General features: G+C 71.8%; 34 protein-coding genes and 2 pseudogenes. 16 read left to right on the forward strand and 20 right to left on the reverse strand.

The genetic code is table 11. The features are described 5' to 3' along the window. Window positions 1-115: 115 nt before the first annotated feature. From ACZ4VL_RS31720 to ACZ4VL_RS31770, 11 genes are all read right to left on the reverse strand, one after another. On the reverse strand, window positions 116-1,603 hold the full coding sequence (locus ACZ4VL_RS31720) for an amino acid permease (protein ID WP_468206910.1): 1,488 nt from the start codon (window positions 1,601-1,603) through the stop codon (window positions 116-118). Window positions 1,604-1,797: 194 nt separating this feature from the next. Further along, on the reverse strand, window positions 1,798-3,714 hold the full coding sequence (dxs, locus tag ACZ4VL_RS31725) for a 1-deoxy-D-xylulose-5-phosphate synthase (protein ID WP_468206832.1): 1,917 nt from the start codon (window positions 3,712-3,714) through the stop codon (window positions 1,798-1,800). Between the two features lie 252 nt (window positions 3,715-3,966). Beyond that, window positions 3,967-5,259: a sugar ABC transporter permease gene (locus tag ACZ4VL_RS31730; RefSeq protein ID WP_468206835.1), complete on the reverse strand. Its 1,293-nt coding sequence runs from the start codon at window positions 5,257-5,259 to the stop codon at window positions 3,967-3,969. Continuing rightward, window positions 5,256-6,044, reverse strand: a complete 789-nt coding sequence (locus ACZ4VL_RS31735) for an ATP-binding cassette domain-containing protein (RefSeq protein WP_361089549.1) — start codon at window positions 6,042-6,044, stop codon at window positions 5,256-5,258. The genes ACZ4VL_RS31730 and ACZ4VL_RS31735 overlap by 4 nt, the downstream gene beginning before the upstream one ends. A gap of 277 nt (window positions 6,045-6,321) precedes the next feature. Continuing rightward, window positions 6,322-7,443, reverse strand: coding sequence for a substrate-binding domain-containing protein (locus ACZ4VL_RS31740; RefSeq protein WP_361089547.1), 1,122 nt, complete (start codon window positions 7,441-7,443; stop codon window positions 6,322-6,324). 118 nt (window positions 7,444-7,561) lie between these two features. Further along, complete coding sequence (locus ACZ4VL_RS31745) at window positions 7,562-8,764, reverse strand: ROK family transcriptional regulator (protein WP_468206838.1); 1,203 nt, start codon at window positions 8,762-8,764, stop codon at window positions 7,562-7,564. 220 nt (window positions 8,765-8,984) lie between these two features. Continuing rightward, window positions 8,985-9,908, reverse strand: a complete 924-nt coding sequence (locus ACZ4VL_RS31750; RefSeq protein WP_468206841.1) for a carbohydrate ABC transporter permease — start codon at window positions 9,906-9,908, stop codon at window positions 8,985-8,987. A 13-nt stretch (window positions 9,909-9,921) separates the two neighbouring features. After that, window positions 9,922-10,866: a carbohydrate ABC transporter permease gene (locus ACZ4VL_RS31755; RefSeq protein WP_468206844.1), complete on the reverse strand. Its 945-nt coding sequence runs from the start codon at window positions 10,864-10,866 to the stop codon at window positions 9,922-9,924. 22 nt (window positions 10,867-10,888) lie between these two features. Next, complete coding sequence (ngcE, locus tag ACZ4VL_RS31760; RefSeq protein ID WP_468206847.1) at window positions 10,889-12,313, reverse strand: N-acetylglucosamine/diacetylchitobiose ABC transporter substrate-binding protein; 1,425 nt, start codon at window positions 12,311-12,313, stop codon at window positions 10,889-10,891. Window positions 12,314-12,618: 305 nt separating this feature from the next. Further along, window positions 12,619-15,333, reverse strand: coding sequence for an aconitate hydratase AcnA (gene acnA / locus ACZ4VL_RS31765; RefSeq protein ID WP_468206850.1), 2,715 nt, complete (start codon window positions 15,331-15,333; stop codon window positions 12,619-12,621). A 269-nt stretch (window positions 15,334-15,602) separates the two neighbouring features. Continuing rightward, complete coding sequence (locus tag ACZ4VL_RS31770; RefSeq protein ID WP_468206853.1) at window positions 15,603-16,103, reverse strand: hypothetical protein; 501 nt, start codon at window positions 16,101-16,103, stop codon at window positions 15,603-15,605. A gap of 295 nt (window positions 16,104-16,398) precedes the next feature. Here ACZ4VL_RS31770 and ACZ4VL_RS31775 point away from each other — a divergent pair, with 295 nt between their 5' ends. The 5 genes and pseudogenes from ACZ4VL_RS31775 to ACZ4VL_RS31795 all read left to right on the forward strand — a co-directional run. After that, entirely contained in the window at window positions 16,399-17,256 is an 858-nt protein-coding gene (locus ACZ4VL_RS31775; RefSeq protein WP_468206855.1) for an alpha/beta fold hydrolase, read from the forward strand. Between the two features lie 265 nt (window positions 17,257-17,521). Beyond that, on the forward strand, window positions 17,522-19,051 hold the full coding sequence (locus tag ACZ4VL_RS31780) for a helix-turn-helix domain-containing protein (protein ID WP_468206858.1): 1,530 nt from the start codon (window positions 17,522-17,524) through the stop codon (window positions 19,049-19,051). 248 nt (window positions 19,052-19,299) lie between these two features. Further along, on the forward strand, window positions 19,300-20,301 hold the full coding sequence (locus ACZ4VL_RS31785; RefSeq protein ID WP_468206913.1) for an SRA domain-containing endonuclease: 1,002 nt from the start codon (window positions 19,300-19,302) through the stop codon (window positions 20,299-20,301). A gap of 74 nt (window positions 20,302-20,375) precedes the next feature. Then, window positions 20,376-21,473, forward strand: a pseudogene (locus ACZ4VL_RS31790) (transposase); the annotation flags it as partial. Next, window positions 21,431-21,914, forward strand: a pseudogene (locus ACZ4VL_RS31795) (IS5 family transposase); the annotation flags it as partial. The pseudogenes ACZ4VL_RS31790 and ACZ4VL_RS31795, both read left to right, overlap by 43 nt. Before the next feature lie 202 nt (window positions 21,915-22,116). Here the strand turns inward: ACZ4VL_RS31795 and ACZ4VL_RS31800 are convergent. The 5 genes from ACZ4VL_RS31800 to ACZ4VL_RS31820 all read right to left on the reverse strand — a co-directional run bounded on the left by ACZ4VL_RS31800 (window position 22,117) and on the right by ACZ4VL_RS31820 (window position 28,724). Then, window positions 22,117-23,811, reverse strand: coding sequence for a DUF885 domain-containing protein (locus tag ACZ4VL_RS31800; protein WP_468206859.1), 1,695 nt, complete (start codon window positions 23,809-23,811; stop codon window positions 22,117-22,119). A 75-nt stretch (window positions 23,812-23,886) separates the two neighbouring features. Beyond that, window positions 23,887-24,492, reverse strand: a complete 606-nt coding sequence (locus ACZ4VL_RS31805) for a LuxR C-terminal-related transcriptional regulator (RefSeq protein ID WP_468206862.1) — start codon at window positions 24,490-24,492, stop codon at window positions 23,887-23,889. A 234-nt stretch (window positions 24,493-24,726) separates the two neighbouring features. Next, window positions 24,727-25,233 carry a GNAT family N-acetyltransferase gene (locus tag ACZ4VL_RS31810; RefSeq protein WP_468206864.1) on the reverse strand — a complete coding sequence of 169 codons (507 nt, stop codon included), beginning with the start codon at window positions 25,231-25,233 and terminating at the stop codon, window positions 24,727-24,729. Next, on the reverse strand, window positions 25,226-26,530 hold the full coding sequence (locus ACZ4VL_RS31815) for an MDR family MFS transporter (RefSeq protein ID WP_468206867.1): 1,305 nt from the start codon (window positions 26,528-26,530) through the stop codon (window positions 25,226-25,228). The genes ACZ4VL_RS31810 and ACZ4VL_RS31815 overlap by 8 nt, the downstream gene beginning before the upstream one ends. Window positions 26,531-26,540: 10 nt before the next feature. Beyond that, window positions 26,541-28,724 (reverse strand): YcaO-like family protein, encoded by a 2,184-nt coding sequence (locus ACZ4VL_RS31820; RefSeq protein WP_468206871.1) that lies wholly within the window; start codon window positions 28,722-28,724, stop codon window positions 26,541-26,543. A gap of 509 nt (window positions 28,725-29,233) precedes the next feature. Between ACZ4VL_RS31820 and ACZ4VL_RS31825 the strand changes: the two genes are divergently transcribed. From ACZ4VL_RS31825 to ACZ4VL_RS31845, 5 genes are all read left to right on the forward strand, one after another. After that, entirely contained in the window at window positions 29,234-30,334 is a 1,101-nt protein-coding gene (locus tag ACZ4VL_RS31825) for a M20 family metallopeptidase (RefSeq protein ID WP_468206874.1), read from the forward strand. A 571-nt stretch (window positions 30,335-30,905) separates the two neighbouring features. Next, on the forward strand, window positions 30,906-31,583 hold the full coding sequence (locus ACZ4VL_RS31830; RefSeq protein ID WP_468206877.1) for a TetR/AcrR family transcriptional regulator: 678 nt from the start codon (window positions 30,906-30,908) through the stop codon (window positions 31,581-31,583). A gap of 1 nt (window position 31,584) precedes the next feature. After that, window positions 31,585-31,719 (forward strand): hypothetical protein, encoded by a 135-nt coding sequence (locus tag ACZ4VL_RS31835; protein WP_468206880.1) that lies wholly within the window; start codon window positions 31,585-31,587, stop codon window positions 31,717-31,719. Then, a complete protein-coding gene (locus ACZ4VL_RS31840; protein WP_468206883.1) occupies window positions 31,712-33,061 on the forward strand; it encodes an adenosylmethionine--8-amino-7-oxononanoate transaminase in 1,350 nt (449 codons plus the stop codon). Before ACZ4VL_RS31835 ends, ACZ4VL_RS31840 begins: the two co-directional genes overlap by 8 nt. Continuing rightward, complete coding sequence (locus ACZ4VL_RS31845) at window positions 33,058-33,513, forward strand: hypothetical protein (RefSeq protein WP_468206885.1); 456 nt, start codon at window positions 33,058-33,060, stop codon at window positions 33,511-33,513. The genes ACZ4VL_RS31840 and ACZ4VL_RS31845 overlap by 4 nt, the downstream gene beginning before the upstream one ends. Before the next feature lie 14 nt (window positions 33,514-33,527). Here the strand turns inward: ACZ4VL_RS31845 and ACZ4VL_RS31850 are convergent, their stop codons facing one another. Then, the gene (locus ACZ4VL_RS31850) at window positions 33,528-34,088 is read right to left on the reverse strand and encodes a YrhB domain-containing protein (protein ID WP_468206888.1); all 561 of its coding nucleotides are present in this window, start codon (window positions 34,086-34,088) and stop codon (window positions 33,528-33,530) included. A gap of 3 nt (window positions 34,089-34,091) precedes the next feature. Continuing rightward, window positions 34,092-34,907, reverse strand: coding sequence for a hypothetical protein (locus tag ACZ4VL_RS31855; protein WP_468206891.1), 816 nt, complete (start codon window positions 34,905-34,907; stop codon window positions 34,092-34,094). A 192-nt stretch (window positions 34,908-35,099) separates the two neighbouring features. On the opposite strand from ACZ4VL_RS31855, the gene ACZ4VL_RS31860 reads away from it, so the two are divergent. From ACZ4VL_RS31860 to ACZ4VL_RS31880, 5 genes are all read left to right on the forward strand, one after another. Further along, window positions 35,100-35,300, forward strand: coding sequence for a ferredoxin (locus ACZ4VL_RS31860; protein ID WP_361089503.1), 201 nt, complete (start codon window positions 35,100-35,102; stop codon window positions 35,298-35,300). Beyond that, window positions 35,297-35,812: an NUDIX domain-containing protein gene (locus ACZ4VL_RS31865; RefSeq protein WP_468206894.1), complete on the forward strand. Its 516-nt coding sequence runs from the start codon at window positions 35,297-35,299 to the stop codon at window positions 35,810-35,812. Before ACZ4VL_RS31860 ends, ACZ4VL_RS31865 begins: the two co-directional genes overlap by 4 nt. 110 nt (window positions 35,813-35,922) lie before the next feature. Then, on the forward strand, window positions 35,923-36,573 hold the full coding sequence (locus ACZ4VL_RS31870; protein ID WP_468206896.1) for an excalibur calcium-binding domain-containing protein: 651 nt from the start codon (window positions 35,923-35,925) through the stop codon (window positions 36,571-36,573). A 118-nt stretch (window positions 36,574-36,691) separates the two neighbouring features. Beyond that, the gene (locus ACZ4VL_RS31875) at window positions 36,692-38,092 is read left to right on the forward strand and encodes a cytochrome P450 (RefSeq protein WP_468206897.1); all 1,401 of its coding nucleotides are present in this window, start codon (window positions 36,692-36,694) and stop codon (window positions 38,090-38,092) included. A gap of 27 nt (window positions 38,093-38,119) precedes the next feature. Next, on the forward strand, window positions 38,120-38,668 hold the full coding sequence (locus tag ACZ4VL_RS31880; protein ID WP_468206900.1) for a hypothetical protein: 549 nt from the start codon (window positions 38,120-38,122) through the stop codon (window positions 38,666-38,668). A gap of 22 nt (window positions 38,669-38,690) precedes the next feature. Here ACZ4VL_RS31880 and ACZ4VL_RS31885 read toward each other — a convergent pair whose 3' ends face one another. Further along, entirely contained in the window at window positions 38,691-39,944 is a 1,254-nt protein-coding gene (locus ACZ4VL_RS31885; protein ID WP_468206903.1) for a hypothetical protein, read from the reverse strand. A gap of 58 nt (window positions 39,945-40,002) precedes the next feature. Further along, complete coding sequence (locus ACZ4VL_RS31890; RefSeq protein WP_468206905.1) at window positions 40,003-41,550, reverse strand: MFS transporter; 1,548 nt, start codon at window positions 41,548-41,550, stop codon at window positions 40,003-40,005. A 109-nt stretch (window positions 41,551-41,659) separates the two neighbouring features. Between ACZ4VL_RS31890 and ACZ4VL_RS31895 the strand changes: the two genes are divergently transcribed. Further along, window positions 41,660-43,813 carry a S9 family peptidase gene (locus ACZ4VL_RS31895; RefSeq protein WP_468206908.1) on the forward strand — a complete coding sequence of 718 codons (2,154 nt, stop codon included), beginning with the start codon at window positions 41,660-41,662 and terminating at the stop codon, window positions 43,811-43,813. Window positions 43,814-43,902 lie beyond the last annotated feature (89 nt).

Below are 43,902 nucleotides of genomic sequence, written 5' to 3' on the forward strand. Positions count from 1 at the left end.
CCCCCCCCCCCCCCCCCCCCCCCCCCCCCCCCCCCCCCCCCCCCCCCCCCGCTCCCCCCCCCCCCCCCCCCCCCCCCCCCCCCCCCCCCCCCCGCGGTGACGGTGCCGGGGCGGATCAGTACTTGGCGTTCGCGCCGACCTGGCCCAGGCGGCTGTTGCGGCGGCTGTACGCGAAGTACACGATGAAGCCGATGACCATCCAGATGGCGAACCGGGCCCAGGTCTCGGTCGGCAGGTTGAGCATCAGCCAGAACGAGGCCGCGATCGACAGGATCGGGATGACCGGCACCCACGGGGTGCGGAACGCCCGGTGCAGGTCGGGGCGGGTCCTGCGCAGGATGATGACGCCGAGCGCGACCACCACGAAGGCGAACAGGGTGCCGATGTTCACCAGTTCCGCGAGGTTCTCCAGGCTGGTGAAGCCCGCGACGACGGCGATGACCACACCGAGCAGGACGGTCGCCCGGTACGGGGTGCGGTACTTCGGGTGGGTGACGGAGAAGACGCGCGGCAGCAGTCCGTCACGGCTCATCGCGAAGAACACGCGGGTCTGACCGAGCAACAGGATCATGCACACCGTGATCAGGCCGACGGACGCCCCCAGGCTGATGGCGCCGGCGAAGAACGGCTGGTTCACGGATTTGAAGGCCTCGGCGAGCGGAGCGGTCGGCGACATCTCCGTGTACTTCTGCATGCCCGTGACCACCAGGGTCACGGCGACGTACAGGACCGTGCAGATGAGCAGCGAGCCCAGGATGCCGCGCGGCATGTCCCGCTGCGGGTTCTTGGTCTCCTCGGCCGCGGTGGCCACGACGTCGAAGCCGATGAAGGCGAAGAAGACGAGGGAGGCGGCCGTGAAGATGCCCATGACGCCGAAGTTGGTGGGCTCGTAGCCGAACAGCACCTGGACCAGCGGCGCCTTCCACCCGCTGGTACCCTCCGGCTGCGGCTGGGCCGGCGGGACGAAGGGCTTGTAGTTGTCGGACTTGATGAAGAACAGGCCCGCGATGATGACCAGCATGACCACGGTCACCTTGATGGCGACGACGATCGCGGTGATCCGGGCCGACAGCTTCGTCCCGATGACCAGGATCGCCGTCAGCACAAGGACCAGCAGGAACGCCAGCAGGTCGAAACTGCCTCCCGCATCGGGTCCGGACAGCGCGCGGGGCATCGTCCAGCCGAGGTTGGTGTCCATCAGGTGCCGGACGTAGCCGGACCAGCCGACCGCCACCACGGCGGTGCCCAGCGCGAACTCCAGCACCAGGTCCCAGCCGATGATCCAGGCGGGCAGCTCTCCGATCGAGGCGTACGAGAACGTGTACGCCGAGCCCGCCACCGGCACGGTGGACGCGAACTCGGCGTAGCAGAGGGCCGCGAGGGCGCAGACGACGCCCGCCGCCACGAAGGACAGGGAAGTGGCGGGGCCGGCGTTGTTGCGGGCCGCGATGCCCGTCAGGACGAAGATGCCCGTGCCGATGATGACACCGACACCGAAGACGGTCAGGTCCCAGGCCGACAGCGACTTCTTGAGGGCGTGTTCCGGCTCCTCCGTGTCGCGGATGGATTGCTCCACCGTCTTGGTGCGGAAGGGACTGTTCATATCCGTACTCACCGACACACCTCCGAACAGGTGTCGACGCACACGAACGGGCCGGGAGGCCCACTCTCCAAGAGTGATCTCCCGGCCCGTGACGTGCAACCGCGCATCGATCTACGCACCCTGCGCGGGGCGATTTCCGGACGGCCCGCCCCGCGGCCGCCGGACGGACGCCGCTAGCCGCCGGACGGTCGCCGCTAGTCCACGGCGGCGGCCCGCTCGCTGTCGAGGCGCCCGTCGAGCTTGGCGACGAGGCCGGTGACCTGCCGCGCGATGTTCGGGGCGGTCAGGCCGATCTCGGCCAGGATCTCCTTGCGCAGGGCGTGGTCGAGGAAGCGCTGCGGGATGCCGAAGTCGCGCAGTGGTACGTCGACGCCCGCGTCGCGCAGCGCCTGCGAGACTGCGGAGCCCACACCGCCGGCCCGGCCGTTGTCCTCGACGGTGACGACCACGCGGTGCTGCTCGGCCAGCGGGGCCAGGGCCTCGTCGACCGGCTTGACCCAGCGCGGGTCGACGACGGTGCTGCTGATGCCCTGCTTGTCGAGGAGGTCGGCGACCTCCAGGCACATCGGGGCGAGCGCGCCGACCGAGACGATCAGCACGTCCGGCCGGGTGACCTCGGGGGCCGGGGCGCGCAGCACGTCCATGCCGCCGATGCGGCCGACGGCCGGGACGGCCGGGCCCACGACGCCCTTGGAGAAGCGCACCACGGTGGGGGCGTCCTTGACCTCGACGGCCTCGCGCAGCTGGGCGCGCAGCTGCTCGGCGTCGCGCGGCGCGGCGAGCCGCAGACCGGGGACGACCTGGAGGATGGACATGTCCCACATGCCGTTGTGGGAGGCGCCGTCGTCGCCGGTGACGCCGGCCCGGTCCAGGACGAAGGTGACGCCGCACTTGTGCAGCGCGACGTCCATCAGGACCTGGTCGAAGGCACGGTTGAGGAAGGTGGCGTACACCGCGAAGACCGGGTGGACGCCGCCGGTGGCGAGGCCCGCCGCGGACGTCGCGCCGTGCTGCTCGGCGATGCCGACGTCGTAGATGCGCTCCGGGAAGGCCTCGGCGAACTTGTTGAGGCCGACCGGGTGGAGCATGGCGGCGGTGATGCCGACGACGTCCGGGCGCTCGTGGCCGATCTTCACCATCTCGTCGGCGAAGACGGAGGTCCAGCTGGCGGCGGCGGTCTTCACCGGCAGGCCGGTGTCGGGGTGGATGACGCCGACCGCGTGGAAGCGGTCCGCCTCGTGCTCCAGGGCCGGGGTGTAGCCGCGGCCCTTCTGGGTGAGGCAGTGGACGATGACGGGGCCGCTGAAGCGCTTGGCGCGCTGGAGCGCGGACTCCAGGGCCTCGATGTCGTGGCCGTCGATGGGGCCGATGTACTTCAGGCCCAGGTCCTCGAACATGCCCTGCGGGGCGATGAAGTCCTTCAGGCCCTTCTTGGCGCCGTGCAGGGTCTCGAAGAGCGGCTTGCCGACGACGGGCGTCCGCTCCAGGATCTCCTTGCCGCGGGCCAGGAAGCGCTCGTAGCCGTCCGTGGTGCGCAGGGTGGCCAGGTGGTTGGCGAGGCCGCCGATGGTGGGGCCGTAGGAGCGCTCGTTGTCGTTGACGACGATGACCAGCGGGCGGTCCTTGGCGGCGGCGATGTTGTTCAGCGCCTCCCAGGCCATGCCGCCGGTCAGGGCGCCGTCACCGATGACCGCGGCCACGTGGTGGTCGGGCCGGCCGAGCACCTCGTTGGCCTTGGCGAGGCCGTCGGCCCAGCCCAGCACGGTGGAGGCGTGGGAGTTCTCGATCACGTCGTGGTCGGACTCGGCGCGCGAGGGGTAGCCGGACAGGCCGCCCTTGGTGCGCAGGCCGGCGAAGTCCTGGCGGCCGGTGAGCAGCTTGTGGACGTAGGCCTGGTGGCCCGTGTCGAAGAGGATCCGGTCCTTCGGCGACTCGAAGACCCGGTGCAGGGCGATCGTCAGCTCGACCACACCGAGGTTGGGGCCGAGGTGCCCGCCGGTCTTGGAGACGGCGTCGACGAGGAAGGACCTGATCTCGGCGGAGAGCTGAACCAGCTCCTCCTGGCTGAGCCGGTCCAGATCGCGCGGTCCCTTGATGCGGGTCAGCAGCACCCGTGCCTCCTTGCAGTTGCTAGCTGGTTCGTCGAGTCTAATGTTCCGTCGGCGACCGTGGTCATCGGGCTACCGCATGCGGGTCACGGCTTCGTCATACCTGTGCACATCTGCCCGATGCCATACATCACATTCGGGTACATATCTGCACATATGCCCGTACACGCCGACGAACTGATGTACGCACAGGTGCCCGGTGCCACGAGGAGTGGCACCGGGCACTGTGACCGGTCTTACCGCGCCGGGGCGCCGTCAGGCGCGTCCGGCGGTCTTCTGGGTCTTGCGGGTGACCGAGTCGATCACCACGGTGGCCAGCAGCACCGCACCGGTGATCATGTACTGGACGGGAGTGGCGATTCCCTCGAGAGCCAGACCGTACTGGATCGAGGTGATGACCATGACACCGAGGAGGGCGTTCCAGGTCCGGCCGCGGCCGCCGAAGAGGCTGGTGCCGCCGATGACGGCCGCCGCGATGACGTTCATCAGCAGGTCGCCGCCGCCGGCGCTCTGGTTCGCCGCCGCGATCTTGGAGCACCAGAAGAGCCCGCCGATGGCGGCGAAGGTGCCCGCGATGGAGAACACCGCGATGCGGATGCCGGCGACGTTGATGCCCGCGCGGCGGGAGGCCTCGACGCTGCCGCCGAGGGCGAAGACGTTCCGGCCGAAGGTGGTGCGGCGCAGGACGAAGTCCGTGCCGACCAGGACCAGCACGAAGAGCACCACCGCGAGCGGGAGGCCCTTGTACTGGTTGAACACCGCGGCGGGGCCGAAGGTGAACACCGCGAGCAGGCCGGTGCGCAGCAGCAGCTCGCTCGTGGGGCGCGACGGGACGCCCGCGGCGGCCCGGCGCTTGTTGTCGGCGAAGGCGGCCAGGAAGTACCCGACCGTGGCGACCGCCGCGAGGCCGTACGCGGCGGCCACGTCCGTGAAGTAGTACGTGGTCAGCTGGCCCACGACACCGTCGGGGTCGATGTTGATCGTGCCGTTGCTGCCGAGGATCTGGAGCATGGCACCGGACCAGAACAGCAGGCCCGACAGGGTGACCGCGAAGGCCGGCGCGCCGATCTTGGCGAAGAAGAAACCGTGGATTGCGCCGATCAGGGCACCACCCGCGACGGCGGCCAGGATCGCCAGCCACTCGTTGACGCCGTGGGTGACCGCGAGGACGGCGAAGAGGGCGCCCGAGACACCGCTGACCGAGCCGACCGAGAGGTCGATCTCGCCGAGCAGCAGCACGAAGATGATGCCGACGGCCATCATGCCCGTGGCGACCATGGTGATCGCGATGTTGGTGAGGTTCTCCGGGGAGAGGAAGTTCGCGTTCAGCCCCTGGAAGATGCCCCAGATGACGATCAGGCCCACCACGACCGGGAGGGAGCCCAGGTCACCGGCCTTCATCCGGCGGCCGAACTCGCTGAGGTAGCCGGTCAGGCCCTGCTCGCGGACGAGCAGGCGCGGGTCCACCGCGGGAATGGCGTCCGCCGGGGCGGCCGGGTTGGCCAGCTGGGCCACCTCTTCCGCATGGGTGTGGTGTTCGGTGCTCACTTGCGAGCCTCCCCGGTGCGCGCCGCCCGGCGGGTCACGGCGTTGTCCGTGGCTCCCGTGATGGCGGAGATGATCTCTTCCTGCGAGGTTTCGGCGACCTTGAAGACACCGTTGTTGCGGCCCAGCCGCAGGACCGCCACCCGGTCGGCGACGGCCTTCACATCGGCCATGTTGTGGCTGATGAGGATGACGGCGTGACCGCGCTCGCGCAGCCGCTCGACCAGGTCGAGCACCTGTGCGGTCTGCTCGACGCCGAGGGCGGCGGTCGGCTCGTCGAGGATGACGAGCTGGGGCTCGCCGAGCATCGAACGGGCGATCGCCACCGTCTGGCGCTGACCGCCGGAGAGCGAGGCGATGGGGATCCGGACACTGGGGATCCGGATGGACAGGGTGGTCAGGAGCTCGCGGGCGCGGCGCTCCATCTCCACCTCGTCGAGGACACCGCGGCGCTTGAGCTCGCGCCCCAGGAAGAGGTTGCCGACGACGTCGATGTTGTCGCACAGCGCGAGGTCCTGGTAGACCGTCGCGATGCCCAGGTTCTGGGCGTCGTGGGGCTTGGTGATCGTGACCGGCTTGCCCTCCCACTCGATGACGCCGTCATCGATGGGGTGCACGCCGGCGATCGTCTTGACGAGCGTGGACTTGCCGGCGCCGTTGTCGCCGACGAGGGCGACCACCTCGCCGGCGTGAATCTCGAGGTCTACGTCGGTGAGCGCCTGGACGGCGCCGAACCGCTTCGAGACCCCTCGCAACGCCAGCACGGGCGCAGCGGACACATGAACCATCTCCTTCGCCGCCTGACCGGCGGGGATGTCGTGCAATAAGTGCAGGAGCGGGGTGGGGGTGAGGAATCGTTTCTGCCCGGCGTCCCGCCGGTGGCGGGGATGAGTGGGCGGGGCGCCGGGCAGGCGCGGGGGTCCCGGTGGGCCGGAGGCCGCTGGGCGGGCCACCGGCCGGCAGGACGCTGGGACCTCGCAGGACCGGGGGTCCGTGCGGGGCCGCGGGCCGGCCCGGGTGGGCCGGCGTGGGCTGCGTACGGCCTGCGTGGAGGCCGCTGCGGTCCTACTTCAGACCGAGGGAGGTGCAGGCGGCCGCGTACTTGTCCGTGCAGATCTCGTCGGCCGTGTAGACACCGTCCTTGATGACAGTGTCCTTGATGTTGTTCTTGGTGAGCGAGACGACCGGGACCAGGACCGACGGGACGCCCTTGGCGGTGGGGCTGTCGACCGTGGAGGTGGTCACGCCGTCGAGCTTCTCGCCCTTGGCGAGCGCGACGGCCATCTTCGCGGCGGCCTCGGCCTCGGGGGCGTACGGCTTGTAGACGCTCATGAACTGCTCACCGGCGACGATGCGCTGGACACCCGCGAGCTCCGCGTCCTGGCCGGTGACGGGGGGCAGCGGGTTCATGCCGGCCGCCTTGAGGGCCGTGATGATGCCGCCGGCCATGCCGTCGTTGGCGGAGTAGACGCCGATGATCTTGTCCTTGCCGAGCGCCGAGATCGCGCCCGCCATGTTGGTGTTGGCGTTCTCCGGCTTCCACTCCTTGGTGTCGTACTCCTTGCCGACGTTCACCTTGCCGTCGAGGACGGAGTGGGCACCCTTCTTGAAGAGGGCGGCGTTCGGGTCGGTGACCGACCCGTTCATCATCACGATGTCGCCGTCCTTGGCCTTGTCGCCCAGGGCCTCCAGCAGCGCCTTGCCCTGGACCTTGCCGACCTCTTCGTTGTCGAAGGAGGTGTAGGCGTCGATCGGGCCCTCGGCGAGGCGGTCGTAGGCGACGACCGGGATGCCGGCGTCCTTGGCCTTCTTGACCGCACCGGCGATGGCCTTGGAGTCGACCGCGTCGACGATCAGGACGTTCACCTTGTTGGTGATCATCGTGTCGACCTGCGAGTTCTGCGTGGTCGCGTCCTGCTTGGCGTTGGCGTAGACCACCTCGCCCTTGCCGCCGGTGAGCTCCTTGACCTTCTTCTCGATCAGCGGCTTGTCGAACTTCTCGTAGCGCGCGGTCTGGTTCTCGGGCAGGAGCAGACCGACCTTGATCGCACCGCCCGCGGCGGCGGCCGAGGTGCCGGACTCCTTCGGCTTCTCGCCGGCCTCCTTGGCGCTGCCACAGGCCGCGAGGGACACGGCCATGGCGCTCGCGGCGACGACTACGGCGGCTCTACGCATACGCGTGTTCATTTCCTGAACCTCCCTGACAGGGCCGCAACGGTGCGGCCGAGGTGTGATGGAGTCAACCCCGGCCGCAAGTTTGCCGTCAAGGAGTGAATCCTTAACGAGATGACAACGGTGCCATCCGTTATCTAACTGAAGGCAAGAGCTTCAGCGACGGCGAATCGGACAGAAGGGTTGAATCCCCCATCTCGCTGAGCACCAGGGCCAGTGCCCCCAGCACTTCGGCACGGCTCCCCAACGAGCCGGTGAGGACGGAGAGTTGGCGTGCCGCACTGGGGATCGCGTACCGTCCGACGGACTCTCGTATGGGGGTCAGGACCAGCTCCCCGGCATCGGCCAGGGAGCCGCCCAGCACCACCCGGCTCGGGTTCAGGACGTTGCAGAGGTTCGCGACGCCACTCCCCACGTGACGGCCCACGTCGGCGATGACCCGGCGGCACCCGGGGTCGCCCTCCCGGGCCAGTTCGACGACCCGCTCCATGGTGAGTTCCGGCCCGTGCGTGCCCTGGAGCAGCGGAAGCACGTAGCGGGCCGCGGCGAAGGTCTCCAGGCAGCCGCGGTTGCCGCAGCGGCAGACCGGACCGGACTCGTCGAGCGTGATGTGGCCGATCTCGCCGGCCGTGCCACCGGGTCCGCGGTAGATCTGGCCGTTTATCACCAGGCCTGCGCCGACACCGCTCGCGACCTTGATGTACGCCAGGTCCTTGACCCCGCGGCCGCTCCCCCACACCAGCTCGCCGAGGGCGCCGAGATTGGCGTCGTTGTCGACGTACACGGGCACGCCGAGGCGCCGGGCGAGCTCCTGGCGGGGGTTGATGCCGGCCCAGCCCGGCAGGATCGCGGTGGAGCCGAGCGTCCCGGACTCCACGTCGATCGGGCCGGGGACGCCGAGCCCCACGCCGATGACCTTCTCCAGACCCACCCCGATGCCCTCGATCAGCCTTCCGACCAGCGCTTCCGCCCGGTCGAAGCCGTCCGCCCAGGAGGCGTCCACGTCCATCGGGGCCGTCTCCTCGGCCAGCACCTGGTGGGCCAGGTTGCCCACCGCCACCCGCAGGTGGGTGTGGCCGAAGTCCACGCCGATCACGATGCCGGCGTCCCCGCTGAGGGAGACGCTGCGCGCCCTGCGGCCACCGGACGAGGTGTCCGTGACCTCGACGGTCCCGCCGTCCTTGAGTTCGCGGACGATGTTGGAGACCGTGGCCGCCGACAGTCCGGTGGACCGGGCGATCTCCGCCTGGGTCAGCGAACCCGCGAGCCGCACCGCCCGCACGACCCGCTCGAGATTCGCACGGTGCAGTGAAGACTGCGATCCGGGAGTCTGCACGACTCATCCACTCCTGCCCATAAGCGACGGCCGGCCGTCGCCCCCCGGCCGGCCATCGCGGACTGGAGTCTCCGAGACGCCGGCGTCTCTCCAACTTGTGAACCCTAAGTCGAGCTCTTGGGCATCCACACGTCAAGAGGCGGACACGGCACGAATCTGCCCTTATAGGTCATAAGTATGAGAGACATCGCTCTAGATCGTGCGGCGGCGACCTCGCGTACTACTTGAGCGTGGCTGAAGTCAGGCCGGCCTGGATCTGGCGCTGGAAGGACAGGTACACCACCAGCATCGGGATCATCGCGATGGTCACACCGGCGAAGAGCACCGGCAGGTCCGTCTCGTAACCCATCTGGTACTGGAGCTGGATCAGGCCCTGGGTGAGCAGGTAGCGCTCCGGGTCCGACCCCGTCTGCGGCTGCATCAGCACGGACGGCAGGATGTACTGGTTCCACTGGCCCAGCACGTTGAAGATCCCGACGCTGATCAGGCCCGGCTTGGCCATCGGCAGCATCACCTGGAAGAAGATCCGGGTGTCGGAGGCCCCGTCGATCACCGCCGCCTCGTGCACGGCCGTCGGCAGCGTCCGGAAGAAGGAGTGCATGAAGAAGACCGTGAACGGCATCGAGTAGGCGACGTAGACCAGGATCAGGCCCTGGTAGGTGTTGAGCATGTCGAGCCGTTTGACCATGAAGAACAGCGGGACGAGCGCCAGGAAGACGGGGAACATGGCCCCGCTGACGAAGAAGTAGTAGACGACCCGGTTGCCCGGGAAGGGATAACGGGCCAGTACGTACGCGGCCATCGAGCCGAGCAGCATGGTCAGCGGCACCGAGAAGGCCATGACGATCAGCGTGTGGGCGAAGTAGTCGCCGATGCCCTTGCCCCAGGCCCGGGAGAAGGCGTCGAGGTGCCAGTTGGAGGGCCAGCTCAGGGCGGAGCCGCCGATCTCGGAGTCGGTCTTGAACGACCCGAGCGCAAGCCAGACCAGCGGCAGGACGATCAGTACCGCCCACAGGGCGAGGAACCCGTGCGAGAAGACGTTCAGCGCCGTGCCCTCGGAGCCGCCGCCGGAGCCGCGGCCCGGGCCGGCGCCGCCGGCCCGCTCGTCCGAGCGCTCCCCGGGCGCCTTGATCACAGTGGTCATCGTGGTCTCCCGCTCAGAACTCGATGCGCTCGCGGCGGGTCGCGCGCAGCGTGACGACGGAGAGGATCAGGGTGAGCAGCAGCATGACCACGCCCATGGCGCAGGCGTAGCCGCTCTTGCCGAAGTACAGGAAGTTGCGCATCAGGACCGTGGCCATGACCTCGCTGTGGTGGTCGGGGCCGCCGCCGAACTGTCCGGAAGTCATCGTCGAGACCAGCACGAACATGTCCATGGCGGCGATGCCGAGGTAGACCGCGGAGGTCTGGACGGAGTCCCACAGCAGGGGCAGGGTGACCTTCAGGAAGGTCTGGGCGCGCCCCGCGCCGTCGAGCAGGGCGGCCTCGTAGATGTCCCTGGGCACGGACTGCATGGCGGCCGAGAAGAGGACGAGGTAGAAGCCGACCCCGTGCCAGACCACCACGGACAGCAGGCACCACAGCACCAGGTCGGGCTCGTTGAGCCATTCGACGGGGTGGGCCGGGTCGACCAGGCCGAGTCCGACCAGGAAGCCGTTGAGCAGGCCGCCCTCGTCGCTGCGGTACACCGCGCCGAAGAGGACGGCGAGGATGGCGAGGGAGAGCACCTGCGGGAAGAAGTAGACGATCTTGTAGACGGACGAGCCGCGCACGCCCCGGACCCCGCCGGCCCCGCTGCGCCCTCCCGCGTTCACCATGAAGGCGAAGAAGAGGGCCAGCAGGATGGTGAGGGCCGGGACGAACACCAGGAGCAGCAGGTTGTGCCAGAGGGCGCCGCGGAAGACCTCGTCCTCCAGCAGGGCCGTGTAGTTGTCCCAGCCGACGAAGTCGAACGTGGGCGACTGGCCGGACCAGTTGGTGAAGGAGTAGCCGAAGGTCTGGAGGTACGGCCAGATCACGAAGGTCAGGTACAGCGCGAGCGGCAGGAAGAGGAAGCCGGTGATGAAGCCGACCCTTCCCCGTCCCCTGACTGTGTGGCTCATCGGTGTCCGTCCGTCCGTGACGTCAGCTGCGGTGGTTGTTCTTCGCGTTCGGGTCCTTGGCCGCCTTGTCTACCGCAGCCTGGGCCCGCTTGATCCACTCCTTCGGCTGGATCCGCTTGGCCATCAGTTCATTGGACGCGTTCTGGATCTCGGTGTCCATTTCGCTGTACCAGTCGGGGTACAGGTAGTTGAAGGTGTTCGACCCGGCCGCCTTGACGGCCGCGACGGCCGACCGGGTGCCCGGCCGCAGCTTGACGGCCGGGTCGACGCCGTCCTTGACGACGGTCAGGGAGTTGGCCTGCTGGGCGAAGAGGGTGGACCATTCGCGTGACAGCATCGAACGCAGGAACTCCAGGCCGCCGGCCTTGTTGGCGGCCTTCGCGGGGACGATGAAGGGCTCGCCCGCGCCGGCCCGGATGGCCTCGAAGGGCAGCTTGCTGTCGGCGAGGACGGGCACCGGCAGGAACTTCATGTCGAAGTCGTCGGGGGTCTGCTTGAGCTGCTCGTTCTCCAGCCAGGAGCCGGAGGGGACGAAGGCCGCCTTGTACTGGTTCCAGGCGGTCTGGGACTCGGTGTGGGTCAGCCCGTTGGTGCCCGCCATGAGCAGGCCCTTCTCGACGACCTCGTAGACCGCCTCGACGGCGGCGAGGGCGGCGGGACTGCCCGCGAAGGCGCCCGGGTCGAGGTTGTCGATGGCCTTCACGGCCTCCAGACCGCCCTTCTTGGCGATCAGGTCCATGATGACGACGTTGATGTAGTACGGGTACTTCCCCTGGTGGGCGAGGCCGCCGATGCCGGCCTCCCGGGCCTTGGTGCAGACGTCGAGGAACTGGTCCCAGGTCTTCGGCTCGGTCCAGCCCTTCTCCTTGAAGAGCTTGCCGGAGTACCAGAACCCGAAGACCGTGTAGACGTAGTTGAGGGCGACGAACTTGCCGCCCTGGGTGCCCTGTTCGACGGTGCCGGGGATCAGGACGTCGCGGATCTTCCGGTTCGGGTCGTCGAGGGTGGCGGCGTCGAGGAGCGGGGTGAGGTCGGTGAGCTGGCCGCCCTTGGCCAGTACGTCGATCTTGATCTGCTGGGCGCCGGCGTCGTCCACGACGTCCGGCGGGTTGCCGCCGTTGAAGCGGGGCTGGAGCTTGGCGGCGATCTCCTGGGTGCCCAGGTGGGAGCTGGTGCTGCCCCACTTCTTGTCGAAGGCGGCCTCCCAGGACTTCGCGTAGTCGTCGCCGAAGCCGCCCTTGAAGATGACCACGTCGAGCTTGCCGCCCTTGGCTACGCCGAAAGGGTTCTCCTTGGTGACGGGCCCCTTGTCGGGGCCGTTCGCCGAGGCGTCGCCGCCGGAGGCGCAGGCGGACAGCACGCCCACCGCCGGCACCGAGACCAGTCCGAGTGCGGCCGAGCGCTTGATCAGATCGCGGCGGCCCAGGTCCTCGCCAGTGGATCCCATGCTCTAGTCCTCGCCTTCGTCCGAAGTGTGAAGGAGGCCGGAGATCAAGGCGGTTGTGGTACGCGCGGACGTCGCCGCAGCTCCCCGCCCATCCCCCCGTCCGGCGCCGCACGACCGCGGCGGGCCGGACGCGCACAGGTATAGTCCACTCCTGTTCATGTGAGCAAGATCATGCGCAGCCATGTCTGCCAGGTTTTCCGAGTTGAGACCTCGCCGAAACCTGGCCCTGCCCCCGGACGGCCGAAGGGCCGTACCCCCGTGACGGGGGTACGGCCCTTCGGTGGAGCCCGGATCTACTGCTGTGGTCAGCCGCGGATCAGGTTGCGGAGCACGTACTGCATGATGCCGCCGTTGCGGTAGTAGTCCGCCTCACCGGGGGTGTCGATGCGGACGACCGCGTCGAACTCCACGCCGGAGTCGGTGGTGACCTTCACGGTGCGCGGGGTGGTGCCGTCGTTCAGCTCCTCCACACCGGTGAAGGAGAAGGTCTCCTCGCCGGTGAGGCCCAGGGAGGCCGCGGTGGCGCCCTCGGGGAACTGCAGGGGCAGGACGCCCATGCCGATCAGGTTCGAGCGGTGGATGCGCTCGTAGGACTCGGCGATGACGGCCTTGACGCCGAGCAGCGCGGTGCCCTTGGCCGCCCAGTCGCGGGAGGAGCCGGAGCCGTACTCCTTGCCCGCCAGGATGACCAGCGGGATGCCGGCGGCCTGGTAGTTCTGGGAGGCGTCGTAGATGAAGGAGACCGGGCCGCCCTCGACGGTGAAGTCGCGGGTGAAGCCGCCCTCGGTGCCCGGCGCGATCTGGTTGCGCAAGCGGATGTTGGCGAACGTACCGCGGATCATGACCTCGTGGTTGCCGCGGCGGGAACCGTACGAGTTGAAGTCGCGGCGCTCGACGCCGTGCTCGGTCAGGTACTTGCCGGCCGGGGTGTCGGCCTTGATCGCACCGGCCGGGGAGATGTGGTCGGTGGTGACCGAGTCGCCCAGCTTCGCCAGCACGCGGGCGCCGGCGATGTCGGAGACCGGGGTGGTCTCCATGGTCATGCCCTCGAAGTAGGGGGGCTTGCGGACGTAGGTGGACTGCGGGTCCCACTCGAAGGTGTTGCCGGTCGGGATCGGCAGCGCCTGCCACTGGGCGTCGCCCGCGAAGACGTCCTGGTAGGACTTGTTGAACATGTCCTCGCCGATGGCGTTGGCCACGACGTCGTTGACCTCGGCCTCGGAGGGCCAGATGTCCTTGAGGAAGACCGGGTTGCCCTCGGTGTCGATGCCGATGGCGTCCTTGGTGATGTCCACCTTCATGGAGCCCGCGATGGCGTACGCGACGACCAGCGGCGGGGAGGCCAGGTAGTTCATCTTGACGTCGGGGTTGATCCGGCCCTCGAAGTTGCGGTTGCCGGAGAGCACCGAGGTGACCGCGAGGTCGTGCTCGTTGATCGCCTTCGAGATCTCCTCGTCCAGCGGACCGGAGTTGCCGATGCAGGTGGTGCAGCCGTAGCCGACCAGGTTGAAGCCGATCTTGTCCAGGTACGGCGTGAGGCCGGCCTTGTCGAAGTAGTCGGTGACGACCTTCGAGCCCGGGGCCAGGGTGGTCTTGACCCACGGCTTGCGGGTCAGGCCCTTCTCGACCGCCTTCTTGGCCACGAGCGCCGCGGCGACCATGACGTAGGGGTTCGAGGTGTTGGTGCAGGAGGTGATCGCGGCGACGGTGACGGCGCCGTGGTCGATCTCGAAGGAGGTGCCGTCGGCCAGGGTGACCTGGGTGGGCTTCGACGGGGCGCCGCCCGAGACGGCCGGGGCGTCGGAAGCCGGGAAGGACTCCTTGCCCGCCTCGTCGACCTCGTCGACGTAGTTGCGGACGTCCTGGGCGAACTGCTCGGCGGCGTTGGCCAGGACGATGCGGTCCTGCGGGCGCTTCGGGCCGGCGATGGACGGGACGACCGTGGAGAGGTCGAGCTCCAGCTTCTCGGAGAAGTCCGGCTCGGCCGTCGGGTCCAGCCAGAGGCCCTGCTCCTTGGCGTACGCCTCGACGAGCGCGACCTGCTGCTCGGAGCGGCCGGTGAGCTTGAGGTACTTCAGGGTCTCGCCGTCGATCGGGAAAATGGCGGCGGTGGAGCCGAACTCCGGCGACATGTTGCCGATGGTGGCGCGGTTCGCGAGGGAGGTGGCGGCGACGCCCTCACCGTAGAACTCGACGAACTTGCCGACGACGCCGTGCTTGCGCAGCATCTCGGTGATGGTCAGCACCAGGTCGGTGGCGGTGGTGCCGGTCGGCAGCTCGCCGGTCAGCTTGAAGCCGACGACGCGCGGGATCAGCATGGAGACCGGCTGGCCGAGCATGGCGGCCTCGGCCTCGATGCCGCCGACGCCCCAGCCGAGCACGCCGAGGCCGTTGACCATGGTGGTGTGCGAGTCGGTGCCGACGAGGGTGTCGGGGTACGCCTGGCCGCCCCGGACCATGATCGTGCGGGCCAGGTGCTCGATGTTCACCTGGTGGACGATGCCGGTGCCCGGGGGGACGACCTTGAACTCGTCGAAGGCGGTCTGGCCCCAGCGCAGGAACTGGTAGCGCTCCTTGTTGCGGCCGTACTCCAGCTCCACGTTCTGGGTGAACGCGTCCGGCGTGCCGAACTTGTCGGCGATGACGGAGTGGTCGATGACCAGCTCGGCCGGGGCCAGCGGGTTGATCTTGGACGGGTCGCCGCCGAGCTCCTTCACGGCCTCACGCATGGTGGCGAGGTCCACGACACAGGGAACGCCGGTGAAGTCCTGCATGATCACGCGCGCCGGCGTGAACTGGATCTCCTGGCTCGGCTGGGCCTGCGAGTCCCAGTCGCCGAGCGCACGGATGTGGTCGGCGGTGATGTTCGCGCCGTCCTCGGTGCGGAGCAGGTTCTCCAGCAGCACCTTCAGGCTGTACGGGAGGCGGGCGGAGCCCTCGACCTTGTCCAGCCGGAAGATCTCGTACGACTCGTCGCCCACCTGCAGCGTGCTGCGGGCGTCGAAGCTGTTCGCCGACACGACAGTCTCCTTCATGCATGATTCGCGCGTGTAACCGCAATCCTGCCGCCACGCCCTGTGGCCAATCCGCTAAGGTAAGGCTAAGTTAGGTAGTCCTTACCAGCAGGGGCGGCTGCGGTACGCCTTCGGCAGATATCTCGATGTCGAGATAACTCTAGTGCATCGCCGCGTCCTGGTCATGCACGGCGTGGCACACGCCGCATTCCGGGGCGCGCCCGACCGCCCCCGTCGGCCTACGCACGGCCCCCCGCCCCGCCCGGCGGCCCGGGTCACGCGCCCCAGCCGTGGGCGAACACGGTCAGCAGGCTCTCCCCCTGCCGGAGGGCGACGACGTCCGCCGTGGCGGAGCTCCCCACCATCAGCATCCAGCCGGACTTCTCGTAGACGACCTTCCCCTCCTCCACGGGCTCCGGGTGCCAGCCGCGGCGTTCCGCTTCGTCCTGCACCGCCCGCACCGCCCGCTCGGCGCGCGGGGTGTCCAGGACCGCCGCCCAGTCGACCTGGCCCGGGTTCTTCACCCCGTTCGGGGCGCTGGTCGTCCTCCCCTGCGCCGGGTCGAGGCCCGCCGCGCGCACCAACGCCCGGACCTCGGCGTCCACGGTGTCCCGGTCGGCGTTCGCGGCCTTCTTCGTGGACGTGGAGGTGGGCGAAGGCTTCGCTCCGCCCGCGGTGCCGGCTCCGGTGCAGCCCGTCAGGGCCAGGGCCAGGGCCAGGGCCAGGACCGCCGCGGCCGTCCCGGCTCCGGCCGGCCGCCTTGCGTGCAGGTACATCGCGACTCCCCCACTGGTGATCAACACCGGAGTCTCACACACCGACGCGTGCCCGCCCGGCCCCGGACCCGCCCGCAGGGGCGTCCCGCCCGGAGGGGTGCGGGCCGCGGCCCGGCACAGCGGGGACGCAGCGCACGGGCCGTCGCCCTCGCCGCCGCGGACCTGCCGGCCGGGATCCGTCCCACGGTGTCGGTCACGGCGCGCGGCACGCGAGCGGCTGGTGAAGGCAGCAGCCCGTCGCGGGCGGGCGGAAATCCGGTTGCCCGGGGCCGGGCGGGCTGCGAGCGTCGCCCACATGCCCGCCTTCAGCTCGTACGACGACACCCTGCTCGGCTACCGCGTCCTCTCCGGGCCCGGCCCGGCCGACGGCCCCGACCTGGTCTGCCTGCCCGGCGGGCCGATGCAGGACTCCGCCTACCTCGGCGACCTCGGCGGCCTGTCCGCCCACCGCCGCCTGGTCCTGCTCGACCCCCGCGGGACGGGCACCTCCGCCGTGCCCGAGGACCCCGCCGGCTACCGCTGCGACCGGCAGGTCGAGGACGTCGAGGCGCTGCGCCGCCATCTGGGCCTGCAGCGGATGGACCTGCTCGCGCACAGCGCCGGCGCCAACCTGGCCGTGCTGTACGCGACGCGGTACCCGCAGCACACCGGCCGGCTGGCCCTGATCACCCCGAGCGTCGCCGCCACCGACATCACGGTCGACGGCGAGCAGCGGCTGGCCGCGGCGCAGCTCCGCCGGGACGAGCCATGGTTCCCGGCCGCCTTCGCGGCGCTGGAGCGCATCGTCGCGGGCCGGGCCGCGGACGGCGACTGGACGGAGGTCGAGCCGTTCTTCCACGGCCGCTGGGACGAGGCCACCCGGCGGTTCGCCGCCGACGGCGAGGGCGGGAAGAACCAGGAGGCGGCCGCCGCCTTCGGCGGCGACGGCGCGTACGACCCGGCCGCGCTGCGCACCGCACTCGCCCGCTTCGAGGCACCGGTGCTCGTCCTCGCCGGGGAGCTCGACCTCCAGGGTCCGGTCCCGGTGATGACCGAGTACGCCAGCCTCTTCAAGGACGCCCGGCTCGCCGTCCGGCCCGGCGTCGGCCACTTCCCCTGGCGCGACGAACCCGCCGCGTTCGCCTCGACGGTGGCGGACTTCCTCGCGGGGTGAGCCGGCGCGGGCCGTCCCGGCGGTGACGACAACTCCCGCCCGATGGAGGCCGGTTCGGCCCGCGGCAACCGCTCGACACGATCACGGATGTCACTCTTTGCCCGTATCGGCGGCATAACGCCTTTTCCATCCGGTCAGTCGGGTTCGTCGGACGGTGCGGGACGCCAGCCGTCCGGCCGTGGCATCCGGGGGAATTGACGGACGGTGACACCCGAACACCCCACCCGGCGCATAGCTCATCTCATATCTGAGATACGGTGCACCCATGGCAGACGACTACCTCGTACGCATCGGCAAGCTCATCCGTGACGCCCGGCAGCACCGGGGCTGGACACAGAGCCAGCTCGCGGACGCCCTGGGCACCAGCCAGAGCGCCGTGAACCGCATCGAGCGCGGCAACCAGAACATCAGCCTTGAAATGATCGCCCGCATCGGCGAGGCGCTCGACAGCGAGATCGTCTCCCTGGGTTACTCCGGCCCGATGCACCTGAGGGTCGTCGGCGGCCGCCGCCTGTCCGGCGCCATCGACGTCAAGACGAGCAAGAACGCGTGCGTGGCCCTGCTGTGCGCCTCCCTGCTCAACAAGGGCCGCACGGTCCTGCGCCGGGTCGCCCGCATCGAAGAGGTCTACCGCCTGCTGGAGGTCCTGAACTCCATCGGCGTCCGCACCCGCTGGATCAACGACGGCGTCGACCTGGAGCTCGTCCCGCCGGCCGAGCTCGACATGGACGCCATCGACGCGGAGGCGGCCGTCCGGACCCGGAGCATCATCATGTTCCTGGGCCCCCTGCTCCACCGCATGGACCAGTTCCGTCTGCCCTACGCCGGCGGCTGCGACCTCGGCACCCGCACCATCGAGCCGCACATGATCGCCCTGCGCCGCTTCGGCCTGGACATCACCGCGACCGAGGGCATCTACCACGCCAAGGTCGAGCCCGGCGTCAGCCCCGACCGCCCGATCGTGCTGACCGAGCGCGGGGACACCGTCACCGAGAACGCGCTGCTCGCCGCCGCCCGGCACGACGGCGTCACGGTCATCCGCAACGCCTCCTCCAACTACATGGTCCAGGACCTGTGCTTCTTCCTGGAGGCGCTCGGCGTCCGGGTCGACGGCGTCGGCACCACGACCCTGACGGTCCACGGCGTCCCGAACATCGACGTCGACGTCGACTACTCCCCCTCCGAGGACCCGGTCGAGGCGATGAGCCTCGTCGCCGCCGCCGTCGTCACGGAGTCGGAGCTGACGATCCGCCGGGTCCCGATCGAGTTCATGGAGATCGAGCTCGCGGTCCTGGAGGAGATGGGCCTCGACCACGACCGCTCGCCGGAGTACACCGCCGACAACGGCCGTACCCGCCTGGTCGACCTGACGGTCCGCCCGTCGAAGCTCGAAGCGCCCATCGACAAGATCCACCCGATGCCGTTCCCCGGGCTGAACATCGACAACGTCCCGTTCTTCGCGGCCATCGCGGCGACCGCCCAGGGCAAGACCCTGATCCACGACTGGGTGTACGACAACCGGGCGATCTACCTCACGGACCTCAACCGCCTCGGCGGCCGCCTCCAGCTGCTGGACCCGCACCGCGTCCTGGTCGAGGGCCCCACCCGCTGGCGCGCCGCCGAGATGATGTGCCCGCCGGCCCTGCGCCCGGCGGTGGTCGTCCTGCTGGCGATGATGGCCGCGGAGGGCACGTCGGTCCTGCGCAACGTGTACGTCATCAACCGCGGCTACGAGGACCTCGCCGAGCGCCTCAACTCGGTCGGCGCCCAGATCGAGACCTTCCGCGACATTTAGCACGCCGCAGGTTAGGACGCTTCGCCGTCCTCCTGGGCCGTCTGTGGGCCGTCGCCGGTGTCTCCGCCCCCGCGGAAGACCCCGTCGACGGCCCTTCGCGCTCGTGCCTGACTGTTGGGCGTGAGGTGCGTTGAGATCCGCAGGGTGAGGACAGGGCGACCCCGGCCTTGGGCGAGAGGGGCCGTCCGTTTGCGTGGTCCCGGAAATGCGGTGCCGGGATGTCGGTTGGGCTGCTTATGGTCGTGACCATGACGACGACGTTTGAGCTGGTGCCCGGAGTGATCACGACGCGTGACGAGGTCGTGGCAGCGTTCGGCGGTGGGAAGTACCAAGGCATCGAGCCGGCCAACGAGGCGAAGAAGGTGTTCGTCTACTCCGACCCGTCCGCGGGCGAGGAGTACGGGTACACCTTCGACGGCCGCGCCGAGGATGACGAGTACGGTCAGCTGTACCTGTACACCGGCTACGGCGCCAACGGCGACCAGGAGATGAAGAGCCGCAACAAGTCCCTGCGCTACCACGTCGAAGACGGCCGCGAGCTGCACCTGTTCGTCGCACAGGGCAAGGTGCCCGGGGGTAGCGGCGCCATGCGCCAGCGCTACATCGGGCAGATGATGGTGGACCCGATCATTCCGGTGGAGATCCGCCGCGGACCGGGCCAGGACCACAAGATGCGTAATGCCCTGGTGTTTCGGCTGCGGCCGGTTCCGGGGTCGACGCCGGCCTGGAAGGAAGAAGACTGGCTCAAGCCGGCGGCAGGCAACGACGTCGAGGATGTCGACACCGTCCCGGTGATCCCGGCGCAGACCAGCGTGAAGGACAAGAAATCCGAGCAGCACACGACCTCGGAGACGGTCGCTGACGTTCCCGGAGGGCCGCGCACGGTTCTGCGCCGCGAGGGCCTGCTGATGGAGGCGTTCAAGAAGGACCTTGAGGCTGCCGGCCACCTGCACAAGTCATTCCAGATCACCATCGCCGGTGAGGTGGGCGCGCTCACCCCTGACCTGTACGACATCACCGATCACGTGCTGTACGAGGCCAAGGGACTGACCACCCGCACCAACATCCGCATGGCGATCGGTCAGCTGGCCGACTACCGCCGGCACCTCCCCAACCCGCAGGGGCTGCGGGCGGCGGTGCTGCTGCCCAGCGAGCCGAGTAAGGACGTGAAGGACCTGCTGGCATCGCAGAACGTGTACCTCGTTTACCAGACCGAGGACGGCTTCGCTGGCTTCCCCCTGGCGACCTGAGACCCGACGTCGGGCCTAGAAGACTGATGAAGATGTTGGGTTCTGGCCCCGCCGCGTCGGCGGGGCCAGACTCGTTGTACCCCTCGGCGAACGGGCGGCCGTCCATGCCCCCGCAGATCCTGGCCGCGGCGATCACGGTGCAGGCCCTGCACGGCCTGTCGGACTTCGAGACGGTCCAGGAACTACGCTGCGACCTGCGGTGGAAGGCCGCATGCGGACTTGGCCTGCACGACACGGCGTTCGACCCGTCGCTGCTGGCCTACTTCCGCCGCCGGCTGGCCCGCTCAGCCCGGCCGCACCGGGTCTTCGAGGCGGTGCGGGAGGTCGTGAACGCCACCGGCGTACTGAAGGGCAAGCACCGGCGGGCGCTGGATTCCACCGTGCTCGACGACGCGGTCGCCACCCAGGACACCGTCACCCAGATCATCGCCGCCGTCCGGGCTGTGATCCGGGAAGTCCCCGGCGGCGCCGAGGCGGCCGCCGAGCAGTGCACCGCCCACGACTACACCGACCCGGGCAAACCCCGCATCGCCTGGAACGACCAGGCCGCCCGGGAGACTCTGGTCGACGCTCTGGTCGGCGACGCGGTCAGGCTGCTCGGGCACCTGCCCGAGCAGGAGCTGGGCGAGAAGGCAGCAAACGCGGTGGGCATCCTCGCCCTGGTCGCCGGGCAGGACGTGGAGCCCGCCGAGGACTCCGACGGCCGTGACGGCCGCTGGCGTATCACCCGCGGCACTGCCCACGACCGGATGATCTCCACCGCCGACCCCGAATCCCGGCACATCCACAAGACCCGCTCCCACCAGCAGGACGGATACAAGGCCCATCTCGCCGTCGAGCCCGAAACCGGGTTATTCACCTCCGTCGCCCTGCGGCCCGGGGCCGGGCCAGAGCACCACGAGGCAGCCGTCGGCCTCGAACTGCTCGCCGACGAGAACGAGCCGGTAGACGCCTTCGGCGACACCGCCTACTCCACCGGCGACGCCGGCCAGGCCCTCGAAAAGGCCGGACACCGGCTGTTCCTCAAACCCGCCCCACTGCGGCCGGCCGTCCCGGGCGGCTTCACCCTCGACGACTTCGCCATCGACACCTCCGCCGCCACCGTGGCCTGCCCCCAGGGACACACGCCTGGCGGGACGTGCCCGACCGGTACGGGTCGTGGACGACGCTGCATACCCGTTTCCGCAGATGGGCGGCGGACGGCACGTTCGACCGAATGCTCCGCTCCGCGCAGGCGCAAGCCGACGCCGCGGACGACATCGACTGGCTGGTGTCGATCGACTCCACCATCGTCCGCGCCCACCAGCACTCGGCCGGCGCCGAAGAAGAAGGCTCCACACCGCCGCCCTCGGCCGGTCCCGAGGCGGGCTGACCAGCAAAATCCACCTCGCCTGCGACGAGGCCGGGCGCCCGCTCGCGCTCGTCCTGACCGGCGGAAACACCAACGACTGCGCCCAGTTCACCGCCGTTATGGACGCGATTCGGGTGCCCCGACTCGGGCCGGGCCGGCCCCGGACCGACCCGCCCACGTCATCGGTGACAAGGGCTACGGCTCGAAAGTGACCCGGACCTGGCTGCGACGTCGCGGCATCAGGCACACGATCCCCGAAAGGGACGGTGGTGGACGGTCTCGTGGGCACGGCCGAACAGGCCGGTCGCGGTGATTTTCTGCGGGATGTGCGTCGCCGGCCCGTTCCGGCTGCGGCCGGTGCGGGCGAGGTTAAACAGGCGGGGTAAGTTTCGCGACATCTGACGCCGAACGGCGGCGCCGTCTCCCCGTGTGCGGGGGGACGGCGGCGCCGTCGGGTGTTTGCGTCAGAGCGCCGAGAGTTCGCTGAGCAGGTCGTCCAAGCCCAGCGAGCCCTGTGACAGCGCGGCCATGTGCCAGGCCTTGAGGTCGAAGTCCGCGCCGTGTCGGGCCCGGGCCGCCTCGCGGCCCGCGAGCCAGACCCGCTCGCCGAGCTTGTAGCCGATGGCCTGGCCCGGCATGCCCAGGTAGCGGGTGATCTCGCTCTCGACGTAGTCGGCCGGACGGCTGGTGTGCCGGGCCAGGAACTCCTGGGCCAGCCCCGGCGTCCAGCGCTCGCCCGGGTGGAACGGGGAGTCCTCGGGGATCTCCAGCTCCAGGTGCATGCCGATGTCGATGACGACGCGGACGGCCCGCATCATCTGCGCGTCCAGGTAGCCCAGCCGCCGTTCGGGGTCGGTCAGGAAGCCCAGCTCGTCCATCAGGCGCTCGGCGTACAGCGCCCAGCCCTCGGCGTTGGCGCCGACGCAGGCCACGGTGGTCTGGTAGCGGGAGAGGCGGTCGGCGACGTGCGCCCACTGGGCCAGTTGCAGGTGGTGGCCCGGCACGCCCTCGTGGTACCAGGTGGTGACCAGGTCGTAGACCGGGAAGCGGGTCTGCCCCATCGTCGGCAGCCAGGTGCGTCCGGGCCGGGAGAAGTCCAGCGACGGCTCCGTGTAGTAGGGGGCGGCCGCACTGCCCCGCGGGGCGATGTGCGACTCGACCCGGCGGACCCGCTCGGCGAGTTCGAAGTGGGTGCCGTCCAGCCTGTCGATGGTGTCGTCCATCAGCGCCTGGAGCCACTGCCGGGTCTCCTCCACCCCCTCGACGGCCTCCCCGTGCCGGTCGCACCACGCCAGCGCCTCCCAGGGGGTGCCGGCGCCCGGCAGGACCCTTTCGGCCTCGGTGCGCATCTCGGCGAGCAGCCGGTGGAACTCCGACCAGCCGTACGCGTACGCCTCGTCGAGGTCGAGGTCGGCGCCGTTGTGGTGGCGGGCGAGGCGGACGTAGCGCTCCCGGCCGACGACGTCCGGTGCGCCCTCTACGGCCGGGGCGTAGCCGTCACGGAGCCAGTCGCGCAGGTCCGCGAGGGCGCCGGTGGCCACTGCGGCGGCCTTGGTGAGCTCGCCCCGCAGCCGTTCGGGACCGGGGTCGGTGAGGTCCGCGAAGAAGCTCCGGTCCGTGCCGACCCATTCGGTCAACTGGTCGACGACGGCCGCGACCTGCCGCGGCCCTGCGGGCAACGCGCGGGCGAGACCGGCCTCCAGCGAGGCCCGGTAGCCCGCCAGGGCGTCCGGCACGGCGCGCAGCCGACGCCCGATCGCCGCCCAGTCCTCGTCCGTCTCCACCGGCGTGAGGGTGAAGGCGTCACGGACCTGGTGCAGCGGTGATCCGAGGTTGGCGACCGCCCGCAGGCCCTCGCCCGCCTCGTCCACGGCGAGTTCGGCGGTGAGCCGTTCGCGCAGCAGCCGGGCGCAGCGGCGCTCGGCCGTGTCGTCCGCACCGGGAGCAGCCTCGGCCTCGGCGAGCTGCCTCAGGGTCGTACGGGCCAGCCCGGCGACCGCCTCCAGGCCGTCCGGGGAGAAGTCGGGAAGCCGGTCGGAGCTCCCGGCGATGCCGAGGAAGGTACCGACGATCGGGTCGAGTTCGACGAGGGCGTCTACATGGGCGTCGGCCACCTGGCGGGGCAGCCGACCACCCGTGGGATCAATGGAAAGGGACATGCGAGCCGTCCTTGTACCCGTTCTTCTGCGATATCAGCCGGACAGGGGAAGTCGATGCCTGCGCTGCGACGGATATCAGATCCACTCCCGTTTCCGGGCGATGCGCAGCGCATCGATGCGGGTGCGTGCACCCGTGTTGACGACGATGGTCGAAATGTAATTGCGGACCGTCCCTTCGGACAGGGAGAGCCGTGCGGCGATCTCCTCCACCGTGTCGCCGCGGTCGAGGTGTTCCAGCACGGACAACTGCCGGGGCGTCAGCGGGCAGTCCCCGTTGGACACGGCCGCGACCGCCAGCTCGGTGTCGAAGGCCCGCTCGCCCCGGTGTACCAGGTGCACGGCCTCGAAAAGGCGCTCGGGCGGGGCACTGCGCCGCACCATTCCGTCGATTTCCCCGGTGAAGGCCCTGCGGACAACCGGCCGGACGCAGGCGGTGGCGACCAGCAGCGTACGGACGTCCGGAAGGATGGCGATCTTCTCCGCGACGTCGACGGTTTCCTCGTCCCGGCCGTCGAAACTGACGAGCACGACGTCGGGCCGGTTGAGTTCGGCGAACTCGAGTGCGGCGTAGACGTTGTCCGCCGATCCCACGATCCGGATGTCCGGACACCCTTCCAGTAACGCCGTGAGCGCATATCGGGACAGGGTGAGGTCATCGTGGACCAGCACATCGACACTCATTCGATTCCCCCTGTGAATTGAGACGATGCAGCGACAGCGTGGCCGTGGGGCCGCTGAACGAGCACGACCCGGGAGTCGCGGGCATACCGGACACCCTTGCACGGGGATGCGCTCCCGCCGCCGAAACGACCGCCGCCTCTGTCAGCTCGCGCCCGGCGGGCGCCCGGCGGCCGGCAGCACCAGGGACACGGCTTCGGCCCCGGGCGGGGTGCCGGGGCCGAACCGGGGCGTTCGCTACGGAAGCGGTCTCAGAGGGAGGGCCAGGAGGTCCACACCGTGCGGTGGACCGCCCAGCTCGCCGACCTTCGTCCAACCCCACCGCCGGTACAGGTCGCGCGCCGACGCCCTGCTCGACGCGGCGAGGACGGCGAACGGCTCGGTGCGGTCGGCCAGCAGCAGGTCCAGCAGTTCCCGGCCGTGCCCGCGACCGCGCGACTCCCGGACGACCGCGAGCTCGTAGACGTAGAACAGCGGACGGCGCAGCCACGGCGGCGCGGGCGCGGTGGCGCGCGGGTGCCACCACCCCTCCTCGCGGCGGACGCCGTAGGCGAACCCGGTGAGCGCGCCGTCGTCGGCGACGGTGGTCACGGAGAAGCCGGGCAGCACCGCGTGGCCGGCCAGCTGGTGTGCGAAGCCGTCCGCGGCCGCCGCGTCCTCGTGGTACGGCGGCTCGCGGTAGACCCGGTGGTAGACGTCGCGGAACGCCTCGGGGCTGCGGACCTCGGACCCGCGCTCAGGCATCGACGGTCTCGCGCTGGACGTGCGCGGGCAGTACCCGGTGCAGTCGCCGGAGCACCACGATCGCGGCGAGGCAGCACAGGCACAGCGCGAGCCACGGCAGGCCCGCCCCGCGCGCCAGCAGCCAGGTGAACACGGTGGGCGCCAGCACCCGGGCCAGGCTCCACATCAGCTCCTCCGACCCCAGGTACCGGCCGCGGAGGTGCTCCGTGGCCATCCCCACGATCAGTGCGCTGCTGGTCGGGGCCTGGAGCAGCTCCGCGACCGTGAAGACGACCATGCCCAGCACGAGCCCGCCGAAGGCCAGCCCGGCGTGGTCGCCGGGGACCGCGGCGAACAGGCCGAAGGACACCATCCACAGGACGGCCGCCACCTGGAGTACTGCGGGCCGCCGGTACCGTTCGACCGCCTTGGCCAGTGCGGTCTGCGCCAGCACCACCATGACGGTGTTGATCGCGAACAGCATGCCCGGCTGCCACGCCGGCAGCCCGCGCGCCTCGATCACGTACGCGCTCAGCAGCAGGGTCAGCGCGAGGTCGCACAGCGCGAACACCCCGACGGTGACCAGGACTCCGAGGAACGCCCGGTCGGCGAGCACCTCCCGGTACCCGCCGCGCCGCTCCTGCGCCCCGTCCCCGTCCCCGGCCGGGGCCGGGGCCTGGGCCTGGGCCTGGGCCTGGTCGGCTCCGGCGCCGGCGCCGGCGGGGCGGGGGACGGTGGTCCGGCGCCAGGTCGCGACCAGCCCGGCCGCGAGGAGGAACGACACGGCGTTCAGCGCGACCACGGCGGTGTAGCCCGAGGTGCCGCCCCAGCCGACGAGGGTGCTGCCCACCAGTCCGCCGGCGCCGATCCCGGCGTTGCGCAGGGAGCGGTCCATCGCGTACCAGCGCGCCCGGTGCCCGTCGTCGGCCACCTGCGCCACCAGCGCGAAGACCGCCGGCCGGAACAGGCTGTCGCCCCACAGGGTGGCCGTGACCAGCACCACCAGCTGCCAGGGGGTGTCGGTGAACACGTAGGCGGTGAAGGTCAGGACGCGGATCAGGTTGCTCGCGACGAGCACGCCCCGCGGCCCGAACCGGTCGATCAGCCGGCCCCCGAGCGGTCCCGCGGGCAGCGAGAGCAGCGCGCCGGTGGACAGCATCAGGCCGACCGTGGTCAGGGGGATGCCCTTGGCCGTGTGGAAGTACACGACGGCGAACGGGAGGAAGAGCCCGGTGCCCAGGGCGTCGACGACCTGGGCGACGATCAGGGGCCTGCGGCCCTTGGTGTTCGGCAGGCCGAGTGTGTCGGTGACAGCCATCGGTTATCCCTCACGCGTGGGGCAGTGGAAAGACGTTGAACTCCTCCTCGGCCAGCGGGTGTGACCGCCAGCCGAGCCGGACGCCGGCGCTGCCGATCCTGCCGTCGCCCCACATGGGCATGCCGGCGGGGAAGTTCGACACGAGGCCGGGCACGATCGTGTGGGCGGCGCTGAACCCGGCCGCTTCGGCGTCACAGGTCGTCAGGTCGACGCTGATCACTTCAAATCCGCGGGCCTCGACCCGCTCGCGGTACGCCGAGAGGCTCCGCTGCGCGAGGGCGGGCAGTCCGTCCCAGGTGCGGGTGGGGAGGTCCCGGACCCAGGGTGCGACCCGCTCCTGGGCCCGCGGGTCGAGGTGGAGCTGCTGCTGGCACAGCAGGTCGCGGACGTCGGCGAAGTCCGGGCGGTAGGAGTCGAGGTAGCGCCGGTCGGCGCGGTACGGCTTGAGGTTGCCCAGGTGCGGCAGGTCCGCCAGGCCGCCCGCCAGTGCCTTGTCGTCGTCGAGGAAGTGGCAGGTGTGGTGCAGGGTGAAGCCTTCGGCGAGGGCCTTCTCCGCCGCTTCCTGCGGGTCGGGACGGGTGGCGAAGCCGATGGCCAGCCACCCGTGGGCGCGGTCGCGCACGACTGCGGCGAGCACCGGGACGTCGAACTCGTTGTCCAGGTGGATGAGGGTGATGTCGTAGGCGTCCGCGCTGTCGGCGACCAGCCCGCGGATGCGGTCGGGGACCGGCAGCCGGGGGAGGCGGGCGGCGTTGGCCCACCAGAGCATGGTGGTGTCGCGCTCGATCACCTCCTCGAGCCCCGAGGTGACGGCGTGCTCCTCGGTCACCCCGCAGGCCACGCCGGCCACCAGGGGGTCGGAGTAGGCGACCGGGTCGTGTTCTCCGTGTGCGACCAGGAAGGCGGGCACCCACACCGGCTCGCCGGTCGTCCACGAGCGGCCCTCGACCCAGGCGCACTCCGCGTCCACGGTCAGCGGCGCGAAGGGGAAGCCCTCGCTGCGGTACTGCCGCTGCGAGTACAGGTGCAGCCGGCGCGGGTCGAGCGCGGGCACCCCGGCCCGGCGCAGCTGGGCGTGGCTGCCGAACCGGAGGCGGTCCTCGGGCAGTCGGCTGCCGCAGTAGCGTTCGACCGCCTCGCCGACGGCACTGCGGCGGGCGGCGTCGAAATCGGTCCAGGACGTGCCGAACGCCTGCCGGTCGTTGGGCCAGTCCGCGACGCGCCGCATGTCGGCGACGTCCACGGCGCACACCCGCAGCTGCGCGGGCATGCCGGGGCGGGGCGCCAGCTCCTGGACGCCGGTCACCACGCCGACCTGGTCGTCGACGAGGAGGTCGGCCTCGGCGTCGCCGCGCACCACGGGCCGCGGGCGCGTCGGGACCGGCAGGACGGTGCGTTCGATGCGGCCGAACCGGCGGGGGTCGAGCTCGACCTCGCCGACGGTGGTGGCCTCGCCCGTGGTCCAGCGCTCCAGGCAGGTGGCCAGCTGCGCCGCGGTCCAGCGGACGTCGCCGGCGCGGAGCCGGTGGCCGGCCGGCTGCGGCGCGGCCCGCACGGCCTCGACGATCCTCGGGTCGTGCGCCGCGGAGAGCCGGCGGTCCAGCACGTCGGCGAAGTCCGCCGTCACACCGGGGATGACGGCGGGACCGAGGACGGCCCGGCCGCGCTCGTGGCGCAGCGGCAGCCAGCGCAGGCCGAGCCGGGCGCACAGCTCGTCGATGCGGCTCAGTTCGCGGTGGGCGGGGTACGAGAAGGCGGCGACGAGCACGGTGTCGCGGACGTCGACGGCGGACAGGTCGTCCGGGGCCGGCCCGACGTGTGCGTAGCCGGTGGCGCCCAAGGCGTGGGCGAGGGGGCCGGTGAGGTCCGGAGCGCCGGTGACGAGGACCGTGGTGCGCGCCACGCGCGCCGCCCGCTCGGCGTCGAGGGCGGCCTCGGCGGGGCGCAGACAGCCGTCGTGCCGCAGGACGTCGAGCACTTCGGCGTATTCGGGGGCCATTCCCGCCAGGAGTTCGCTGCGGGTCCTGGTTCCGTCGCAGCGCGCCAGCCACGCGCGGAACTCGGCCGGCGGGGCGGAAATGTAGAACTGCCCGCCGTTCGGGGTGGCGAGGAAGCACAGATCCTGTTCGAGGTCGTATATCTCGGCGTCCACGAGTTCCAAAGCGGTGTCGTCCGCCGGCATTTCAGCCCCCATGGAAATGACTCCTTATACAAAGGGCCACGGTCCCGGGGGGAACCCGGGACCGTGGTCGAAGGACCTCAGAAGGTCACCGTCACTTGGCGACCGAGCGGTTGTGCACGACGGCGCGGTTGTGGACGACCGCACGGTTGTGGACGACGGCACGGTTGTGCACGACGGCGGTGACGACGTTGGCCTTGACGGTCGAGATCATTGGAATACCTCCCGTTTAGCTGTCGGTGACGGGAAAAACGTTACGGGTATTCACCGCGACTGCCCAGGTGTATTCCTCACGTATCTTTATGGATACTGCACGGGTCGCGGGAGGCGCGGTCCGGGAATGCGTCAGGTCCAACCGACGTGCGGCGGTGCGCAGTTCGCGGCGGAGGGCGGGCGGCTCGTCGACCAGGGAAACCGGGGCGGATACTTCCGCGGCCCGCCCCGCCGTCGCACGGCCGTGCGGCCCGTTGCGGGTCGCTGCGGCGTTCGAGCCGCGCTACGGGCGCGCGGATTAGGCTTCGCACATGACGACGCAGAAGACAGGCCGTGTGAGTGTGGAAGCGATGCTCGAGGACCTCAGGACGCTCGTCGAAACCGAGTCGCCGTCGCGCGACCCCGATGCCCTGACGGCTTCGGCGAAGGCCGTCGCCGGCGTCATCGAGCACCGTCTCGGCGGGCACGCCGTCCTCGTCGACAGCGAGGCCGGACCGCACGTCCACTGGTCGGGCGGCGGCGAGCCCAAGGTCCTGATCCTCGGCCACCACGACACCGTGTTCCCGCTCGGCACCCTGGAGCGGCGTCCGTTCGCCGTCGAGGACGGGCACGCGACCGGCCCCGGGGTCTTCGACATGCTCGGCGGCCTGGTGCAGGCCGTGCACGGGCTGGCCGCCCTCGACGACCGGTCGGGCGTGGAGCTCCTGGTGACCGCCGACGAGGAGGTCGGCTCCCGGTCCTCGCGGGCCCTCATCGAGGAACGGGCCCTGGCCTGCGGGGCGGTGCTCGTGGTCGAGGGCGCCGCGGACGGCGGCGGCCTGAAGACCGGCCGCAAGGGCTGCGGCTCCTTCCACGTCTCGATCACGGGCCGGGCCTCGCACGCCGGCCTCGAACCCGCCGCCGGGGTCAACGCCCTGGTCGAGGCGGCGCACCAGGTGCTGGACATCACGGCGCTCGGCCGGCCCGGCATCGGTACCACGGTCACGCCGACCGTCGCCGCCGCGGGCACCCTGGACAACGTCGTCCCCGCCGAGGCCACCGTCACCGTCGACGTGCGGGTGGAGTCGGACGACGAGAAGGAGCGCCTCGAATCGGCCTTCGCCGCACTGACCCCGCACCTCGACGGGGCGGAGATCACCGTGGAGGGGTCCATCGGCCGACCCCCGATGCCCGAGTCGGCGTCCGCAGAACTCTTCGCGCTGGCAAGGAAGTTGCTGCCAGGCCTCGAAGGCCGGGCGGTCGGCGGCGGCAGCGACGGCAACTTCACCGCCGCCCTGGGCGTACCCACCCTCGACGGGCTCGGCGCGGTGGGCGGCGGCGCCCACGCCGACCACGAGTACGTGGTGGTCGAGGCGATGGCCGAGCGCGCGCAGCTGGTGGCCGGCCTGGTCACCGCCCTGCAGAACGCCTGACGCGGACACCGGCGCCGGGGATGACGCGCGTCGTGCGCGGGCTCACCCTGCCGGACGGGGCGACCGGGGCGAGGGAGCGTTCGCCCATCACGACGCGCCGGGCGAGTTCCGCGACCGGGAGCGGCTCGTCAAGGTTCTCGCGAGCCCGGGCGAGCACGTCGGCGAGGCGCTCGCCCCGCCCCTCCTCCGGGACGGGGACGGCCAGGTCCTGGGGCCTGCCCGCCGTCGCGGCGCGAGGGCAGCACCATGTCCCGGGCGATGTGGTCGGCCACGGCGGCTCCGCGCTCGCGCCGGACCAGGTGCAGGCACAGGTCGGCGCCGGTGGCGGCGCCCGCACCGGTGGCGATCCGCCCCTCGCCGAGGTAGAGGGCATCGGGTTCGACGGTGACCCCGGGGTGGGTGCGGGCGCTCGGGAGTGGCCGCCGCGACGTACTGCGGGCCTCCCGGCCGCGGGTGCCGGCCGCCGCGGACCTGATGGTGCCCGGCCACGGCGTCCGTTCCCGACCGACTGCACCGCACCGCGCCGACTTCGGGGTAGACACCGTCTACCTCCCGCTGGTAGACAGTGTCTATGGACGCTGAGGGCTCCCTGCGGGAGCGGCTGGTCGACGTCGGCGTGGAGCTCGTACTGACCGAGGGTTCCGCGTCGCTGGGGCTGCGCGAGATCGCCCGCCGGGCGGGAGTGTCGCACGGGGCGCCGCGCCGGTACTTCCCCACGCACCACTCCCTGCTGTCCGCTATCGCCCGGCGCGGCTTCGAGGACCTCGCGGCCCGGGTCGGGGCCGCGGTCGCCGACACGGCATCGCCGCGGGCCCAGCTGCGGGCCGTCGCACGGGTGTACATCGGCTACGCGCTGGAGCGGCGCGGCATGTTCGAGCTGATGTTCCGGCACGACCTGCTCGACAGCGAGCAGCACGCCTCGGGCGAACGGCGGCTGCGCCAGTCGACGGTCCCGATGTTCGAAGGCGTCGTCGCCCTCGTCGCCCGCTGCGGCGCGGAGCAGGGCGCCGGGAACCGCCCCGGCGCGGCGGACGCGCCCCCGCCCCCCGCCGTCACGGCCGCGGCCCTGTGGTCGAACCTGCACGGCATCGCCCAACTCTGGGCGTGGGGCAGCCTGCAACTCGCCCTCGGCGCCACGGCACCGGACGCCCCGCCGGACCACGACCCGCTCGACCAGATCATCACGGCGGCGCTGGACGCCCACCTGGGCCCTGACCGCCCCGGAACCCACGACACGAAGGCCAAGTGACATGCACACCGACCCCGCGGACGACGACGGCACCGGGACCACCGACTACGACACCTCGGAGATGCTGCGCCAGGTGTTCCTGCGCGCACTGACCGTCCCGCCCCCTCAGGGAAAGGACCCGGTGCCGCATGTCTGAGCCCCTCGGCACCGATCGGCTGCTGGCCCTGGACCGGCAGCACGTGTGGCATCCCTACGGCCCCATGCCCGGACGGACGGACCCGCTGGTCGTCGACTCCGCCGCCGGGGTGAGGCTCCGCCTCGCCGAGCCGATCGACGACGTGGACGAGCTGGTCGACGGCATGTCCTCCTGGTGGTCGGCGATCCACGGGTACAACCACCCCGTGCTCAACGCAGCGGCCCGGGCCCAGTTGAACCGGATGAGCCACGTCATGTTCGGCGGGCTCACGCACGAGCCCGCGGTCCGACTGGCCGCCCGGCTCGTGGAGATCACCCCGGAGCCGCTCCAGCACGTCTTCTTCTCGGACTCCGGCTCGGTCTCCGTCGAGGTCGCGATCAAGATGTGCCTCCAGTACTGGCGTTCCGCCGGCCGGCCGCTCAAGCGGCGGCTGCTCACCTGGCGCGGCGGCTACCACGGCGACACCTGGCAGCCGATGTCGGTGTGCGACCCGGAAGGCGGTATGCACGCCCTGTGGTCGGGCGCCCTGCCCCGGCAGGTGTTCGCCGAGGCTCCCCCGGCCGGATTCGACGCCGCACCGGACGCGGCGTACACGGCGCACGTACGGCAGCTGATCGCCCGGCACGCACACGAGCTGGCCGCCGTCATCGTCGAGCCGGTGGTGCAGAACGCGGGCGGAATGCGCTTCCACTCCCCTGCCTACCTGACGGTGCTGCGGGAGGCGTGCGACGAACACGGCGTCCTACTGGTCTTCGACGAGATCGCCACGGGCTTCGGCCGCACCGGGGCGCTGTTCGCGGCGGAACACGCCGGCGTCTCGCCCGACGTCATGTGCATCGGCAAGGCCCTGACCGGCGGCTACCTCACCATGGCGGCGACGCTGTGCACGTCGCGGGTCGCGGAGGGGATCTCGCGCGGCGAGGTCCCGGTGCTCGCCCACGGGCCGACCTTCATGGCCAACCCGCTCGCGGCGGCGGTCGCCAACGCCTCCCTCGACCTGCTGCTCGGGCAGGACTGGCGGCGCGAGGTCGAGCGGATCGGGACCGGACTGCGTGACGGACTGGCCCCGGCAGCCGCGCTGCCCGGTGTGCGCGACGTCCGTGTCCTCGGCGCCATCGGCGTGGTGCAGTTGGACCAGCGCCTCGACGAGGCCGCCATGGCCGCGGCGACGCGGGCGGCCGCCCGGCAGGGGGTGTGGTTGCGCCCCTTCGGTGATCTGCTGTACACGATGCCGCCGTACGTCACCACGGACGCCGACGTGGCCGGGATCTGCGCGGCGGTGCGCGCCGCTGCGGCGGCGGCCACGACGGCCGGGTCCCGGTCAGAGGGCGGCTCGCCGTGAGCCGGTTCCTCGCGGTGGCGGGTGCGGCGGGCGTCGGCGCCTTCACCGGATGGTGGGCGACGGGCCTGTGGCAGTGGGCCATCGAGTCGCATGAGCGGTCCTGCGCGGACAGCACCACGGTGTGCCTGACGCCCTATCCGTTCGCCGGCTTCGCCAGTTGGCTGGTCCTGGCCCTGGCCGTGTTCTTCTTCGCGCTGCGGCCGCTGGGCGTCGGGCCCCGGGCGGCGACCGTCCCCGCCAGCGTGTTCCTGCAGACGTTCTCCCTGGCGGTTCTCGCCCTGTTCTCGCGGGAGGAGTACGTGGAGCTGTCCGCGGCGGTCCTGGCGCTGCTGGGCATCGGACCGGCGCTCGTCGCCATGTGCACGGTGCCCGGATGGCGCCGCGGCGGAGTCGCCGGCATCGGAGTGCTGCTGGCCGCGGGGCTCGTGTCGTACGTCTGCACGGTCGGCTGACGGAGCCGGGGCCGCTATCGGACCGGGCCGGCCACCGTCTCGATGGGCGGGGGCGGCGACGGGTCCTCCTTGCGGGTCAGGTCCGCGAGTTCCTCCGGCGGTTCGGCGCCGTCCCGGACGGCCGCGACATAGGCCTTCGCCTCCCGGAGGCCCAGCCGCGGGGCCTCCTTGCGCAGATGGCCCATCGCGGCCACGGCCCCGGCGGAGTCCACGAGCGCGCGCACCGCGGCGGCCAGTGGATCGGGCCGCGGGGTGCCCTTGTGGCGGAGGTACTGGTCCTCCCAGCCCTCGCCGTCCCACCAGACGGCGGGGACGTAGTGGATGCTCCCGTCGTACCGGTCCACCAGGTAGTGGCCGCCGACGAAGCTGCCGGTCCTGCCGGTCCCGGCGGCGCGGCGGGCCTGCTCCGCCGAGCGCCAGAAGACGAGCCAGCCGACGCTGTGCTCCTCCACGTGGTAGAGGTCAGGCGTCGGGGGCGGCCCGCTCCACGGCCATGTCGGCAGCTCCCCCTCCAGGAAGGATCCGACGAGTTCGACGGCGCGCTCCCGGGACATCACGTCCTCGTCCTCCGTCACGGGTCAACCGGCCTTCGGCAGGGCGGTGAGGATGCGGTCGGGCCGGCCGGCGTCACGGGCCCCGAGGGTCGGGTAGAAGCGCCACTCTCCGTCGCGGAGCTCGGCAACCGGGTCGGACCAGTCCTGGTGCGGTTCGGGGTCCACGACGTGCGTGGTGGCGGTGGTGACGTCGTGGATCGCCAGCGAGAGGATCGCGATCGTGCCCATGCCGACGTGCCCCTGGAGCGGGTGGTCGTCGGGTCCGGCCGTCTCCGTGACGAAGAAGCGGTCGGCCACCCAGTAACCGCCCTCGTCCAGGAAGCTCGGCGCCTCCACCCGGACCCCGTCCACCCACAGCATCACCCGCGACCACGGTCCTTGGAGGGCCACCGCCCGGTGCCGGTCGTCGGCGGTGAACGCGACCCGGATCCCGAAACGGGTGAAGCAGTCGACGAAGCGGCTGCACGCACCGGCCACCGGGCCGTGACGCTCCGCCGGCCGCTCGCCCGCCGGCGGCGGGACGGGGTCCAGCGAGCAGGTCTGCGGCTCCCGGCAGGAGCGGTCGACCCGCCGGCTGCAGCCGAGGCCCAGCGCCGCGAAGTCGCGGGGGGCCAGCTGCGAGAGCAGCTCGCCCAGCCGCTCGCAGTACGCCTCCTCGCCGATCCGATCGGTCTGCTCGGCCGCCTGCGCCCACCACTGCCGGACCGCGCGCACTCCGGGCGAACGGCTCAGCCGATCCTGCCACGGGTCGGCTTCCGGGTCCGGCGGTCCCGGCGACCGTACGGTGTCGGGCTCCGCGCCCGCCTCCGCCCTCTTCCCCTGCCTGCGCCACGGCCACATCGCGACCACCCCCGCGGCCGATCGTATGCTCCGGCCGCCTCCGGACGCCCACGGATTATGGCGCCGGGCGGGGCTCCGGAGCTCGTCCGAAGGGGTGATTGTCGGGGCGACTCACCGGTCCCGGGGACCGTGGCGGCGATCATGAGCAGCACGCATGCGACCGCGTGCACCGGGATCTCAGAAGGGCCGGCCATGTCCGACAGGATCACGATCGACACCGACGTGTGCATCGGCAGCAGCCAGTGCGCTCTGCGTGCGCCCACGGTGTTCACCAGCGACGACGACGGCTTCGGGATGGTGATTCCCGGGCGCGAGGACGGCGGCGGCGACCCCATGCTGAAGGAGGCCGCCCGGGCCTGTCCCGTCCAGGCGATCACCCTCCCCGGCGCGTGACCCCGCGCGTGACCTCCGCCTGGCTGCCGCCCGAGGAGTTCGCCGCGACCCTGCCCAAGGCGTCCGCCTTCGCCTGCCTGTTCTTCACCGACGAACAGGAGCGGCCGGTGCAGCTGCGGGCGGTGTACTCGCGCACCCACCCCTGGCAGTGGCCCGGCGGCTGCATGGAGGAGGGCGAACGGCCCTGGGAAACGGCGCTGCGCGAGTGCCGGGAGGAGACCGGCATCGTCCACGGCGGCCCGCCGCGGCTCCTGGCCACGGTCTTCGGCCTGCCGGGCAGGCGGTGGCCGCTCAGCTCGATCGGCTTCGTCTTCGACGGGGGCCGGCTCACCGCCGAGCAGATCGGGCGCATCACCCTGGACCCGGCCGAGCACGACGACGTACGGGCGCTGCCGCTCGACCGGTGGCGGGCCCTGATGCCGCCCCGGGACTTCGAACGGTTGGAGGCCGCCATGGAGGCCCGCCGGACCGGGACCGCCACGTACTTCGACACCTGGGACTGGGGGGACTGAGCCCCGGCCGGACAACGCCCCCACGACTGGCCTGAAAAGGCGTCACGCCGCGGCGGCAGGCGCGCGTACTCTGCGGCGGTTGCGCACAGCGTCGATCCGGGGGGCCGGTCATGTTCCAACGTCGGGGGTTTGCCGTGGTGGCGGCCGTGGGGGCGGTCGTCGCACTGGTGGGCGGCTGCCAGGATCCCGCGCCGGCCGGGAAGGGCAAGGGCGCGGACAAGCCGTCCGCGGCCGCCCCCGCGGCGGCGCCCTCGCCGGGCGCGGCCGGGCCGGTCATGCCGTCGCTGGTCGGGCAGAAGTACGCGGACGCCGAGACGGCCGTGAGGAAGCTGGTCACCGCGCCGATCGAGGCGCGCAGCGCGTACGCCGACGTGCAGCTCGCCGCCGACCGCGCCCAGTGGTCCGTGTGCTTCCAGACCCCGGCCGCCCAGAGCCCGGTCACCGCGACGACGGCCGTCGAACTGTCCCTGGTGGCGCCCGGCACGCCCTGTCCCGCGCAGGCGGGCGCGACGCTGCGGCCGTCGAAGGCCCCGGCCACCTCTCCCGCCCCGTCCGCCCCGAAGCCGGCGGCCTCGAAGCCCGCCTCCGGCGGCGGGACCGGCGGGTCCGGCAGTTCCGGCGGCTCGTCGGGCGGTGGCGCCGTCGTGTACAAGAGCTGCGCGGAGGCGAGGGCGGCGGGCGCGGCCCCCATCCGGCGCGGACAGCCGGGCTACAGCCGCAACCTCGACCGCGACAACGACGGCATCGCCTGCGACAAATAGCCCGAACTGGTGAACTGGAGATTGGCCGGTTTCGGCCCGACGGTCCGGCGGACCTCGCCCGCCCGGGCGGGAGCGTGCAGAATCGGCCTGTCGGTGACGGTGTCGAGGGGCGGCGGCTATGGCAGCAGTGGAATCGCAGGCGCGGGCGGGCCGGGGCCCCGGCGCGGAGGTGCCCTCGCTCGAGGGGATCCCGCTGCTGGGCTCCCTGCTGGACCTGAAATCGGACTCGCTCGGCACCTACCTGCGCGCCCAGGCGCAGCACGGCGACGTCGTCCGCATCACCGCGGGCCCGCCCGGGCTGCGGGCGGATCTGTACTGCGTGTTCTCCGCCGAGGGCGCCCAGCAGGTCCTGGCCGCCCAGTCGACCAACTTCCGCAAGGACAACACCTTCTACCAGGAGCTCCGGGAGTCCTTCGGCAACGGCCTGCTCACCAGCCAGGACGAGGACTACCTGCGCCAGCGGCGGCTGGTGCAGCCCCTGTTCACCAAGCGGCGCGTGGACGGCTACGCCGGCGCCGTCGCCGAGGAGACGCAGGCCACGCTCACGGCGTGGGAGCAGGCCCCCGGCGGGATCGTCGACGTCTCCGACGAGATGATGGAGCTCGCCCTGCGCGCGGTCGCCCGCATCCTCTTCGGCACCGACGTGGACGCGACCGTCGACGTCGTCGACCGGTGTTTTCCGGTCATCACCGAGTACGTGCTGCGTCGCGGCTACTCCCCCGCCAACGTCCCGCGGAACTGGCCCACGCCCGGCAACCGGCGGGCCGCCGCCGCGATGGACGAGCTGTACGCCGTCTGCGACCGGATCATCGCCGAGCGGCGCACCGCGGGCACCGGCTCCGGCGCGGGCGAGGACCTGCTGAGCCTGCTGTCCGCCGCCGGCAGCACGCAGGACGGCGAGTTCGACGCCGCCGAGCTGCGCGACCAGGTGCTGGTCTTCCTGCTGGCGGGGCACGAGACGACCGCGACCTCCCTCGCCTTCTCCCTGCACCTGCTGGGCCGGCACCCCGAGCACCAGGCACGGGCCCGCGAGGAGGTCCTGCGCGTCCTGGGCGACCGTACGCCCGAGGCCGCCGACCTGGAGCGGCTGCCGTACCTCACCCAGGTTCTCAAGGAGGCGATGCGGCTCTACCCGGCGGCCCCGGTCATCGGCCGCAGCGCCGTCGACGCCACCGAGATCGGGGGACACGCCGTCCCGGCGGGCTCGAACGTGATCCTGGCCCCGTGGGTGACCCACCGCAACCCGCGGTACTGGCCGGACCCGGAGCGCTTCGACCCGGACCGGTTCACCCCGGAGGCGGAGGCCGGGCGGCCCCGCTACGCCTGGTTCCCGTTCGGCGGCGGCCCCCGCGCCTGCATCGGGCAGCACTTCTCGATGCTGGAGTCGGTGATCGCGCTGGCGATGCTGCTGCGGGCGTACGAGGTCGAGGCCGTGGACACCGAGGTCCCGGTCAGCGCCGGGATCACCCTGCGCACCCACGGCCCGACGCGCTGCCGGATCCGGAGGACGGCCGGGTAGCCGCGGTCTGCGGCGATCATGGGCCGGGTGAGCGAGGAGACCCTGGGGAGCCTGTCCCCGTACGCGCGCAGGCCGCCCCGCGCGATACTGCCCGGCTCCCCGGCCGGGCCGCACCTGCTGCAGCGGCTCGCGGAGTTCTGCCTGATCCGGTTCCTGATCGCCCTGCCGGACGACCTCGCCGGCGCACTGGCCGCCCTGCTCGAGCCCTTCGAGCGGGCCGCCCGTCTGCTGGGGCGGCTGTGGCACGGCCCCGGCCGCAGCGGCGGCTGGGACAGCGAGGCCGGCCGCCTCGCGCTGGCCCTGCACGGGTTCCACTGGACGCGCTGGCAGACCGAGACCGGGGCGCCGCCGGGGGCCTTCACCGCGGAACCGGGCAAGGTCACCGTCCGGCCGCCCTGGGGCCGCGGCGACGCGGCCCGCGAGGCCTACGCCGCCGCCTGCGCCCTGCGCCGCGTCCCCCGGCTGCGGCGCCGCCCGGCCCGGGTGGACCTCGCCTTCGCCGACGGCTCCTGGCTGGCCCTCGCCATGAACACCCGTACGGACGCGGCCCGCCTGCGCGCGGACCTGAGCGGCTGAGCGTCGGGGGCGCCCGCCCCGGCTACACCAGCACCCCGGCGAAGAACATCGCCCCCAGCAGGGCGTACTGGGCGAGGCAGCACACCAGCAGTACCGCCTGGAGCCACCGGGGCAGCTCCTTGACGAGCACCAGCCCGACGAACATCTGCGCGTGGTTGCGGTACCAGGACATCTCCGCGCCCGCGAAGAACGGAACCAGGAAGATCACCACGGTCAGGACCAGGGCGGCCCACTCCTCGACCGCGAGCCGGCGGTCCCGGACGAGCCGGAGCACGGCCGCGGCGGCCACGAGCAGGACGAGGGCCGCGTTGAGCCAGAACTGGGGCCGGTGCGCGGCGAGGGCGTGGTCGACCAGCCACGGAAGCCGCCCCTCGGGGGTGTACCAGTGGCCGAACGGGAAGTCGTAGGACTTCCGCATCTCGGTGAAGGGCTGGCGCAGGCCGCCCTGCCCGTAACTGGACGCCTGGATGGCCTCGTACGCGTCCCAGCGGCCCGTGGCCCGCCACATCAGCCACTTCGCCCAGAGCACGCCGCAGGCGGCGACGGCCGCCGACAGCCCGGCCTTCGCGCACCGCACCGGCCGGGTGTCCCCGGGCCAGGCGAAGCACGCGCTCAGCAGCAGCATGGCGACGACGGCGGCCGCGCCGACCAGGTGGCAGGCCGCGGCCACGAAGCCGCCGGCGGCGGCCAGCGGCCAGGAGCCGCGCTTCACCCCGGCGGTGCAGACCAGCAGCGCCAGTGTGCCGAGGGCGATCGGGAACATCGCGTGGAAGTAGACGCCGCCCGGGAAGACCGCGCCGATGGCAAGGGTGAGGCCGGTGGACCAGGTGGGACGGGCGCCCATCAGCCACCACAGCACGGCGAACATCCCGAGCAGCGCCGCCTCGGTGACGACCACGGCGGCGGTCTCGTAGGAGAGCCCGGTGGCGGACAGCACCCGGACCGCCATGGGGTAGCCGGGGAACCAGGCGACGTTCCCGCACAGGACGTCGGGGAAGTCCGGGTGGCGTTCCCTGCACCGGAACAACTCGTAGCCGGTCCTGGCGATGGACAGGTAGTGCTCGGAGTCCCAGCGGCGGCGGCTCCCCGTGGACCAGTAGGAGACGGCGGACCCGTCGCCGGCCACGGAGGCCGCCGCGACCAGCCAGGTGACGACGTTGGAGAGCAGCCATGCGGCGAGCGGGGGCAGCCATGCCGCGGGCCGGGGCAGCAGGGCGGGCCGCCGGTCGCGGCGCGCCGGCCGGTCGGGGGCGGCCGGTGCGGGGTCAGCGTTCACGTCAGGGCCAGTGTGGCGAACGCCGCCCGCGGCCGCATGCGGACGCGCTCGGGGACGTTCAGGCGGCGGTCGTCGTCTGGTGGCCCTTCAAGCGCGCGAGGTCGGCCGGGCGGACCCGGATGGCGAACAGCGCGATGGCCGCCCCCACCAGGGTGAACGCGGTCGCGACCACGAAGGCGGCGCTGACGCCCGCGGTGAGGACCACGTCGCCCCACGGGTCCGGGAGCCGGCCGGTGCGCCGGAACGCGATCTGCTGCGCCGGGGTGGCGGTGGCCATGAAGTCCGCGACCTGGGCGGGGGCCTCGTTGCGGCTGGCCGTGCCGAAGACGGTGACGAGGACGGACAGGCCGAGCGACCCTCCGACCTGCTGGGTGGTGTTGAGCAGGCCGGACGCCGCGCCCGACTCGCGCTCGGCGACGTTCGACAGCGCCATCAGGGTCAGGGACACGAACTGCAGGCCCATGCCGAGGCCGAAGAACAGCATCGGGCCGAAGATGCTGCCGAAGTAGCCGGAGTGGACGTCGATCTGCGTCAGCCAGCCCAGGCCGACCGAGCAGGACAGGGCGCCCCCCACCATGAAGGGCTTCGGCCCGAACGCGGGCAGAAGCCGCGAGGTGACGCCCGCGGCGATGGCGATGATCACGCTCACCGGCAGGAAGGCGAGCCCGGCCCGGAGCGGGCTGAAGCCCAGCACGTTCTGCACGAAGAGGGTCAGGAAGAAGAACATGCCGAAGATCGCGCAGGCGAGGAAGAGCATGGTCCCGTAGGTGCCGGCCCGGTTGCGGTCGGCGAACATGTGCAGCGGGGTGATCGGCTGGACCGAGCGGCGTTCGTTGATGACGAACAGGGTCAGCAGGACCACGGCCGTGCCGAAGGAGGCCAGGGTGAACGGGTCGCGCCAGCCGTCCTGGGCCGCGCGGATGAACCCGTAGACGAGCGAGACCATGCCGACGGTGGACAGCAGGGCGCCGGCCAGGTCGAAGTGCCCGGGACGGCGCGCGGACTCGTGCAGGACCCTGGTGGCGAGGGTGCCGACGACCAGGGCGATGGGGACGTTGACGAAGAGCACCCAGCGCCAGTCGAGCCATTCGACGAGGACGCCGCCGGCCAGCAGCCCGATCGCGCCGCCGGCCGCGGAGACCCCGGCGAACACGCCGAACGCCCGGTTGCGGGAGGGTCCTTCGCGGAAGGTGGTGGTGATCAGGGCGAGCGCGGTCGGGGAGGCGACGGCCCCGCCGACGCCCTGGAGCGCCCGGGCGCCCAGCAACTGGGCCTCGTTCTGGGCGAGTCCACCGAGCAGCGAGGCCAGCCCGAAGAGCAGGACGCCGAAGACGAAGACCCGTTTGCGGCCGAGGATGTCGCCCGTGCGGCCGCCGAGGAGCAGCAGCCCGCCGAAGGCGAGGGTGTAGGCGCTCACGACCCAGGACAGGCTCTCGGTGGAGAAGCCGAGCGAGGTCTGGATGTGCGGCAGCGCGATGTTCACGATGGTGATGTCGAGAACGACCATGAGCTGGCACGAGCCGATGACGAAGAGTGCGAGCCCGCTCCCGTTCCCGCGGACCGCGCCGTCGGTCCACTTGCCGGTCGGCGAAGCGTTCGCGTCCACGCTCCCGACGCTAAACCTGCTCCCACCGGTGCACCACTCCAATGGAGTACGGCTCGTACGGCTCGTAGGGCGTGTGCAGTGTGCCATTTCACATGGCACACTGCCGTCCATGGACGACTTCCTCAGGCTCTCCGCCCGTACGGCCCGCTTCACGTACGGCGCCCCGCGTGCGTTCTCCTTCGGCGACGACGGCCGGCTGCTCTGGTTCCTGCGCTCCTCCGGCCCCGCCGACGCCCACGACTCCCTCTGGATCCTGGACACCGCCACCGGCGCCGAAACCCAGCTCGCCGACCCGCGCGAACTCGCCCCCGGACCCGGATCCGGCCCGCTCCCCGTCGCCGAGCGGCGGCTGCGCGAGCGGACACGGCTCACCGCCGCCGGGATCGGCTCGTACGCGCTCTCCGGCGACGGGCGGTGCGCCGTCTTCGCCCTCCACGGGCGGCTGTTCACCGTCGCGTACGGGGCCGAGGCGCAGCCGGCCGCCGCCGGGGCCGCGGCCGAGGCGCAGCCGGCCGCCGCCGGGGCCGGAGCCGCCGCCGGAAGTGCCCGGCAGCCCCGAGAGGTGCCCGCCGCCGGGCCCGCCTTCGACCCCCGCCCCAACACCGACGGCTCCCGCATCGCCTACGTCACCGACGACGCCCTGTACACCGCCCCCGGCGGGCGGGTCAGCCCCGACGACGGGGCCCGCTGGGGCGTCGCCGAGTTCGCCGCCGCCGAGGAGCTCGGCCGCTCCCGGGGCCACTGGTGGTCCCCCGACGGGGTCACCCTGCTGGCCGCCCGCGTCGACGAGACCGCCCTCCAGCGGCGCCACTTCGCCGACCCCGCGCACCCGGAGCTGCCGCCCGAGGACTTCGCGTACCCCGAGGCGGGCGGGCCCAACGCGGACGTCCAACTGTGGGTCCTCGGGCCGGGCGGCCACCGGGTCCGGCTCGACTGGGACGCCGAGCGCTTCCCGTACGTCTCCGACGCCTCCTGGGAGTCGTCCGAGGAGGTCCTGCTGACCGTCCAGGACCGGCTCCAGAGGTGCGTCCTGCTGCTCGGCGCCGACCCCGCCACCGGCCGCACGCGGGAGCTGTCGCGCACCACCCACCCCCAGTGGGTCGACCCGCTGCTGCCCGGCACCCCGGCCCGGCTCCCCGACGGGCGCATGCTCACCGCCGCCGACACCGCCGGCGGGGCCGCCCGGACCCTGGCCCTCGACGGCCGCCCGCTCACCGGCGACGGCGTCCAGGTCCGCTGCTTCGCCGGCGTCCACCAGGGCCGGCTGCTGGTCGAGGCCGGGCTGCGCGACCCCGCCGAGCAGCAGGTGCTGCTGATCGACCCGGACACCGGCGGCTTCGACGTGCTCGCCGACGACCCCGACGTCCCCACCGTGCACTCCGTCCTCGCCTCCGCCGGGACACTGCTGCTGACCGCCGCCGGCCGCGAGGGCGTACGCCGCACCGTGCGCACCCCCGACGGGCGCGAGTTCACCCCGGCCGACCACGCGGCGCCGCTGCCCTGGCGGGTGGCTCCCGTACTGGAGCGGGTCACCGAGCACGGGGTGCCCACCGCGCTGGTGCTGCCCCGCGGCCACGTCACCGGGCATCGGCTGCCGGTGCTCGTGGACGGGTACGGCGGCCCCGGCTTCCAGGACGTCAGCGCCGAGCCGCGCCGCTGGCAGCACCGCCAGTGGTGGGCCGACCAGGGCTTCGCGGTGGTGACCGTCGACAACCGCGGCACCCCGTACGTCTCCCCCGCCTTCACCCACGCCATGTACCGCGGGTTCTCCGAGGTCACCCTGGAGGACCAGGTCGCCGCCCTGCAGGCGCTCGGCGCCCGCCACCGCGACCTCGACCTCGGCCGGGTCGGGGTGCGCGGCTGGTCGTACGGCGGCTACCTGTCCGCACTCGCCGTGCTGCGCCGCCCGGACGTCTTCCACGCGGCCGCCGCCGGCGCCGCCCCCACCGACTTCCGCCACTACGACACCGCGTACACCGAGCGCTACCTCGGCCTGCCCCAGGAGCACCCGGAGGTCTACCAGCGGGACTCGCTGATCCCCGACGCCCCGAAGCTGACCCGGCCGCTGCTGCTGATGACGGGCCTGGCCGACGACAACGTCCACCCCTCGCACACCCTGCGCCTGTCCCGGGCGCTGACGGACGCCGGCCGCCCCCACCAACTGCTGGCCCTGCCCGGGGTCACGCACATGACCCCGGACGGCACCCGGGAGAAGCTCATGGCGTTGGAGCTGGAGTTCTTCCGCCGGGAACTCGCCGGCTGAGCCCCGGGGGGGGGGGGGGGGGAGGGGGGGGGGGGGGGGGGGGGGGGGAGGGGGGGGGGGGGGGGGGGGGGGGGGGGGGGGAGGGGAGG

Source organism: Streptomyces sp. NPDC029014 (genome assembly GCF_055564695.1).

Bases quoted from the DNA above. Each gene is read 5' to 3' on its own strand.
- ACZ4VL_RS31720 (WP_468206910.1), bottom strand. From the start codon at position 1,603: ATGAACAGTCCCTTCCGCACCAAGACGGTGGAGCAATCCATCCGCGAC.
- ACZ4VL_RS31735 (WP_361089549.1), bottom strand. From the start codon at position 6,044: ATGGTTCATGTGTCCGCTGCGCCCGTGCTGGCGTTGCGAGGGGTCTCG.
- ACZ4VL_RS31740 (WP_361089547.1), bottom strand. From the start codon at position 7,443: ATGAACACGCGTATGCGTAGAGCCGCCGTAGTCGTCGCCGCGAGCGCC.
- ACZ4VL_RS31750 (WP_468206841.1), bottom strand. From the start codon at position 9,908: ATGACCACTGTGATCAAGGCGCCCGGGGAGCGCTCGGACGAGCGGGCC.
- ACZ4VL_RS31755 (WP_468206844.1), bottom strand. From the start codon at position 10,866: ATGAGCCACACAGTCAGGGGACGGGGAAGGGTCGGCTTCATCACCGGC.
- ngcE (WP_468206847.1), bottom strand. From the start codon at position 12,313: ATGGGATCCACTGGCGAGGACCTGGGCCGCCGCGATCTGATCAAGCGC.
- ACZ4VL_RS31770 (WP_468206853.1), bottom strand. From the start codon at position 16,103: ATGTACCTGCACGCAAGGCGGCCGGCCGGAGCCGGGACGGCCGCGGCG.
- ACZ4VL_RS31775 (WP_468206855.1), top strand. From the start codon at position 16,399: ATGCCCGCCTTCAGCTCGTACGACGACACCCTGCTCGGCTACCGCGTC.
- ACZ4VL_RS31780 (WP_468206858.1), top strand. From the start codon at position 17,522: ATGGCAGACGACTACCTCGTACGCATCGGCAAGCTCATCCGTGACGCC.
- ACZ4VL_RS31785 (WP_468206913.1), top strand. From the start codon at position 19,300: ATGACGACGACGTTTGAGCTGGTGCCCGGAGTGATCACGACGCGTGAC.
- ACZ4VL_RS31800 (WP_468206859.1), bottom strand. From the start codon at position 23,811: ATGTCCCTTTCCATTGATCCCACGGGTGGTCGGCTGCCCCGCCAGGTG.
- ACZ4VL_RS31805 (WP_468206862.1), bottom strand. From the start codon at position 24,492: ATGAGTGTCGATGTGCTGGTCCACGATGACCTCACCCTGTCCCGATAT.
- ACZ4VL_RS31810 (WP_468206864.1), bottom strand. From the start codon at position 25,233: ATGCCTGAGCGCGGGTCCGAGGTCCGCAGCCCCGAGGCGTTCCGCGAC.
- ACZ4VL_RS31815 (WP_468206867.1), bottom strand. From the start codon at position 26,530: ATGGCTGTCACCGACACACTCGGCCTGCCGAACACCAAGGGCCGCAGG.
- ACZ4VL_RS31820 (WP_468206871.1), bottom strand. From the start codon at position 28,724: ATGGGGGCTGAAATGCCGGCGGACGACACCGCTTTGGAACTCGTGGAC.
- ACZ4VL_RS31825 (WP_468206874.1), top strand. From the start codon at position 29,234: ATGACGACGCAGAAGACAGGCCGTGTGAGTGTGGAAGCGATGCTCGAG.
- ACZ4VL_RS31830 (WP_468206877.1), top strand. From the start codon at position 30,906: ATGGACGCTGAGGGCTCCCTGCGGGAGCGGCTGGTCGACGTCGGCGTG.
- ACZ4VL_RS31835 (WP_468206880.1), top strand. From the start codon at position 31,585: ATGCACACCGACCCCGCGGACGACGACGGCACCGGGACCACCGACTAC.
- ACZ4VL_RS31840 (WP_468206883.1), top strand. From the start codon at position 31,712: ATGTCTGAGCCCCTCGGCACCGATCGGCTGCTGGCCCTGGACCGGCAG.
- ACZ4VL_RS31855 (WP_468206891.1), bottom strand. From the start codon at position 34,907: ATGTGGCCGTGGCGCAGGCAGGGGAAGAGGGCGGAGGCGGGCGCGGAG.
- ACZ4VL_RS31860 (WP_361089503.1), top strand. From the start codon at position 35,100: ATGTCCGACAGGATCACGATCGACACCGACGTGTGCATCGGCAGCAGC.
- ACZ4VL_RS31870 (WP_468206896.1), top strand. From the start codon at position 35,923: ATGTTCCAACGTCGGGGGTTTGCCGTGGTGGCGGCCGTGGGGGCGGTC.
- ACZ4VL_RS31875 (WP_468206897.1), top strand. From the start codon at position 36,692: ATGGCAGCAGTGGAATCGCAGGCGCGGGCGGGCCGGGGCCCCGGCGCG.
- ACZ4VL_RS31895 (WP_468206908.1), top strand. From the start codon at position 41,660: ATGGACGACTTCCTCAGGCTCTCCGCCCGTACGGCCCGCTTCACGTAC.